Source organism: Streptomyces sp. NPDC045778, assembly GCF_056431945.1.
Genome location: NZ_JBWKJZ010000043.1, coordinates 1 through 55522, shown reverse-complemented (window position 1 = coordinate 55522; position 55522 = coordinate 1). Strand labels below are relative to the sequence as shown.

The window sequence follows — 55522 nt, the reverse complement described above, 5'->3', positions numbered from 1 at the left end:
GGCGCGGTGGCCGTCGCCGAGGACCCCTTCGCGGACCCGGGCCTGCCGCCGCACGAGCACCGCGTCCAGGACATCGACGAGAAGGCCGCCCGGCGCTCCGAGCGCACGGTCGCGATGCTCTTCACGATCTCGATGCTGGCGACCGTCGGCTTCATCGCCTCGTACGTGGCGTTCCCGGCCGAGAAGAGCGTCTACCTCTGGCCGATCGGGCACATCAGCGCGCTGAACTTCGCGCTCGGCATGACCCTCGGCGTGGCGCTGTTCTGCATCGGCGCGGGCGCGGTCCACTGGGCCCGCACCCTGATGTCCGACGTCGAGGTCGCCGACGACCGGCACGCGATCGAGGCCGAGCCCGAGGTCAAGGCCAAGGTCATGGCGGACTTCGCGGCCGGTGCCAAGGAGTCCCAGCTCGGCCGGCGCAAGCTGATCCGCAACACCATGTTCGGCGCGCTGACCCTGGTCCCGCTGTCCGGCGTCGTCCTGCTGCGTGACCTCGGTCCGCTGCCGGAGGACAAGCTGCGGCACACCCTGTGGTCCAAGGGCAAGCTGCTCGTGAACATGAACACGAACGAGCCGCTGCGCCCGTCCGACGTCGCCGTCGGCTCGCTCACCTTCGCCAAGCCGGAGGGCCTCGAGGAGCACGACCACGACTTCCAGACCCAGATCGCCAAGGCCGCCCTGATGATCGTCCGGCTCCAGCCGGCCGACATCAAGGACAAGCGCGAGCTGGCGTGGTCGCACGAGGGCATCGTCGCGTACTCCAAGATCTGCACCCACGTGGGCTGCCCGATCTCCCTGTACGAGCAGCAGACGCACCACGTCCTCTGCCCGTGCCACCAGTCCACCTTCGACCTCTCCGACGGCGCCCGAGTCATCTTCGGCCCCGCCGGTCACGCCCTTCCGCAGCTGAAGATCGGTGTGAACGAGGAGGGCTACCTCGAGGCGCACGGCGACTTCGAAGAGCCCGTCGGTCCTGCCTTCTGGGAGCGCGGATGAGCACCGAGAACACCACGGCGACGGCGGCCCCGTCGACGGACTCACGCAAGAAAGCGCCCGCCGGCGAGCGGGTCGCGGACTGGGCCGACGGCCGGCTTGGGATCTACTCCCTGGCCAAGGCCAACATGCGCAAGATCTTCCCGGACCACTGGTCCTTCATGCTCGGTGAGATCTGCCTCTACAGCTTCATCATCATCATCCTCACGGGTGTGTACCTGACGCTGTTCTTCCACCCGTCGATGAACGAGGTGGAGTACCACGGCAGCTACGTGCCCCTGCAGGGCCAGCTGATGTCCGAGGCGTTCAACTCGACCATGCACATCTCCTTCGATGTGCGCGGTGGTCTGCTGATCCGGCAGATCCACCACTGGGCGGCGCTGATCTTCCTCGCCGGCATGTTCGTGCACATGATGCGCGTGTTCTTCACCGGTGCGTTCCGCAAGCCGCGTGAGGTCAACTGGCTGTTCGGCTTCCTGCTGTTCGTCCTCGGCATGTTCACCGGCTTCACCGGTTACTCGCTGCCCGACGACCTGCTCTCCGGCACCGGTGTCCGCTTCATGCAGGGCGCGGTCCTGTCGGTGCCGATCGTGGGCACGTACCTGTCGATGTTCCTGTTCGGCGGGGAGTTCCCCGGCGGCGACTTCGTCGCGCGGTTCTACTCGGTGCACATCCTGCTGCTGCCGGGCATCATGCTCGGTCTCGTGGTGGCGCACCTGATCCTGGTCTTCTACCACAAGCACACGCAGTTCGCGGGCCCCGGCAAGACCAACAAGAACGTCGTCGGCATGCCGCTGCTCCCGGTCTACATGGCCAAGGCCGGAGGCTTCTTCTTCCTGGTCTTCGGTGTCATCGCGGCCATCGCGGCGATCGCCTCGATCAACCCGATCTGGGCCATCGGCCCGTACCGCCCGGACCAGGTGTCCACCGGCGCCCAGCCCGACTGGTACATGGGCTTCGCCGAGGGCCTGATCCGTGTCATGCCGGGCTGGGAGATCAACCTCTGGGGCCACACGCTCGTCCTGGGCGTGTTCATCCCGCTGGTCATCTTCCCGCTGGTCCTCGCGGCCATCGCCGTCTACCCGTTCATCGAGTCCTGGGTCACCGGCGACAAGCGCGAGCACCACATCCTGGACCGCCCGCGCAACGCCCCGACGCGGACCGCGTTCGGTGTCGCCTGGATCACCGCGTACATGGTCATGCTGGTCGGTGGTGGAAACGACCTGTGGGCCACGCACTTCCACCTGTCGATCAACTCCATCACCTGGTTCGTCCGGATCTTCTTCTTCCTCGGACCGGTCATCGCGTTCGTGGTCACCAAGCGGATCTGCCTGGGCCTCCAGCGCCGCGACAAGGACAAGGTGCTGCACGGGCGCGAGTCCGGCATCATCAAGCGCCTGCCGCACGGTGAGTTCATCGAGGTGCACGAGCCGCTCGACCAGGACCAGCTGCACACCCTCACCGCGCACGAGCAGTACAAGCCGCTCGAGATCGGCCCGACGGTCGACGAGAACGGCGTCAAGCGCAAGGTGACGGGCTCGCAGAAGCTGCGGGCGAAGCTGTCCAAGGGCATGTACGGCGAGGACGGCCAGATCCCGAAGCCGACGGTCGACGAGTACAAGGAGATCACGAGCGGCCACGGCCACCACTGACCCCTCAGGTCCAGGACCGTTACAGGTCGCCACGGCAAGAGCCCCGTCCAGCACATGGACGGGGCTCTTCGCCGTCCATCCGCTGGATAGGGTGGGGCCAACCCCCAGAGGTGGGGACGATTCCCTCGATGAACTCAGGAGCGGCCATGAGCGCTGTGACCACCGCAGGAGGCGACACCGCGGCGGCCCGTTCCTGGCCCGACGTGCTGAACGGCCTCCTTGACGGCCGCGACCAGAGCGCCGACGACACGGCCTGGGCGATGAACCGCATCATGCGCGGCGAGGCGACCGACGCGCAGATCGCGGGCTTCGCCGTCGCGCTGCGCGCCAAGGGGGAGACCGTCGAGGAGATCTCCGGTCTCGTCCGCGCCATGTACGAGCACGCGCACGTCATCGACGTGCCCGGGCCGAGCGTCGACATCGTCGGCACCGGCGGCGACGGCGCGAAGACCGTCAACATCTCCACCATGTCCGCGATCGTCGTCGCCGGGGCCGGCGCGAAGGTCGTCAAGCACGGCAACCGCGCGGCCTCCAGCGCGTCCGGCGCCTCCGACGTCCTGGAGAAGCTCGGCGTCAACCTGGAGCTGACGCCGCAGCGGGTGCGCGAGGTCGCGGACGAGGCCGGGATCACCTTCTGCTTCGCGGTGAAGTTCCACCCGGCGCTGCGGCACGTGGCGCCCGCGCGCCGCGAGCTGGGCATCCGCACCACGTTCAACTTCCTCGGCCCGCTGACCAACCCGGCGAAGGTCCGGGCCCAGGCCACCGGTGTCGCGGACGCGCGGATGGCACCGATCCTCGCGGGCGTCCTCGCCGAGCGCGGCTCCTCCGCGCTCGTCTTCCGCGGCGACGACGGCCTGGACGAGCTGACCACCACGGCCACGTCCCGGGTGTGGGTGGTCCGCGACGGCGGCGTCCGCGAGGAGGCCTTCGACCCGCGTGACGTCGGCGTCGACCTGGTGCCCGTCGAGGCCCTCCGGGGTGCCGACGCCTCCTACAACGCGGAGGTCGCGCGGCGGCTCCTGGACGGCGAGACGGGCCCCGTGCGGGACGCGGTGCTGCTGAACGCCGCGGCGGCCCTGGTCGCCCTGGAGCCGGGCGCGGGCCCGCTTGCGGAGCAGCTCCGCGCGGGCATGGCGAAGGCGGCCGAGTCCATCGACTCCGGCGCGGCGAAGGCGGCGCTGGCGCGCTGGGTGGCCGCCAGCAACGCCTGAGCCCCGTAAGGGGCGCGGGGAACTGCGCGACCAGCCCCCCCCACAAAGCCGCAGACGCGTCTGCCGGGATCTCAGCAGACGCGTCTGCGGCTTTTCGCGCGCTGAGCGCGCAGTTCCCCGCGCCCCTTTGGGGCGCAGCAGCCCGGCCCGGTTGACGGGGCCCGCCGGTCCGGATCGTGGACGGGTGTTGCGCTCGCAAGATCGTGTGGCAAGATGCTGGACAGGTCATGAGTGACAGCGACTACGGCCCCGGCCCGCTGTCCGGCAACCCTCCGTCCGTGGCGGGGTGCCCCGGGTGAAGACCAGGCGGTGAACAGCAAGGTTCACCGCAAGCGCGGACCCCTCGCGTCACCAGGGGTCCTGGTCGTCGAGGGAGCAGTCTCGTGAGCCAGCGAATGTGATAGGGCCGAAGGCCCCGTTCTCCGTACCCCTTTTTCCCTTCTCCTGTGCCGTTGACCGGTCGCGTCGACCGATGTCCGCACAGTGATCCCGCCTGCCTCTTACGGGAGTTCGCCATGTCTGCCTCCACCGCTGTCACCCCCACCGACTCCGCCGACCCCTGCTGCGCCGAGCCGCTGCCGGTGCTCGGCCGCGACGTCACCGTGCCCCTCGTCACCGGCGGCGAGGTGACGTACGCGGCGCTCGACTACGCGGCCAGCGCCCCCGCGCTCCAGCGGGTGTGGGACGACGTGGCCGCGTACGCCCCGTACTACGGCAGCGTGCACCGCGGCGCCGGGTACCTGTCGCAGCTCTCGACCGACCTGTTCGAGAACTCCCGCAGGACGGTCGCCGAGTTCCTCGGCTGCCGGGAGGGCGACCAGGTGGTCTTCACCCGGTCCACCACCGACTCGCTGAACCTGCTCGCCGCCGCCCTCCCCGCCGGCTGCCAGGTCTTCGTCTTCGAGACCGAGCACCACGCCTCGCTGCTGCCCTGGCGCGACGCCCGCGTCACGTACCTGAACGCCCCCCGTACGCCCGGCGAGGCGGTGCGGACCCTGGAGAGCGCGCTCGCCGACCGGGACCCCTACGGGCCCGCCCTGGTGTGCGTGACGGGCGCCTCGAACGTCACCGGCGAGCTGTGGCCGGTGCGGGAGCTGGCCGCCGCCGCGCACGCGCACGGCGCCCGCATCGTCCTGGACGCCGCGCAGCTCGCGCCCCACCACCCGCTGGACATCGCGGAGTTGGACGTCGACTGGGTCGCCTTCTCCGGGCACAAGCTGTACGCGCCCTTCGGCTCGGGGGTGCTCGCCGGGCGGGCCGACTGGCTGGGCGCCGCCGAGCCCTACCTCGCCGGCGGCGGCGCCTCGCGCACGGTGACGCGGCGCGCCGACGGGGGAGTGGACGTCGAGTGGCACGACACGGCCGCCCGGCACGAGGCCGGCTCGCCGAACGTCATCGGCGCCTACTCCATCGCCGCCGCCTGCAAGGCCCTGACCGAGGCCGGGTTCGACTCCCTTGTCGCGCGGGAGCGGCAGCTCATCCGGAAGGTGCGCGCGGGGCTCGCCGAGGTGCCCGAGGTGCGGGTGCTCTCGCTGTTCGGGGACGACGCGCCTCGCGTCGGGGTCATCTCCTTCGTGGTCGCCGGCTGGAACAGCTCGCACTTCGCCGCCGCGCTGTCCGCCGAGTACGGCATCGGCGTACGCGACGGACTGTTCTGCGCGCACCCGCTGGTGCGCACCCTCCTCGGCAGCGCGCCCGACGAGCCCGGCGAGTGCGGCGCCCCGGAGGCCGCGCCCGGCGAGCGGTCGCTGAACGCGATCCGCGTGAGCTTCGGCGCGGGCACCCCGGACGAGCACGTCGAGCGGTTCGTACGGGCCGTCAAGGAGCTGGTCAGCGACGGCGCGCGGTGGAGCTACCGCACCGAGGACGGGCGCTGCGTGCCCGCGTCCGACAGCGCGGCCGCCGCGGCCACGGCTGCCTGATCCGGCAGGCGGGAGCCGAGCAGGATCATCCGCACGGCCCGTTCGGTGGCGTCGGTGAGGAACTCGCCGCCCCGGCCGAGCGCCTCCGTGAGCGTGACGGGGGCGGGCAGGATCGCGCTGTAGGCGTCCACGCCCGCCGCCCGCACCAGGTGCGCCCCGTCGCCGATGGTGCCCGCGAGGGCGAGCACCGGGCGGCCGAACCGCTTGGCGCGGCGGGCCACTTCGGCCGGGACCTTGCCGCGCGGCGTCTGCCGGTCGATGGCGCCCTCGGCGGTGACGACGAGATCGGCGCGGGCCGGGCGCGCGTGCCTCCAGGGGGCGGCGCGGGTCGGTGAAGCGCTCCCCGGTCACGGGGTCGACGCCCCGGTCCACGAAGTGGGTGAACTCCCCGGTCTCCTGGGTGAGCAGCCGGCTCACCCGGTGGTCGACGTCGCGCAGCAGGATCGAGCGGATGGTCGCGGCGACCGCGGCGAACGCGACCGCCATCACCACGAGCAGCCACAGCAGGATGCGGACGCGCACCGAGATGCGGCGGCGCGCGGGCCCGCGGGAGTCGCCGTCCCGGGAGGGGGAGCCGACGGGCTCATGCGCGTCGCGCGGGTCACTCGGGTCGGGGGAGGCACGCGGGTCAGCCGTCGTCGCCCGGCCCGTCGTCGTCGCTGTCGTCTCCCGGTCGCCCGGGCCCGCCGGATCCGGAGCCCCGGTCGTCGTCATCGTCATCCGTGCCCCTCGTGCTGCCCTTGCCGTTCCCGCTCCCCTCGGTGCTTTCGCCGACCGGAGGCCGGTCGACGACCTGGTCGCTCGGGGTGGGCTCCGGCTCGGTCGCCGTGTCCGAAGGGGAGCCGCTCTCCAGCTCCACCTTGGGCGGGACCTTCGGCTCGGCGGGGGAGTCCGTCAGGGCGTAGCTGGTCGCGGCGATGCCGAGGGGGATCGCCACGACGGCCGCGAGGGCTGCCATGCGGTAGGAGAAGACCATGGCAGCGAGCGTGCGGGGCGTACCGGGGCATCCGGATGAGCCGGGGATGAAGAAACCCTCATCCGCGGCGGCCCGCCGCTAGGAGTCGAGGCCGATCGCGAACGCGGCCTCCAGGTCGTGCTGCGAGTACGTGCGGAACGCGACGTGCGTGTCCGTCCCCTCGACGCCCGGGATCTTGCTGATCCGGCCGGGGATGACGTCCGCCAGGTCGTCGTGACGGGCCACCCGGACCATGGCGATCAGGTCGTACGTGCCCGTCACGGAGAAGACCTCGCTGACGCAGTCGAGAGCGGCGATCGACTCGGCGATCTCCGGGATCCGGTCCACGCTGGTCTTGATGAGCACGATCGCGGTGATCACGGCTGGCTGTCTCCCTCGGTGGCCGGTCCTGAGGCTTTCACTCTATCCGCCCGCCGATAGCGCACCCAGGCGTAGACAAATCCGAGCGAAAAGCCCACGAGGTGCGCCAGATAGGCCACGCCGGGCCCCTGCCGTTGCTGCCCCGCCGCCACCCACTGGAGCGCCACCCAGAACGGCAGCACCACCCAGGCGGGGAACCGGAGTGGCAGGAAGAACAGGAACGGGAAGAGGCTGGTGACGCGCGCCTTCGGGAAGAGATAGAGAAAGGCGCCGAGCACGGCGGAGATCGCCCCGGAGGCCCCGACCAGCGTCTGGGCGGACCCGGCGTGCGCGACGGCGTAGCCGAACAGGGCGAGACAGCCGCAGCCCACGGTGAAGAGCGCGTACTGGAGGTGCCCCATGCGTTCCTCGACCATCACGCCGAACACGTACAAGAACAGCATGTTGCCCAGGAGGTGCAGCCAGCTGCCGTGCACGAAGAGCGCCGTCAGGGGGGTGAGAGCGGCGCGGGGCTTGCCGCTGAGGAGTTCGACGGGTACCACCCCCCAGCGTTCGAAGTAGGCCTGCTGAGCGGCGATGAGCCGGTCGCCGGTGCCGTACGAGGGGTTGAGCCCGGACAGCGGGGACAGGACGAAGACCACGCAGCAGACGGCGATCAGCGCGTACGTCACCGGGGCGGTCGGATGCCTGAGCGCGCGGACGGTCGCCACGCCCCATGTGTTGATCATGCGCAGAGCATGGCGTAACCGAGCCAAACGGTACAGACCGCCTCGCCCGGGCGGCCCCGTGTGCGGGACGGGCACCCTCCCGGGGTGCGCACGGTGGTCCTTACGCAGGCCTTAGGGTTACGGGAAATACGCATCACGGCCTCCCGAAGGAAAGCGAACGTCACGATGACGGTTCCCCTGCCGACCGACACCACCCGATGGCGCTGCACGCTCTGTGGCAACCTCACGCGGTTCGACGTGACCCGCTCGTCGAAGGTCGTCGAATATGTGCACCTCGACCTGGCCGGAGAGCCGACTGTCGAGGAACGCGAGGTGGTCAGTGAGACCATCGAGTCGGTCCGCTGCCGCTGGTGCAACGCGGTGGACCAGGTGGAACTCGTGGACAGGCCCGGGGCCGGCTCCTGACGGGAGCGGGCCCCGCACAGCTAGTGGGGTGACCGATGGTGGAGAGCGCGGGCGAAGCGCCGGAGGACGGCGCCGCCGAGGTGCTCGACCGTCCGCTGCCCGACGGCGTGCGGCGGGCGGTCGTGCAGATCGTGTCGGACGGCTTCGGCGGCCTCACGGTGGCCGAACTGCCGCCGCAGCTGCGGCAGTACGCGCGCTTCACGCCCACCAGACGCGTGAAGTTCGCGGGCAACGCCATGGCCACGGCCCTGGAGGGCGACCCGGTCTTCCGCCAGCGCATCGGCGAACGCCTCCGTGAGGCCCAGCCCGAGCTGACCGCCGCCCTGGACGCGGGCACGCCGCCGCCCGCCGCCGACCCGCTGGACGTGGCGGCCGCCGCCTATGTGCTGCGCCCCACCGGCTGGGTGAAGCTCGTCACCGCGGCGGGCGAGGAGGCCCAGCGGGCGGACGCCGAGCGCGCCGACGAGGAGACCCGGGCCGAGCTGGAGCGGCTGCGCGGGGAGCTGGCCGCGGCCCGCGCCCACACCAAGGCCGAGACCGAGCGCCTGCGCGCGGAGCTCGACGCGGCGAAGAAGGAAGCCGAATCGATGCACCGCAAGCTGCGCGGGGCACTCAGCGACGTCAAGCGCGGCGAGGCGGCCCTGCGCAAGGCCGCCGCCGACGCCGAGGCCGCGCGCGCCGAGGACCAGGCGCAGCTGTCTGCCGCCGACAGCGAGACCCGGCGCCTGAAGTCCCGCCTCGCCGAGGCGGAGGCGGCCCTGGAGGCCGCCCGCAGGGCCGCGCGCGAGGGCCGCAGCGTCGAGGACATGCGGGTGCGCCTGCTGCTCGACACGGTGCTCGACGCGGCCCAGGGACTGCGCCGCGAACTCGCGCTGCCGCCGGTGTCGGTGCGCCCCGCCGAGACCGTGGACGCCGTCGAGCCCGGCCGGATGACGCCCAAGGACATCGCGGCCCGCGCCCTGTCCGAGAACGACCCGGCGATCCTGGACCAGCTGCTCGCGCTGCCGCAGGCGCACCTGGTCGTCGACGGCTACAACGTCACCAAGACCGGCTATCCCACGATGCCCCTGGAGAAGCAGCGCCTCCGTCTGCTCGGCTCGCTCTCGCAGCTCGCGCTCCAGACCGGGGCCGAGGTCACCTGCGTCTTCGACGGCGCCGAACTGGCCGCGCCGGTGCTGCTCGCGCCGCCGCGCGGGGTGCGCGTGCTCTTCTCGAAGCCGGGTGTCACGGCGGACGAGCTGATCCGCCAGCTCGTGCGCGCCGAGCCGCCGGGGCGGCCGGTGATCGTCGCCTCGACCGACCGCGAGGTGGCCGACGGCATCGCCAAGGCGGGCGCGCGGCCCGTGGCGTCCGCGGTGCTCCTGAAGCGGCTTACGCGCGGCTAGCCGGGATCCGTAACTGACGTTCCCTATGCCTGAATTGGACCGCTGTCGTATGCGACGGAACGTCAACTGACCGCTACGGTCCGTCGATCAACTGTAAAGAAAACGCTCGTTGACCGAATTTTTCGCGGTCAGGATTTGATCTGATCACAACGGGGTCACTAGGGTCGCGGCCAGACCTCCGCTCTGTTGATCACTCATCGAAGGAGCCGCCTTCGTGGCTTCCCACCGCCGCCTCAAGCAGCCGGGCCGTGCCCGCGTGACCGTGCTCACCGCGACCGCAGCGGCGGCCGTGGCACTCACCTCGCAGGCAGCCAACGCCGCACCGAGCGAGAAGCCGAGCAAGGACGAGGTGAAGTCCAAGGTCGACAAGCTCTACGAAGAGGCGGAGAAGGCGACCGAGAAGTTCAACGGCGCCAAGGAGAAGCAGCAGCGGCTTGAGAAGCAGGTCGACCGCCTCCAGGACAAGGTCGCCCGCGGCCAGGACGACCTCAACGACATGCGCGGCGGCCTCGGTTCGCTCGCGAGCGCCCAGTACCGCTCCGGCGGCATCGACCCCTCCCTCCAGCTGTTCCTCTCCTCGGACCCGGACAGCTACCTGGACAAGGCCTCCGCGCTCGACCAGCTCAGCACCAAGCAGGCCGAGGCCCTCAAGAAGATCCAGGCGAAGCAGCGCACCCTCGCGCAGCAGCGCAAGGAGGCCTCCGACAAGCTCGCCGACCTCGCCACCACGCGCGAGGAGCTGGGCAAGAAGAAGCGCGAGGTCCAGGGCAAGCTCGGCGAGGCGCAGCGCCTCCTCAACACGCTGTCCGCCAAGGAGCGCGCCGACCTCAAGGCCAAGGAGGACCGCGCGAGCCGCGCGGCCGAGCGCAAGGCCGCGGACGCCGCAGGCGCTTCCAAGGCGGACGCCCCCAAGACGGACGCCCCCAAGGGCGGGGTCAAGGGCTCCAGCCGCACCATGGCCGCGTACGCCGCGGCGCAGAGCAAGATCGGCTCGCCGTACGTCTACGGCGCCTCGGGCCCCAGCTCCTTCGACTGCTCCGGCCTGACCTCCTGGGCCTACGCCCAGGCCGACGTCTCCATACCCCGGACCTCGCAGGCCCAGGCCAACGCCGGTACGCGCATCTCGTCGCAGAGCGACCTCAAGGTCGGCGACCTGGTCATCTTCTACGGCGACCTGCACCACGTCGGCTTCTACGCGGGCAACGGCCAGGTGCTGCACGCCCCGCGCACCGGTGCCGTGGTGCGCTACGAGTCGATCAACAACATGCCGTTCCAGTTCGGCGTCCGCATCTGACCCGGACCCGCCGCTGAGGCACCGCCCAATCGGGCGAATTCCGCCACCTTCCAGTGACCCCGCGCCCCGCCGATGACCTGCGTCAGAGGCGGGGCGTCACCGTGCGTAGGCGCCGAGGGTCTTTGGCCGCGACCTGATCACGCGGCTACTGTCGCGCGCGTTCCCCGACAACCGGGGCACGGCTCCCGCGTCCGCGGGGGTCCCTCCAGCGGAAGGGAGAGCGGCTACCCGTGGGGTCCCATCGCCGTCCCGCAGTCACCGGTCTCGACCGGAGCGCACGCGCCGCCACCGTCACCGTGCTGTCCGCCGCCACCGCGGCCGCGGCCCTCGCGGTGCCCGCCGGCGCCGCCCCCGCCGACACACCGGCCGCGACAAAGGCCAAGGTGGACCGGCTCTACGAACAGGCCGAGCAGGCGACGGAGGCGTACAACAAGGCGGACGAGCGCGCGGACACGCTGCGCCGCCAGGTCGAGCGGTCCAAGGACAAGGTCGCCCGCGGCCAGGAGCGCATCAACGAGATGCGCGGCACCATCGGCACGCTCGCCGAGGCCCAGTACCGCTCGGGCGGCATCGACCCCTCGCTCGCCCTCATGCTCTCCTCCGACCCGGACGCCTACCTGGACAAGGCCTCGGCCCTCGACCGCATCAGCGCCCGGCAGACCGGGCACCTCACCAAGCTCCAGCGCGCCCAGCGCGCCCTCGCCCAGGAACGCACCGAGGCGGGACGCAAACTGGCCGAACTGGAGAAGAGCCGCAAGACCGTCGCCCTCCACAAGCGCTCCGTGGAGGACAAACTGGCCAAGGCCCGGCGGCTGCTCAACTCCCTCTCGGCGGCCCAGCGCGAGGAGTACGACAGGTCCTCGCGCTCGGCGGACGGCGGCGAGTCCCGCCCGGACCTCACCACCGCCGGAGCGCCTGCGTCCTCACGCGCGGCCGCCGCCATCGCCGCGGCCCGCTCGGCGGTCGGCAAGCCCTACGTGTGGGGCGCCAACGGCCCCTCGGGATTCGACTGTTCGGGCCTCACGCAGTGGTCGTACGCGCAGGCGGGCGTCGGTCTGCCGCGCACCTCGCAGGCGCAGCGGTACGCGGGGAAGCAGGTCCCGCTCTCCCAGGCGCAGCCCGGCGACCTCGTCACCTACCGCGACGACGCCAGCCACGTCGGCATGTACGTCGGCAACGGCCAGGTCGTGCACGCGCCCTACCCGGGCGCCGCGGTGCGCTACGACCCGGTGGGGATGATGCCGGTGTCGTCCGTGACCCGGGTCTGAGTGACGCGATTGTGCGGGTGGGCGGCCGTCGGCGGGGGGCACCGCGCCCCGCCCCCGTACGATCGACAACGTGGCTGGTCGACGGCGTGGGCGTGGAGCGGGGGCGGCGGGACTGTGTCTCGCGGTGCTCGCCCCCCTCGCGCTCGCGGGCTGCGGCGGCCCCGAGTCGGCGGACGCCGTGCCCGACGAGGTGCGGCGGCTCCTCGACCGGCGGGCCGCCGCGGTGCTCGACCGCGACGAGCGGGCCTACCGGGCCACGGGCGGCCCGGCCACCGCGTACGACAACGTCCGTGAGCTGCCGCTGAGGTCGTGGTCGTACCGCCTCAAGGACTTCGACCGCGACGGGTCCCGCGCCACCGTCACCGCCGAACTGCGCTACCGCGTCGCGGGCTACGACCGCGCGCCGCTCGGCGTCGACCGCACGCTGGTGCTGCGGCAGCGCGACGGCCGCTGGTCCGTCGGCTCCGAGCGGCCCGCGCGCAAGGCCGCCGAGCAGCTCTGGGACCAGGGCCGCGTGGAATCCGTGCGCGGCACACACAGCCTCGTCCTCGGCGTCGGCAGGGAGCGCGCGGACCTCAGGCGGTACGCGCGCCTGGCCGACGAGGCGGTGCCGGACGTGAGCGCCGCCTGGCCGCGCCCGTGGGCGGGCCGGGTCGTGGTGCTCGTCCCGAGGTCCCTGGACGGCATGGCCGACCTGCTCGGCGCGCCCGCGTCCGGCTACCAGGGCATCGCCGCGGTGACCACGGGCGAGACGGGCGGCTCGGGCGCGGCGCCCGCCGACCGGATCATCATCAACCCCGACGCGTACGGGGTCCTCGGCGACCTCGGCAAGCAGGTCGTCCTCACGCACGAGGCCACGCACGTCGCCACCCGCGCCGACACCTCGCGGGCCACCCCGCTGTGGCTCTCCGAGGGCTTCGCGGACTGGGTCGGCTACCGGGGGACGGGCCGCGACCCCCGGCAGGCCGCCCCGGAGCTGCGCCGCGCGGTCGTGGACGGCTCGCTGCCCGCCGCGCTGCCCGAGGACGCCGACTTCGGCTTCAGCGGCGACGCGAGCCGCCTCTCGCGGGCGTACGAGGGGTCGTGGCTGGCCGCCCGGATGATCGCGCAGGAGTGGGGCGAGCGGAAGCTCGTGGAGTTCTACGCGGCCGTCGGCGCCCACGACGAGCGCGCGGGCGCGGTGGCGGAGGAGCTGCGGGACGTCCTGGACATCGGCTTCGAGGATTTCACCGCGCGCTGGCGGGACTACCTGCGGCGGGAGCTGGACTGACCGCGGCGGCCGTCTGCCGCCACAGCGTCCGGCAGGCGAGGAACGACGCCGCCACCAGCAGGCCGTTGCGGACGACGAGGAGCGTCACGCCGAGCAGGTCGCTCGCCACCACGTGCGAGAACCACACCGGGAACTCCAGGAACGTCACGAACGCGGCGGCGAGCACGAGCCGGGCGGGCCAGGCCATCCGGCTGTCCCGGTACGCCAGGCACACCGCCGCGACGCCGACCAGCCACAGCAGGTACTGCGGGCTGATCACCCGGCTCGTCGTGGTGAAGAGCAGCACCGCGGCGAAGGCCGCGTCCGCGGGCGTGGTCACCGACCAGACCCGGGCCCGCGCCCGCCACAGCAGCAGCCAGCCGAGGGCCGCGACCGTGAGGACCTGCGCCGCCGCGCTCACCGCGGGGACGTAGGGGCCGAGGAATTCCACCGAGCCGTAGTTGAGCTGGACGGTGCCCTCCCAGCCCAGGTGGCGCCCCAGGTGGAAGACGAGCGCGCCGAGGGACTCCACCTCCGTGCCCCGGTCGCGCTGGAAGGCGAGGAAGGCGAACGCTCCCGGCATCGCCGCCGCGAACACCACCGCGACCGTGCCCGCCGTGACCGCCGCCGCGCCCCAGGAGCGGCGCGTCGCCCGGCCGCGCGGGATGCCCACGAGCACCAACACCGGCCACACCTTCACCAGCGTGCCGAGTCCGGCGACGACCCCCGCCGCACGGGCCCTGCGCGCCCCCGCGAGCAGCGCGGTGACCGCGAGGGCCGTCACCATCAGGTCGTAGCGGGCGTAGGCGGTCGGGCCGAGCAGCGCCACGCCCGCCGTCCACACCCACACCCCGCGCGGCGAGCGGCCCGGGCGCCCGCCCGCGTACAGGAGCAGGCCCGTCACCACCGCGTCCGCCACGAACGAGAGCAGGAAGAACGCGGCGGGGTAGCTGAGGAACGGCAGCAGGCCAGGGCCGAGCACCGCGAGCGCGGCGGCCGGCGGGTACTGCCAGGTGACGTCGTCGAGCGGGAAGGTGCCGGTGCGCAGGACCTCGTACCAGCCCTGGTAGATGAACGTGACGTCGCTGGTGACGTCGGGTCCCGGAGTGACGATCACGCGGAAGACGCACAGCAGCAGGACGGCCCTGGTCAGGGTCCACACGGCGAGCAGGCACAGCTCGTGGGCGCCGGTCCGCGGGGCCGGTGCCGGTGCCGGTGACGGAGTCGGAGCCGGTGCCGTGCCCATGCCCGTTCCCGTGCCCGCGCCCGTGACCGTGTCAGTGTCCGTGCTCGCGTCCGTGCTCGTGGCCGCCATGTGCACCTCACCCGATTTCCGGTATTTCATCCCCATTCGTTGCGTCATGATGCCCGGGCGGGGGGCGGGGGCGCGTGAGGCGGGGCCGTGCGGCGCGCGGGGGCGTGCGGCCGGTACTGTCAGCCGCGATGCACAAGACCCTGATCGTCACGAACGACTTCCCGCCCAGGCCCGGTGGCATCCAGGCGTTCCTGCACAACATGGCGCTGCGCCTGGACCCGGCCGACCTCGTCGTCTACGCCTCCACCTGGAAGCGCGGCCGCGAGGGCGCCGACGCCACCGCCGCCTTCGACGCCGAGCAGCCCTTCACGGTCGTCCGCGACCGGACGACGATGCTGCTGCCCACGCCCCGCGTGACGCGCCGCGCCGTCTCGCTCCTGCGCGAACACGGCTGTACGTCGGTGTGGTTCGGCGCGGCGGCGCCGCTCGGCCTGATGGGGCCCGCGCTGCGCAAGGCGGGGGCGCGGCGCCTGGTGGCGACGACGCACGGGCACGAGGCGGGCTGGGCCCAGCTGCCCGCGTCCCGTCAGCTCCTGCGCCGCGTCGGGGAGTCCACGGACACCATGACCTACCTGGGCGAGTACACGCGCTCGCGCATCGCCGCCGCGCTGACCCCCGCCGCGGCCGGGCGCATGGTCCAACTCCCGCCCGGCGTCGACGAGAAGACCTTCCACCCCGGCTCCGGCGGCGCCGCGGTGCGGGCGCGGCTCGGCCTCACCGACCGCCCCGTGGTGGTCTGCGTGTCCCGGCTCGTCCCGCGCAAGGGGCAGGACACCCTGATCCTCGCCATGCCCCGGATCCTCGCCACCGAGCCGGACGCGGTGCTCCTGATCGTGGGCGGCGGGCCGTACGAGAAGGAGCTGCGCAAGCTCGCCGCCGAGACGCGGGTCGCGGACTCCGTGGTGTTCACCGGGGCCGTGCCGTGGGCCGAGCTGCCCGCGCACTACGGCGCCGGTGACGTCTTCGCCATGCCGTGCAGGACCCGCCGCGGCGGGCTCGACGTCGAGGGCCTCGGCATCGTCTATCTGGAGGCCTCCGCCACGGGCCTGCCCGTCGTCGCCGGGGACTCCGGCGGGGCGCCGGACGCCGTCCTCGACGGGGAGACCGGCTGGGTCGTCAGGGGCGGCTCCCCCGAAGCCGCGGCGGAGCGGATCCTCCCCCTGCTCGGCGACGCGGAGCTGCGCCGCCGGATGGGGGAGCGGGGCCGCGCCTGGGTCGAGGAGCGCTGGCGCTGGGACCTCCTGGCGGAGCGGCTACGGGACCTGCTGTAGCCCTGGCTTCGCTCTGATCGGCCTGCGGCCTCGCGGAGCGCCGATCGAGCCGCTCAGGCTACCCCCGGTACAGCGCCTCGATCTCGTCCGCGTAGTCCTTCGCGACCACGTTCCGCTTGAGCTTCAGGGACGGGGTCAGGTGCCCGGAGTCCTCCGTGAACTGCGCGGACAGGACCCGGAACTTGCGCACGGACTCCGCCTTGGACACCGCCGCGTTCCCGTCGTCCACGGCCCGCTGGACCGCGGCGAGCAGCTCGGGGTCCTCCCGCAGCGAGGCCGCCGTGGCCCCGGCGGGCTTCCCGTTCTCCTGCGCCCAGCGGCCGAGGAACTCCTCGTCGAGCGTGACGAGCGCGGCCACGAAAGGCCGCCCGTCCCCGACGACCATGCACTCGGCGACGAGCGCGTGCGCGCGGATGCGGTCCTCGATGACGGCGGGCGCGACGTTCTTGCCGCCCGCCGTCACGATGATCTCCTTCTTGCGGCCGGTGATCCGCAGGTACCCGTCCTCGTCGAGCGTGCCGATGTCCCCGGTGTGGAACCAGCCGTCGGCGAGGGCCTCCTCGGTGGCGCCCTCGTTGTTCCAGTACTCCTTGAACAGGTGCTCGCCGTGCAGCAGCACCTCGCCGTCGTCGGCGATGCGGACGACCGAGCCGGGCAGCGGCTGTCCGACCGTGCCGATCTTCTGCCGGTCCCAGGGGTTGAAGGCGGTGGCCGCGCAGGACTCGGTGAGGCCGTAGCCCTCCAGGACGGTGAAGCCGATGCCGCGGAAGAAGTGGCCGAGGCGCTCGCCGAGCGGGGCGCCGCCGGAGATGGCGTACTCGCCGCGCCCACCGAGGACGGCCCGCAGCTTGCTGAAGACGAGCTTGTCGAAGAGCCGGTGCTTCAGGCGCAGGCCGAGGGACGGCCCTCCCGGGGTGTCGAGGGCCCGGCTGTAGGCGATCGCCGTGTCCGCGGCCTTGTCGAAGATCTTGAGCTTGCCGTCGGCCTGGGCCTTGGCCCGCGCCCCGTTGTAGACCTTCTCGAAGACGCGCGGCACGCCGAGGATCAACGTCGGCCGGAAGGCGGCCAGTTCGTCCGTGAGGTGCTTGATGTCGGGGGCGTGCCCCAGCTTGATGGGGGCCATCAGCGCGGCCACCTCCACCAGACGGCCGAAGACGTGCGCGACGGGCAGGAAGAGCAGCACCGAGCACTCGCCCGTGCGGAACAGCGGGTTGAGCCGCTCCACCACGTTGCCGCACTCCGCGAAGAAGCTGCGGTGGGTGAGGACACAGCCCTTGGGGCGACCGGTGGTGCCCGAGGTGTAGACGATGGTCGCCGGGTCGTCGGCGCCCGCGACCGCGCTGCGCTCGTCCACGGTCTCCTCGGAGACCTCCGCGCCCGTCCGGTTCAGCTCGGCGACGGCGCCGGAGTCGATCTGCCACAGGTGCGCGAGGGCCGGAAGCCGGTCGCGTACGGACTCCACGGCCGCAGCGTGCGCGTCCGACTCGACGACGCAGGCCACGGCGCCCGAGTCACCGAGGATCCACTGGATCTGCTCGGCCGAGCTGGTCTCGTACACCGGCACGGTGACCGCGCCCGCGCTCCAGATCGCGAAGTCGAACAGCGTCCACTCGTAGCGCGTGCGGGACATCAGGCCCACCCGGTCGCCCGGTCCGACGCCCGCCGCGATCAGCCCCTTGGCGGCGGCCCGGACCTCGGCGAGGAAGGCCGTCGCCGAGACGTCCTCCCAACGTCCGTTCACCTTGCGTCCGATGACGGCGACATCCGGGTGCTGCGCGGCGTTGCGGCGGACGATGTCGGTCAGATTGCCGTCCGCGGGGACCTCGTACAGGGCCGGAAGGCTGAACTCGCGCAAGACTGCTGCTCCTACATAGGGCGCCGACGCCACGACGTTGTGCGATGCGACGGTGCGGTCCAAGGTCGGGCAGGCGCTCAGCCGAGGGGGGATTCCGGGGGGTCGGTCGAGGAGCCGAGCGCTACTGGACTGCCCGGACGTTACCCACCGGTATGGCTGGTTCGGTAGGGGGGCCGGGCCAGATGTTCCGTGCGTCACAGGACGTTGTGGTCTGAACCGCACAGTACGCCACGCACTTCCTGACTCGGAAGTAACCGCAGGTCCCCCGCCGCGCCCGCCTCCCTCACCCCGCCCTGTCCCGCCTGGCGCCGGGCGGCTTAGGGTGACCGGCATGTCAGGTTTCCGGGTCCATGTGGTCAGTGACGTGCACGGCAACGCCAAGGATCTGGCCCGCGCGGGCGACGGCGCCGACGCTGTCGTCTGCCTGGGCGATCTCGTGCTCTTCCTCGACTACGCGGATCACACGCGCGGCATCTTCCCGGACCTGTTCGGCCGCGAGAACGCCACCCGCCTGGTCGAGCTGCGCACCGCCCGCCGCTTCGAGGAGGCCCGCGCGTTCGGCGCGTCCCTGTGGGCCGGCGTGGACCGCGGCCCCGCCGTGGAGAGCGCGGTCCGCAAGCAGTACGCGGAACTGTTCGCGGCCTTTCCCGCCCCGACGTACGCCACGTACGGCAACGTCGACATCCCGCGTCTCTGGCCGGAATACGCCGGGCCCGGCACCATCGTCCTCGACGGCGAGCGGGTGGAGATCGGCGGCCGCGTCTTCGGCTTCGTCGGCGGCGGCCTGCGCACCCCCATGCGCACGCCGTTCGAGATCAGCGACGAGGAGTACGCCGCCAAGATCGAGGCCGTGGGCGAGGTGGACGTACTGTGCACGCACATCCCGCCGGAGGTCCCCGAACTGGTCTACGACACCGTGGCCCGCCGCTTCGAGCGCGGCAGCCGCGCCCTGCTCGCCGCCATCCGCAGGACCCGGCCGCGGTACTCCCTCTTCGGCCACGTCCACCAGCCGCTCGTCCAAAGGATGCGGATCGGGTCGACGGAGTGTGTGAACGTCGGACACTTCGCGAGCGCCGGGCGGCCCTGGGCCCTGGAGTGGTGACCTGCGCCCGCGGCGCCCGAGGTAGCCTTCACGCGGCAGACACACCAGCCCGTACCGGACCGCATCTGGAGGAGCCACGGCGATGGCGGAACACACCAGCTCGAGCATCACGATCGAGGCGGCACCGGCCGACGTCATGAGCGTGATCGCCGACTTCGCGCGCTATCCGGAATGGACCGGGGAGGTCAAGCAGGCCGAGGTCCTCGCCACGGACGACGCGGGCCGCGCCGAGCAGGTCCGCCTCGTCATGGACGCGGGCGCGATCAAGGACGACCAGACCCTCGCCTACACCTGGACCGGCGGGAACGAGGTCTCCTGGACCCTCGTCAAGTCCCAGATGCTGCGCTCCCTGGAGGGCTCCTACCTGCTCAAGCCCGCGGGCACCGGCACGGAGGTCACCTACCAGCTCACCGTCGACGTCAAGATCCCCATGCTCGGGATGATCAAGCGCAAGGCGGAGAAGGTCATCATCGACCGCGCCCTTGCGGGCCTGAAGCAGCGCGTCGAGACGAAGTAGCCCGGCTCCGTGCTGTGGGTAGCCGGTTCGCGCGGGAGCAGGGTGCCCGCAGCCGATCCCGGCTGTGGGCAATCGTCCCGCAGGGCGGGACGGGTGGGCACAGCCCCAGGTGCCGGGCAACCGGATAGTTAGGCCCCGTACAGACCCATGCGCACCCTCCTCCTCACCGGCCCCGGCGGCGCCGGGCGGACCACCCTCGCGGCGGCCACCGCCCTCGCCGCCGCCCGCACGGGCCACCGCACCCTGGTGGTCTCCGCCGACCCCCACGACAGCCTCGGCACGGCCCTCGGCACCCCCACGGGCCCCCGCCCCGAAGCGGTCACCGAGGGCCTGACAGCCCTGCGGCCCGCCCCGGACGACACCTTCCGCGAGGACCTCCTCGCCCTCCAGGACCACGCGGGGTCCGCCCTGGACCTGCTCGGCGCCGACCGCCTCGACGGCGAGGAGCTGACCCCGCTGCCGGGAGCCGAGGAACTGGCCCTGCTGCGCGCCCTGCGCGAGACCACGGAGGGCGCGCACGGCACGTACGACACCGTCGTCGTCGACCTGCCCGCGGCCCCCCGGGCCCTCGCGCTGCTCGCCCTGCCCGAACAGCTGCGCCGCTACCTGCGCCGCCTGCTGCCCCCCGAGCGGCAGGCGGCCCGCGCGCTGCGCCCGGTCCTCGGCCGCCTCGCGGGCGTGCCGATGCCCGCCGCCTCCCTGTACGAGAAGGCCGCCCGCTGGGACGCCCGGCTCGCCGCCGCGCGGGCCCTGCTCGACGCCCCGGGCACCAGCGTGCGCCTGGTCGTCGAACCGGGCCCCGCCGCCGCGGACGCCGTCGCCCGCACCGCGCTCGGCCTCGCCCTGCACGGCCTGCGCCTGGACGGCCTGGTCGCCAACCGCGTGCTGCCCGACGCCGGCGACACCCCCTGGCTCGCCGCGCTCCGGGCCCAGCAGCACAAGGCCCTGGAGGAGTGGGACACCGCACACCCCACGCACCGCGTCCCGCACCTCGGCCAGGACCCGCGCGGCCTCGACGACCTGGCCGCGCTCCGCCCGGCGGGGCCGGGGCCCGCGCCCGCGCCCCTCGACTGGCCCGTCACCGACGCGCGCGCCGAGGAGTCCCTGCTGGTCTGGAGCATCCCGCTGCCCGGCGCCGTGCGCGACCAGCTCGACCTGGTGCGGCGCGGCGACGAACTGGTGGTGACCGCGGGCCCCTTCCGCCGGATCGTTTCGCTGCCGTCCGCGCTGCGCCGCTGCACCGTCAGCGGAGCGGGCCTGCGCGACGGCTGCCTGCGCGTCCGCTTCACGCCCGATCCGGACCTGTGGCCCCGGACCCGGTGAACGCCCTGCCGCCGTTCGGGTAACGTCGAGAGTACGAATTCGTCGGCCCTGCGCAGGAGTCAGCCCGCCATGAGCGATGCCACTGAGCGTGACGCGTACGACGCGTCCGAGCCGGAGCGCCCGCGGGACGCCGCCCCCGAGGGCCCCGGGCCCCGCGAGGACGCCGCCGCCCCGGACGACGACGCCTGGGCGACCGCCTGTGCCGAGGACCTCGCGGCGGAGAAGGCCCGCCGCCGCGCGCGGTACGGACCGCAGCCCGGCTCCGCGGCCGAGGAGCTGCGCAAGCTCGTCGACGCCGTGTCGGAGAAACTCTCCGGCCTCCAGGCGCCGCTGCTCGGCGCGGTCGCCCAGGGCGCCGTGCAGGAGACGGTGCAGCAGGTCGTCCGCCAGGCCAAGGCCGCGGTCGAGCCCGTCATCGAACGCAACCCCGATGTCTTCGACCACCTCGCCGCCGCGGGCTCCGAGCTGCTCGCCGCCTACCGCAGCGCGGTCACGGCCCAGGAAGGCCGCTGGACCCGCGACGAAGCGGGCCGCCCGCAGGACCTGGACGGATCCGGGCGTCCCGAAGACGGCCCCGGACCCGGCGAACACATCGATCTGGACTGACCCCCCTCCGGTACGGTGGGCCGTAGCGGGGCTCGATCGAACTGAGGGATACATGGGACTCACCATCGGCGTCGACATCGGCGGCACGAAGATCGCGGCCGGAGTGGTCGACGAGGACGGTCACATCCTGTCGACGTTCAAGGTGCCCACGCCGGGCACCCCCGAGGCCATCGTCGACGCGATCGCCTCCGCCGTGGAGGGCGCGCGAGCCGGGCACGAGATCGTCGGCGTCGGCATCGGCGCCGCCGGATACGTCAACCGCCAGCGGTCCACGGTCTACTTCGCGCCGAACATCGACTGGCGCCAGGAACCGCTCAAGGACGAGGTCGAGGAGCGCGTCGGCCTGCCCGTGGTGGTCGAGAACGACGCCAACGCGGCCGCCTGGGGCGAGTACAAGTTCGGCGGCGGCAAGGGCCACCGCAACGCCATCTGCATCACGCTCGGCACCGGCCTCGGCGGCGGCATCATCATCGGCAACAAGCTGCGCCGCGGCCACTTCGGCGTAGCGGCCGAGTTCGGCCACATCCGGATGGTGCCGGACGGCCTGCTGTGCGGCTGCGGCAGCCAGGGCTGCTGGGAGCAGTACGCCTCGGGCCGCGCCCTCGTGCGGTACGCCAAGCAGCGCGCGAACGCCGCCCCGGAGAACGCCGACTACCTCCTCTCCCTCGGCGACGGCACCCCCGAGGGCATCGAGGGCAAGCACATCTCCATGGCCGCGCGCCAGGGCGACCCGGTCGCCGTGGACTCCTACCGCGAGCTGGCCCGCTGGGTCGGCGCGGGCCTCGCGGACCTGGCCTCCCTCTTCGACCCGTCGGCGTTCATCATCGGCGGCGGCCTCTCGGACGAGGGCGAGCTGGTGCTCGAACCGATCCGCAAGTCCTTCAAGCGCTGGCTGGTCGGTGCGCAGTGGCGCCCCGAGGCCAAGGTCATCGCCGCCCGGCTCGGGAACAAGGCGGGCCTGGTGGGCGCGGCCGACCTCGCCAGGGAGCCCGACCCCGTGATGTAGCGCCCCGCGTACCGGTTGCGGACGCCGGGCGGGCCGGGTGACTCCGGCCCGCCCGGCGTTCCCGTATCTTGATCGCCATGCCCACGAGCCCGACGCGTACGCTGCCCAACTCCCGCACCGAGCCGGACGGTTCGGCCGTCATCCGGGTGCTCAGCTACAACATCCGTTCGATGCGCGACGACACCGACGCGCTCGCCCGCGTCATCGCCGCCTGCGCGCCCGACCTGGTCCTCGTGCAGGAGGCGCCCCGGTTCTTCCGCTGGCGCAAGAAGCTCGCGCGGCTCGCCCGTGCCAGTGATCTGGTGACGCTCTCCGGCGGCGGCACCGCGGCCGGGCCCGCGCTGCTCTGCTCGCTGCGGGCCACCGTCGAGCGGACCGAGGACGTGCTGCTCCCGCTGACGCCGGGCCAGCACCGGCGCGGCTTCGCGACCGCCGTCGTCCGCTTCGGCGGCGCCAGGCTCGGCGTCCTGAGCTGCCACTTGAGCCTGCGGGACGAGGAGCGGTACGCGCAGGGCGGCATGCTCCTCGACCGGATCGCCGGGATGGGCGTCCCGCACGCGGTGGCGGGCGGCGACCTCAACGACCGCCCCGACGGGCGTACGTTCCGCAGGCTCGCCGACGGCCTCCAGGACTGCTGGGCCACCGCCCCCTGGGGCGGCGAGCAGACCTCCACCCCGGCCGACCCGCACCAGCGCATCGACGCGGTCTTCGCCACGCCGGGCGTCCAAGTCCTCGGCTGCGGCGTCCCGTTGGGGCACCCCGGCGTACGCGACGAGGACCTCAGGGCGGCCACGGACCACCTGCCGGTGCTCGCGGCGCTCCGCGTGCCCGCGGAGCCGACGGGCTAGACCACGGCCCCGCGCCCGGGGTCGTCGTCCTCCTCCTCGTCACCGCTCCTCATACGGGCCACCAGGGTCGTGAAGCCGCCGAGGAAGCCGCCGATGCCGAGCGTGGTGAGCCACCACGTCATCTGCCAGCCGAGCAGCACGGCGAGCAGGAGCAGCACCGGGCCGCCGGTCACCGCGAGCCAGGCGAACTTCGCGGTGACGTCCGCGTCCGGCAGGGGCGGCGGCTCGGGCGGCACGAAGTGGCCCTCGTCGTCCCCGTCGAAGTCGTCGTCCGACGCCTCGGGCGCCTCGTAGTCGCGCGGGCCCGAGCCGCCGACGCCGGGGGCGAAGGAGACGGAGCTGCCGAGCGGGCGTGCCGCGTCGCCCGCGCCGGACTTGTCACCGGTGTCCTTGGACAGGTCGGGGCGCGGCGCGTCCTGTGCCGTGTCGTTGGCCTCCGCCTCCAGGAGGGCCAGGTCCTCCACGGACTTGAACGGCTTCGCGCCGGGCGGGTCCGCGGGCTCCTCGCCGTACCCCGCGACGATCGCCCGCCACGCGGCGTCCTCGTCCAGGGGCACCGCGCGCTCCTCGCCCGGGGGCGCGGCCCGCTCGTCGGGCTCGCGGCTCTCGTCGCGATCCTGCTGCTCAGCCACCGGTGGCCGTCCCTTCCTTGCCTGCGCTGGGGGCGAGCCGGCCGATGAATCCGTAGCTCTCCTCGAAGATCCGGTCCGCATCGTTGTCCAACGTCGCGACGTGGTAGCTCTGTTCCAGCAGGATCTCCGTGACGTCCGTGGACGAGACGCGGCTGAGGATCCGGGCGGAGTCGGCGGGCGGCACCACGTGGTCGTGCGGGCTGTGCAGGAGCAGCAGCGGCTGGGTGACCTGGGGCAGTTCGCCGTCGACCAGGCGGAAGAAGCGCCGCAGCGAGTGGGCCGCGTGCAGCGGCACCCGCTGGTACCCGATCTCGACCGGGCCCTCCTTGGCGATGTCGCTGGTGATGCCCTTGGTGGAGGGCACCAGGAAGCGGGCGGCCGGCAGGGCGTGCTGGGCCACGCCGTGCATCTTGTTCGCCGGGTTGACGAGGACCAGGCCGCGCACCGCGTCGCCGTGCTTGGCCGCGAGCCGCAGCGCGAGGGCGCCGCCCATGGAGAGCCCGAAGACGAACACCTCCGCGCAGCGCTCCAGGAGCAGCCGCAGCTCGCGGTCCACCTCCGCGTACCAGTCCTGCCAGCCCGTGACCTGCATGTCCTGCCAGCGTGTGCCGTGCCCTGGCAGCAGCGGCAGGGACACGGTCAGACCGCGCTCCGCCAGGTACTCCGCCCAGGGGCGCAGCGACTGGGGGGATCCGGTGAAACCGTGACACAGCAGGACGCCGACCTCGCCGCCCTCGTGGCGGTACGGCTCGGCTCCGGGGAGGACCGGCACCTTCGGTCTCCTTCGTGAGGTGGGAAGGGTCGTGAGCTGAGGCTCTGCGGTGGGGCACATCGTGTTCGGGGAGTACCTCACCGTACGCGACCGGACTGCCACCGACCAGGTCCTTCGGGCCCCGCACCGGGCGGCGGCACGGGCCCGCCGGGCCCCGCCGCGGGGGGACCCCGGGCCCCGCTCGGGTTATGGTCTGATCCACAGACACAGGAGGCACTCGGTTTGATCTACGGCGCAATGAAGTTTTCCATCGGAGGGCCCCTGAAGCTCGCCTTCAGGCCCTGGGTGGAAGGCCTCGAGAACATTCCCGCCGAGGGCCCCGCCATCCTGGCCAGCAACCACCTGTCGTTCTCGGACTCCTTCTTCCTGCCCGCGGTCCTCGACCGCAAGGTCACCTTCATCGCGAAGGCCGAGTACTTCACCACGCCCGGCATCAAGGGCCGCATGACGGCCGCCTTCTTCAAGGGCGTCGGCCAGCTCCCGGTGGACCGCTCCGGCGCGCGCGGCGCGGGCGAGGCCGCGATCAAGAGCGGCATCGAGGTCCTGGAGCGCGGCGAGCTGTTCGGCATCTACCCGGAGGGCACCCGCTCGCCCGACGGCCGCCTCTACCGCGGCAAGCCCGGCGGCCTCGCGCGCGTGGCCCTTGCCACCGGGGCGCCCGTGATCCCCGTGGCGATGATCGACACGGAGAAGATCCAGCCGCCCGGCAAGGTCGTGCCCAAGCTGATGCGCCCCGGCATCCGCATCGGCGAGCCGCTGGACTTCAGCCGCTACCAGGGCATGGAGGGCGACCGCTTCGTCCTGCGCGCGGTCACCGACGAGGTCATGTACGAGATCATGAAGCTCTCCGGCCAGGAGTACGTCGACATGTACGCGACCGCCGCCAAGCGTCAGCTCCAGGAGGCGACCAAGGCGGCGAAGGAAGCCGTGAAGGCGGAGAAGGCGGAGCGGGAACGCTCCGGGGCCTGACGGCGTCGGTGGAAGGGGGACGCGGAAGGCGTCCCCCGGGGGGCGTCGCCCGGACGGTGGTCCGGGCGACGGGGACAGCGGCCGGCAAGTGCGGCGCCTTTACGGGCAGTCGTCCGGTCCGTGGGAGTGGCGCCGTCCGGCGCGAAAGTGGGGGGCGTCATGAGGATGTCGGTCGAGCAGCCGCTGTGGCGCGCGCTGACCGGCTACCGGGTCCTGACGATGCTGTACGCCGTCGGCCTGTTCGTCGCCGCGCACGACGACTTCGCCCGGCCCTGGGTCGCCGTCGCCTACTTCTCGGTGCTCGCCGTCTGGACCCTCGCCACGCTGCCGAAGGTCGCGAACGCCGCGAGCTGCACCAAGCGCTTTCTCGCCGCCGACCTCGCGGTCGCCCTGACCGGCATCCTGCTGACCCGGGCGGCCGACGCCGCCGAGCGCATCGCCGACGGCGGCCCCACGCTGCCCTCCATATGGACCGCGGGGGCCGTCCTCGCCTTCGCGATCAAGGGCGGCTGGCGCTGGGCGGCCTTCGCCTCGCTGCTCGTCGGCGTCGCGAACGTCGTGCAGCGCGGCGCCTTCAGCCGCGACACCGTCCACAACGTCCTGCTCGTGTGCATCGCCTCCATCGCCATCGGCTACGTGGTGGAGGTGGCACGCGCATCCGAGCGGACCCTCGCCCGGGCCCTGGAGATCGAGGCCGCGACCCGCGAGCGCGAGCGCCTCGCCCGCGACATCCACGACAGCGTCCTCCAGGTCCTGGCCATGGTGCAGCGCCGGGGCACCGCCATCGGCGGCGAGGCGGCCGACCTCGGCCGGATGGCGGGCGAGCAGGAGGTCGCCCTGCGCACGCTCGTCGCCGGGGGCCTGGTGCCGGCCTCACGCGTCCCCGGGGACGCCACGGAGGACGGAGCCGACCGCGCCGCCGAAGGGCCGGACGAGGCCTCGCCGCGTGACCTGCGTACGCTCCTCACGCCGTACGCCGGGTCGAAGGTCACCCTGTCGGAGCCCGGCGCCCCGGTGCCGCTCGCCCCGCACGCGGCCCGGGAACTGGCGGCGGCCGTCGGCGCCGCCCTGGACAATGTGCGCAGGCACGCGGGGCCCGGCGCTCGCGCCTGGATCCTGGTCGAGGACGAGCCGGACGCCGTGATCGTCACGGTCCGGGACGACGGCCCTGGCATCCCCGAGGGGCGGCTCGCGCAGGCCGAGGGGGAGGGGCGGCTCGGCGTCGCCCTGTCGATCCGCGGCCGGCTGCGGGACATCGGCGGCACGGCCGAGCTGATCTCGGTGCCGGGCCAGGGAACGGAAGTGGAACTACGCGTCCCGAAGGGCGCGCGGGGGAAGGCGGAGACGCGGACATGAGCGAACAGCACAACGAACCGGCGGGCCAGGACGCCACGGACCCGGTCAAGGTCATGGTCGTCGACGACCACCCGATGTGGCGCGACGCCGTCGCCCGCGACCTCGGCGAGTCCGGCTTCGACGTGGTGGCCACCGCGGGCGACGGCGAGCAGGCGGTGCGCCGCGCCCGGGCCGCCGCGCCCGACGTGCTCGTCCTCGACCTGAACCTGCCGCTGAAGCCCGGCGTCCAGGTCTGCAAGGAACTCGTCGGCGCCAACCCGGCCCTGCGCGTCCTCGTCCTGTCCGCCAGCGGCGAGCACGCCGACGTCCTGGAAGCGGTCAAGTCCGGAGCCACCGGCTATCTGCTGAAGTCCGCCTCCACCGCCGAGCTGATCGACGCGGTGCGCCGCACGGCCGTCGGCGACGCCGTCTTCACCCCCGGCCTCGCGGGCCTGGTCCTCGGCGAGTACCGCCGCCTCGCCTCCGAGCCCGCCCCCGCGACGGCCGACGAGCCGGGCGCCCCGCGCCTGACCGACCGCGAGACGGAGGTCCTGCGCCTGGTCGCCAAGGGCCTGAGCTACAAGCAGATCGCCGAGCGCCTCGTCATCTCCCACCGCACGGTCCAGAACCACGTCCAGAACACCCTCGGCAAGCTCCAGCTGCACAACAGGGTGGAGCTGGTGCGGTACGCGATCGAGCGCGGCCTCGACACGGACGACGCCTGATCCCTGGGGGTGCCCGGGGCGCGCCCCGGGCGTGCCCCCTTCGGGTGAACCGCGACGATCGCCCCTCCAGCAACTCCCGCCCCACGCAAGGGAATTCACCGTTCGCCCCATCCCGGAGTGGCGCGGATCACCATTAGCGTGGCCCGCGTCAGCGCAACCGCGGCGAAGGGACATTTCCATGCGGGTCGGAGTTCTGACCGGAGGCGGCGACTGCCCCGGGCTCAATGCCGTCATCCGGGGCGTCGTCCGCAAGGGCGTACAGGAGTACGACTACGACTTCGTCGGCTTCCGCGACGGCTGGCGCGGGCCGCTGGAGGGCGACACCGTCCAGCTCGGCATCCCGGCCGTCCGCGGCATCCTGCCCCGCGGCGGCACCATCCTCGGCTCCTCGCGCACCAACCCCCTCAAGGCCGAGAACGGCATCCGCCGCATCAAAGAGAACCTCGCCAAACTGGAGGTCGAGGCGCTCATCGCGATCGGCGGCGAGGACACCCTCGGCGTCGCGGCCCGCCTCACCGACGAGTACGGCGTGCCCGTCGTCGGCGTACCCAAGACCATCGACAACGACCTGTCCGCCACCGACTACACCTTCGGCTTCGACACCGCCGTCGGCATCGCCACGGAGGCCATCGACCGGCTGCACACCACCGCCGAGTCGCACATGCGCGTCCTGGTCGTCGAGGTCATGGGGCGCCACGCGGGCTGGATCGCGCTGCACTCCGGGCTCGCGGGCGGCGCCAACGTCATCCTCATCCCCGAGCAGCGCTTTGACGTCGACCAGGTCTGCGCCTGGGTGACCTCCCGCTTCAAGGCCTCGTACGCGCCGATCGTGGTCGTCGCCGAGGGGGCCATGCCCAAGGACGGCGACGTGGTCCTCAAGGACGAGTCCCTCGACTCCTTCGGGCACGTACGGCTCTCCGGCGTGGGGGAGTGGCTGGCCAAGGAGATCGAGAAGCGCACCGGCAAGGAGGCCCGCACCACGGTCCTCGGCCATGTGCAGCGCGGCGGCACGCCGAGCGCCTTCGACCGGTGGCTCGCCACGCGCTTCGGGCTGCACGCGATCGACGCCGTCCGCGACGGGGACTTCGGCAAGATGGTCGCGCTGCGCGGCACGGAGATCGTCCGCGTGCCCATCGCCGAGGCCACGGCCCACCTCAAGACGGTGAACCCCGCCCTCTACAAGGAAGTGGAAGTCTTCTTCGGCTGACCCCGCCCTTCCCGCTGTGGGCAGCTGGTCCGCCAGGGGCGAGTGGGGCATCCCCTGCTCGAGCGAAGCCGAGAGCTTGGGGAGGGGTGGGCACAGCCCCCACCGCCCCGCACCGTCAACCAGGCCAAACCGTATATTCACCCCGTACAGGACCTGCACCCCTGAACGGGAGTGAAACCGTGGAGATTCTCGCCTTCGGCGTCCAGGCCGACGAGCGCCCCCTCATCGAGAAGGCCTTCGCCCCGCACCACGACATCCGCTGCCTGGACGTCTTCCTCACCGAGGACACCGCCCCCATCGCCGCCGGCTACGAGGCCATCTCCACCAGTGTCAACGCGATCCTCGACAACCACGTGCTCCAGACCCTCGCCGCCGGCGGCACCCGGATGATCGCCCAGCGCTCGACCGGCTTCAACAACATCGACCTCCAGGTCGCCGAGCGCCTGGGCCTCACCGTCGCCCGCGTCTCGTCCTACTCGCCGTACTCCGTCGCGGAGTTCGCCTGGACCCTGGCGATGGCCGTGAACCGCCGCATCGTCCGCGCCAGCAACCGCACCCGCGACTTCGACTTCCGGCTCGACGGCCTGATGGGCCGGGACCTGCGCGGCCGCACCGCGGGCGTCCTCGGCACCGGCAAGATCGGCGAGGCCTTCAGCCGGATCGCCCACGGCTTCGGCATGAACCTGCTCGGCTGGGACGTCGCCGAGAACCCCGCCTGCGTCCAGCTCGGCATGAAGTACGTCGACAAGGACCGGCTCCTCGCCGAGTCCGACCTGATCAGCCTGCACGTACCGCTGCTGCCTGCGACCCGGCACCTGATCGGCGCCGCGGAGCTGCGCGCGATGAAGGACGACGCGATCCTGGTGAACTCCAGCCGCGGCGGCCTCGTCGACACCGCCGCCCTGGTCACCGAGCTGCGCGCGGGCCGCTTCACCGGCGTCGGCCTCGACGTCTACGAGGCCGAGGCCGGGCTCTTCTTCCTGGACAAGTCCCTTGAGGTGGTCGAGGACGACACCCTGGCCCGCCTCGTCACCTTCCCGAACGTGGTGGTCACCTCGCACCAGGCGTACTACACCGAGGACGCCGTCGGGCAGATCATCGAGGCCACGGTCACCAACGTCCTGGACTACCTCGCGGGCCGCCGCTCCGAGAACGTGCTGGTGCCCGCGCCCCCGGCCGCCTGACCGAGCAGTTCGCGCACCACCGCCGCCCCGCGCAGGGACAGCACCGACTCCGGGTGGAACTGGAGCGAGGCGAAGCCGGGGCCGCGCAGCGCGTGCACCTCTCCCGTCGCCCGGTCCCGGCTCACGTCGATGCCGTGCGCGGCCAGCTCCAGCTCCGCGTCGTCGTCGCAGCGCGCCGCGAAGCTGTTGTAGAAGCCGACGGTCTCCGGCCGCCCGAACAGGTCGATCGTCAGCTGCGCGCCCTGGTACGGGACGTCCTTGCGGACGATGTCCAGGCCCAGCTCCGCCGCGATCAGCTCATGGCCCAGGCACACGCCGAGCACCGGGCCGCGCCGCCCCCCGAGCAGCTCGGCCGTGAGCCCGCGCAGCAGCCGCATCTTCGGGTCGCGGGCGTCGGCCGGGTCGCCGGGGCCCGGGCCGAGGACCACGGGACCGGTGTGGCCGAGCACCGCCGCGCGCAGGCCCGTCTCGTCGTACCGCCGCACGGTCACGCCGAGGCCCGCCGAGCGGAGCACGTGCGCGAGCATCGCCGTGAAGGTGTCCTCGCCGTCCACCACCAGGGCGTGCCCGGACAGCTCGCGCGTCGCCTCCTGCATCCGCAGCCAGAACGGCGCGAGCCCCGCCCGCCGCGCGTCGAGCGCCGCCCGCACCCGGGGGTCGTCGGCGAGCGCGGGCCGCGCGCCCTCACCCCGTGGCCGCCCGGGGCGCACCCCCAGGGCCGCGAGCACCCCCGCCGCCTTCGCGTGGGTCTCGGCCACCTCGCCCGCCGGGTCGGAGCCGCGCACCAGGGTCGCGCCGACCGGTACCCGGAGCCGCCCGGCCGCGTCGATGTCGGCGGTGCGGATCAGGATCGGCGAGTCCAGGGTCTGCGCCCCGCCGGAGTCCCGCCCGACGAGCGCGAGGGCCCCGGCGTAGTAGCCGCGCCCCCCGGTCTCGTGGCGTTCGATCACCCGGCAGGCGTTCTGCACCGGCGAGCCGGTCACCGTCGCCGCGAACATCGTCTCGCGCAGCACGTCGCGGACGTCGAGCGACGAGCGGCCGCGCAGCTCGTACTCGGTGTGCGCCAGATGTGCCATCTCCTTCAGGCGCGGCCCCACCACCACGCCGCCCATGTCGCCGACCGTGCACATCATCTTGAGTTCCTCGTCGACGACCATCGACAGCTCCTCGGTCTCCTTGGCGTCGTCGAGGAAGCGCAGCAGACCGTCGGCCGAAGGCCCCTCGGCGGGGTAGCGGTAGGTCCCGCTGATCGGGTTCATCACGACCGTCCCGCCGGACATCCGCACGTGCACCTCGGGACTCGCCCCGACCAGCGTCCGGTCCCCGGTGTGCACGACGAACGTCCAGTACGCGCCCCGCTCGCCCTCCAGGAGCCTGCGGAACAGCGCGAGCGCGTCCGCGCGCCCGAAGCCGGGGATCTCCCCCTCGTACGTACGCCGGATCACGAAGTTGGCGCCCTCGCCGCGGCCGATCTCCTCGCGGAGGACGCGGCCGACGATCTCCGCGTACGCGTCGTCGCTCACGTCGAAGCCGTGGTCCGCCACCCGCACGTCGTGCCGCGGCAGCTCCGAAAGGGCCTGTTCAAGCGGGAGTTCGTACGTCTCCTCGGGGGTGAGCACGACCAGCGGCGTGCCGTCGTCGGTGACGTCGAAACCGCGCTCCCTGATCTGCCGGAACGGCACGAGCGCGAGCCCTTCGGGAAGGTCGGCGAGCCGCTCGTACGTCGCCACCGGGCCGCGCAGCACCTCCACCGTGGCGTGGTCGCGGCCCGGGGTGCGGCGCCGCAGGAGGGCGAAGGGACGGTCGTCGGTCAGGAGGTCGGAGAGGTGCACGGGAGCTGTTCCTTCTCTGCTGGGAGGGAGAGGAACGGCCGGGCCCGGACACCGTCCGGGAAGCACAAAAGGCCGCCCCTCGGGCGGCCTTCGCGATGTCTGCTGGGTACGCGCAGTCAGTGGGCCGCCACAGGAGCGGGCCACCACCAGGAACGGGTCGACTGCGTGAACATGCCCGCACCCTAGCGCATCATCAGCGCGTCGAGCGCCTCGTCCAGGTACGCGCCGAACTCGGCCTCGCCGGGCAGCACCGAGGGCGCCGCGTGCCCGAGCTGGGCGTGGCCCAGATAGACCGAATACGCGAGCAGGCCCCGGCGGCGCGCCTCCGGCTCGGGGAAGCCGAGCAGGGCGAAGAGCCCGGCGACGTACGCGACGCGGCGCTCGGTCACCCGGCGCAGGGCCGCGGCGACCCGCGGGTCCGACGCGGTCGCGAGCAGCGCGACCTCCAGCGGGTCGGCCGAGGCCGAGGTGATGGCCTCGTCGAAGAGCAGCCGGATGCGCCGCCGCACGTCGGGCTCCGCCTCGACCGTGCTGATGGTGTCCTCGGTGTGGCGCTGCGACCAGCGGTCGAGGGCGGCGTCGATGAGCGCGTCGCGGTTGGCGAAGTGCCAGTAGAAGCTGCCCTTGGTGGTGCCGAGGCGGACCGCGAGGGGTTCCACGGCGACGGCCGCGAGCCCGCCCTCGCCGATCGCGGTGAGCGCCGCGTCCGCCCAGTCCCGCGCGCTGAGCCGGGGCTTCGCCGAGGTCGTCTTCCGCTGCCGTTGCGCCATGACCGTACGGTACCGTACGGTTTCCATACGCCAGCGTATGGAGGTGCGTCATGAGCGACCCGGGTGTCGTACGCAACGAGCACGAGCGGGTGATCGAGGCTCCGGCCGAGGTGGTGGGGGCCCTGCTCGACCGGCTGTCCGCGCCGGACGACCCGCTCTTCCCCACGCCCGCCTGGCCCGCGATGACCTTCGACGGACCGCTCGCCGTCGGCGCCGCCGGCGGCCACGGCCCGATCCGCTACCGCGTGGCGGCGTACGAGCCGGGGCGCCGGGTCCGCTTCGACTTCACCGACGCCTCGGGCGGGTTCCACGAGCTGGGCGTCGAGCCGCTGGGGGAGCGCCGCTGCCGCGTGCGGCACGTCCTGGAGATCGCGCCGAAGGGCCTGGACCGGATCCTGTGGCCCACGGTGATCCGGTTCGTGCACGACGCGGTGATCGAGGAACTCCTGGACAACGCCGAGCGCGCGGCGACCGGCGCCTGCGCCCGCCCCGTCCGCCGGAGCCCCCGCGTCCAACTGTTCAACCGGCTCTCCTGGGACCGCCCGGAAACCGTCGACTGGCCCGAGGCCGCCCGCCTGATCCGCACCGCCGTCGACAGGGCCGGGTACCGCGACGCCTACCGCATGCCCCTGCTCCCCGGCCAGCCCCGCGACCCCGGCGCCTGGACCGGCGTCCTGCGCGGCTTCCCGGTCCTGGCCCGCGAGGGCGGGGAGGTGCTCCTGGACGTCCAGGTCAAGGGCCTCACCGCACGGGCGTCGATCCTGGTAGACGAGCGGTACGTCACTCTGAGCACGGCCGTGCGGACCGATACCGCGCGCGGGCGTGCCTATTGGAGCGTGGTCCGCCGGGTGCACCCTTTCATGGCCCGCCTCACGCTGCGGCGCAAGCATCGCGAGCTTGCGCTCGCGGCGCCGAGCGCGGGGGAGCGGGCGCGACGGGCCGTGCCGGCGTGCGGGGCTCGTCGTTCCAGTTCGTGAGACGCTCGGCCCCGGTCGTCTCATCTGACGAGCAGCGGCGTGACCACCGGCCCGGACCCCGTAAGGTTTACGAGGTGACCGTGAACGCTGATTCCCAAGCCGTCGCCGCCAAGGCGACCTGGCGAAACCTGCCCGCGGCGCAGCAGCCCGAGTACCCGGATGCCGAGGCTCTGCGCGATGTGATCGCGGACCTCGAGTCGTATCCCCCGCTGGTCTTCGCGGGCGAGTGCGACCAGTTGCGCGCCCGCCTCGCAGCCGTCGCCAAGGGCGAGGCGTTCCTGCTCCAGGGCGGCGACTGCGCCGAGTCGTTCGACGCCGTCAGCGCCGAGCACATCCGCGCCAAGCTCAAGACCCTCCTCCAGATGGGCGCCGTCCTCACCTACGCGGCCTCCGTGCCCGTGGTGAAGGTCGGCCGGATCGCGGGCCAGTACTCCAAGCCCCGCTCCAAGCCGACCGAGACCCGCGACGGCGTGACGCTGCCGACCTACCGCGGCGACTCGGTGAACGGCTTCGCCTTCACCGAGGAGGCCCGCGTCCCGGACCCCGAGCGCCTGAAGCGGATGTACAACGCCTCCGCGTCGACGCTCAACCTGGTGCGCGCCTTCACCACCGGCGGCTACGCCGACCTGCGCCAGGTGCACGCCTGGAACCAGGACTTCGTGAAGTCCTCCCCCTCCGGCCAGCGCTACGAGCAGCTCGCCCGCGAGATCGACAACGCGCTGAACTTCATGCGGGCCTGCGGCACGGACCCGGAGGAGTTCAAGACGGTCGAGTTCTTCGCCTCCCACGAGGCGCTGCTCCTCGACTACGAGTCGGCGCTGACCCGCGTCGACTCCCGCACCGGCGACCTGTACGACGTCTCCGGGCACATGGTGTGGATCGGTGAGCGCACCCGGCAGCTGGACGGCGCGCACATCGAGTTCGCCTCCAAGATCCGCAACCCGATCGGGATCAAGCTCGGCCCGACGACGACGGCCGAGGAGGCGCTCCAGTACATCGAGCGCCTCGACCCCGAGCGCGAGCCCGGGCGCCTGACCTTCATCGCCCGCATGGGCGCGGACAAGGTCCGCGACAAGCTCCCCGAGCTGGTCGAGAAGGTCACCGCGTCCGGCGCGACCGTCGCCTGGATCACCGACCCGATGCACGGCAACACGTACGAGGCGGCCTCCGGCCACAAGACCCGCCGCTTCGACGACGTGCTCGACGAGGTCAAGGGCTTCTTCGAGGTCCACAAGGCGCTCGGCACCCACCCCGGCGGCATCCACGTGGAGCTGACCGGCGACGACGTCACGGAGTGCGTGGGCGGCGGCGACGAGATCTTCGTCGACGACCTCCACCAGCGCTACGAGACCGCCTGCGACCCGCGGCTCAACCGCAGCCAGTCCCTCGACCTGGCGTTCCTGGTCGCGGAGATGTACCGGGACCAGTAGCACCCGGCGGCCATACGTACAGGTGGGGCACGGATCCATGTGATCCGTGCCCCACCGGCGTACCCGGGGCTTTTGCGGGTCCGGGGTCACGGGTAAGGTTAGGTTAGCCTCACCGATCAATGAGTTCGGTACGGCACTGCCTGCTGGCCCCTGGGCCCCGATCGGGAGGTGAACCCGCGTGTACGTCTGCAACTGCTTCGGCATCACTGAGGCGCAGGTGAGGCAGCACGCGGCGGACGGCGCCTGCACCCCCCGGCAGATAGCGTCGGCCTCCAAGGCGGGCACCGACTGCGGGTCCTGTGTGCGGCGCATCCAAGCGCTGCTCGGCCGGGGCTCGTGCCCCCGGCGCGACCTCCTCGACCAGGGGGAACCCGCGGTGGCCCTGGCCCCTGAGGCGGAGCTTCCGGAAGCGGCCTAGCTTTCCGGCTGCTCGATGAGCTGCGCGATGTACAGCGGCTCGCCGAGCTTCTCGACCAGCTCCAGCTGGGTGTCGAGATAGTCGATGTGGTGCTCTTCGTCCTCGAGGATCGACTCGAAGATATTCGCGGACGTGATGTCGCCCTTGGTGCGCATCACCTCGATGCCGCGCTTGAGGCGGTCGATCGCCTCCGCCTCGATCTGGCGGTCCGCCTGGAACATCTCGGTGACGGACTGGCCGATCCGTACGTGGAACAGCCGCTGGTAGTTGGGCAGGCCGTCGAGGAACAGGATCCGGTCGGTGAGCACCTCGGCGTGCTTCATCTCGTCGATCGACTCGGACCGGGTGTACTTGGCGAGCTTCGTCCAGCCGTTGTTCTCCTGCATCTTCGCGTGCAGGAAGTACTGGTTGATCGCCGTCAGCTCGGCGGTCAGCTGCTCGTTGAGGAATTCGATGACCTCGGGGTCGCCCTGCATCGCAGAGGCTCCTTCCAAGCGGGGGACTGGCAGGTAGCGCGCATCTTTGCACTGGCGTCCGAGGGGCGTCCAGTAAGTGCACGCTTAGTAGGAGTTGCCCGAATCCGCGTATACCTGGTCACGTCCACTGCTTCCGGTCTGTCAGGATGGAGGCATGGGTCAGCCGGTGGGTCGTACATCTCGAGACGTAGTGGAGCCGGACCTTCCGCCGGGGCAGCGACTTCAGCGTGGCTGGCCGGTCACGCACTACGGCCCGGTTCCCAAGTTCCGCCCGGAGCGCTGGGACTTCAGGGTGTTCGGCGCCACCGCCGACGGCGAGAAGCACTCCTGGACGCACGAGGAGTTCTCCGCGCTGCCGTACGCGACGGTGGTGGCCGATCTGCACTGCGTCACGAAGTTCAGCATGCTCGGCGCCGAGTGGGGCGGGGTGCTCGCCCGTGACCTGACCGCGCTCGCGCCGCCCGCGGCGAACGCGACCCATGTGATGGTCTGGGCCGAGTACGGCTTCAGCTCGAACCTGCGCCTGGCGGACTTCCTCACCGACCGTACGATCTTCGCCACGCACAAGGGTGGTGAACTGCTCACCGCCGAGCACGGTTTCCCGCTGCGGCTCGTGGTGCCCCACCTGTACGCCTGGAAGGGCCCCAAGTGGGTCCGCGGCATCGAGTACATGACCGCCGACCGCCGCGGCTTCTGGGAGGAGCGCGGCTACCACAACATCGGCGACCCCTGGCGCGAGCAGCGCTACTCGTACCAGGAAGAGCCCGGGGACGGCCCCGAGCTGTGATTCCTGGCGGCGCTGTCCGCGGGGGTCAGTGGTGGTACTGGTGCACCACCGCGTGGCCCTTGCCGCGGCCGATCATCCACTTGTTGACCGGTGTCGTGATCACAAAGGCGGCGGCGAGCGCGATCGCGAGCACGTACCAGAACATCGCGTCCGACAGATGGGCGTCCATGCCACCCGGCCACAGCGCGATCACGCCGTTGTCGATCAGCTCCATGACGGCGATCGACAGCGTGTCGGCGGCGAACGCGACCCGCAGGGCCGTCTTGAAGTCGACGCCCGCCTTGAGGATGCCGCGCAGCGTCAGCGAGTAGCCGAACAGGAACGCGAGGATGATCGCGAGGGTCATCGTCGGCATGTTGCCCCAGCCGAGCGCGGTGCCGATGATCATGCCGAGCACTTCGCCGATGGCGCACCCGGTGAGGCAGTGCAGCGTCGCCTGTGCGGCCATGGACCAGCTGACCTTGCCGCCGCCGGCACCGTGGTGGGCGTGCGCGCCGTGGCCTGCGTGGCCCTGATGCTCATGGCCGACGTGACCAGTGTGGCTTGTGTCGCCTGTGTGACCTGCGTGGCCCGCGTGGTGCTCGTGCCCGGCGTGCCGGCCATGTCCCGCGTGCTGGTCGTGTCCGGCGTGCTGGTCGTGCTGGCCGTGTCCGTGTCCGGCGTGCGTGTCGTGCCTCATGAGAATTCCCCCAACGTCAGAGAGCGGTTCCTGCCTCCGGCAAGAACCGTATACCCCCCTGGGGTATTCCTCAAGATCTGTAGGGCGGCCTCTCCGGCTAGCCCCTGAGTTCCTTGAGCCGCGCCACGTCGGCGGCGTGCCCCTCCTTCCCGCCGGGCGTCTCGATGATCAGCGGTACGCCGTCCGTGGCCGGGTGGGCCATCAGCTCACGGAAGGCCTCGGCGCCGATGTGGCCGGTGCCGATGTTCTCGTGCCGGTCCTTGTGGGCGCCGACGACGTCCTTGGAGTCGTTGGCGTGCACCAGCTTCAGGCGGCCCTCCCCGACGGTGTCGACGAGCAGGTCGAGCGTCTGCTTCACGCCGCCCGGCCCGGCCAGGTCGTGCCCGGCCGCGAAGATGTGGCAGGTGTCCAGGCAGACGCCGAGCTTGGGGTGGGCGTCCAGGGCCTCGAAGTACGGGCCGAAGTCCCAGGTCCGGGAGCACAGCGACGCGCCCTGGCCCGCGGTCGACTCCAGGAGCAGGAACGGGTCGTCGTCGTGCGTCAGCTCGTCGAGCAGCGGCAGCACGCGCTCGCGCACCTGGCGCAGCGCCACGGCGCGGTCGCGGCCGCCGGTGGCCGAGCCGGTGTGCACGACCACGCCGAGGGCGCCGATCTCACGCCCGCGGCGCAGCGAGTGCCGCAGCGACTCCACGGACTTCTCGACCGTGGCCTCGGTGTGCGAGCCGAAGTTGATGAGGTACGGGGCGTGGACGTACGCCGGGATCCCCTCGGCCGCGCAGGCCGCGCGGAAGGCCTCGTCCTGCTCGGGATTGCCCGGAGGCGTCGCCCAGCCGCGCGGGTTGGCGACGAAGACCTGGACGGTTTCCGCGGCGAGGTCGCGGGCGTAGGCGAGACCGACGCGGGCGAGACCGCCGGCGACGGGGACGTGGCTGCCGATGAGGGACTTCTTGCTGCTCATTCGGTCCAGGGTGGCACGTCGTCGGGGCCGGTCCCCCGCGGGGGCGCCCCGGGCCCGCGAGGGGCCCGCCTCAGCGGATCTCGATCGTGATGGTCGACCCCTTGGGGGCCGTGTCGCCCGGGTCCACGGACTGGTCCTTGACCGTGTCGCCGAAGAGCCCGAGCAGCCCCCGGTCCTCGTCGACGTCGAAGCCCGCGGCCTTCAGCGTGTCCGTGGCCTCGCCGACCTTCATCCCCTCGACGTCGGGGACCTCCACCATCTGGGGCCCCTTGGACAGCGTCAGCGTCACCGTGTCGCCCCCGGCGAGGCGCTTGCCCTCCTTGGGGGACTGCTCGGCCACGGTGCCCTTGTCCTCCTCGGAGAAGACCCGTGTCGACTCGACCTTCACCTTGAGGCCCGCCTCTTCCAGCTCCGCGCGCGCGTCGCTCTCGGAGTCGCCCGTGACGTCCGGCACGTCGATGGGGCTGCCCTTGCTGACGACGAGGGCGACGGCGGTGCCCGCCCTGCGGACCGTCCCGGGCTCCGGGTCGGTGCTGATCACGGAGCCCCTGGCCACGTCCTCGCTGAAGGTCTTGGTGACCATGCCGGCGCCGAGGCCGACGCCGTCGAGCTTGTCCTTCGCCTCGGAGAGCGGCGTGCCCTCCAGGTCGGGGACCTTCACGGTCTGCGGGCCGAGGGAGACGGTCAGCGTCACCTTGCCGTTCTGCCGGATGCGCTCGCCCACGTCCGGGTCGGTGGCGATGACCGTGCCGCGCTTGTCGGTGTCGCTGTACTTGCCCTGGACCTTGCGCACGTCGAGCCCGACGTCGTCGAGCCGCGTGCGGGCCTCCTTCTCGGTCTTGGCGAGCACCGCGGGGACCGTCGTGAACTGGCCCGAGTTGATGTACCAGACGCCCGCTCCGACGCCCAGGAGGAGCAGCGCGGCCGCTATCGCCAGGGTTATCCCGCGCCGGGCGAGCAGCCGCTGCCGGACGCGCTCCTTGACGGACGCGGGGCGCGCAGCCGGTGCCCCGGCCGGGGGCTGCGGGGTGCGCAGCACACTGGTGCGGTTGAGGCCGTCCTGCCCGTCCTGCCCGTGCTGGCCGTTCTGCCCGTTCCGGCCGACCGGGCCCGGGGCCCCGACGTCCCGGGTCTCGGGCAGCGGCGGCTGCACCGCCCGCTCCGCGCGCGGCAGCACGCTCGTACGGTCGTCGGAGGTGTCGTGGGCGGTGTGCTCCGAGGCGCGGGCCAGCGGCGGCACCGTGTCCAGCTGCTCGTCGGTGAGCGCGAAGCGCGCCTCGCGGAGCAGCGCGAGCAGCGCCACCGCGTCGTACGGGCGCAGGTCGGGCGTGCGCGCGGTGGCCGTCGCGACCAGCTCGTCCAGTTCGTAGGCGAGGCCGGGCACGGCCGCTGACGGCGGCGGCACGTCCTCGTTCAGGTGCTGGTACAGGACCTGCGCGGGGGAGTCGCCGGAGTGCGGCTTGGCGCCGGTCAGCATCTCGTACAGGACGACCCCGGACGCGTACACGTCCACGCGGGTGTCCGCCGTGCCGTGCTCGATCTGCTCGGGGGCGAGGTACGACACCGTGCCGAGGACGGTGCCGGTGGTGTTCGTGACCGTGTCCACCGCGCGGACGAGGCCGAAGTCAGCGACCTTGACGCGGCCGTCGTCCCCTATGAGCACGTTCTCGGGCTTCATGTCGCGGTGCACGAAACCGGCGCGGTGCGCGGCGCCGAGGGCGGCGAGGACCGGCTCCAGGATGTCGAGGGCGGCCCGCGGCCGCAGCGCGCCGCGCTCGCGGAGCACGTCGCGCAGGGTGCAGCCCGCGATGTACTCCATCGCCAGGTACACGTACGGGCCGTCGGTGCCCTGGTCGAAGACCCCCACCACGTTCGGGTGGGCGAGCCGGGCGACCGACTTGGCCTCCCGGATGAAGCGCTCGACGAACGACGCGTCGGCGGCCAGCGTCGGGTGCATCACCTTGAGCGCGAGCACGCGGTCGAGGCGGGTGTCCACGGCCCGGTAGACCGTGGCCATCCCGCCGACCGCGATCCGCCCGTCCACGCGATACCGCCCGTCGAGCACCTGCCCGACGAGGGGGTCCTTAAGGGTCGTGTCCACGCAGGGAGTCTACGAGCCGCCACTGACGCCCGAGCCGCCCCGGGTCCCGCCCGGGGCAGACTGCAGCGGAGCTGTGACCGAGCCCGCGGGTCAGAAGGCGGGCCGCTCCGGATCCAGGGCCGCCAGGCCCTCCACGGGCGAGGACGCCTCGGCGAAGTGCCGCCGGGGGATGCGCCCGGCCCGCCGGGCGAGGCGCCCGGCGACGACCGCGTGGCTCATGGCCTCCGCCATGAGGACGGGCTCGCGGGCCCGTGTCACCGCGGAGGCCAGCATCACCCCGGCACACCCCAGCTCCATCGCGAGCGCCACGTCGGACGCCGTGCCCGCCCCCGCGTCCAGGATCACCGGCACGCGCGCGTGCTCCACGATGAGCTGGAAGTTGTGCGGGTTGCGGATGCCGAGCCCGGAGCCGATGGGGGAGCCGAGCGGCATGACGGCCGCGCAGCCGGCGTCCTCCAGCTTCCGGGCGAGCACGGGGTCGTCGTTGGTGTACGGAAGTACGGTGAAGCCGTCGTCGACGAGTGTCTCCGCGGCGTCGAGCAGCTCCACGGGGTCGGGCAGGAGGGTGCGCTCGTCGGCGATCACCTCCAGCTTCACCAGGTCCGTGCCGAGCGCCTCGCGCGCCAGGCGCGCGGTGAGCACGGCCTCGCCCGCGGTGAAGCAGCCCGCCGTGTTGGGCAGGACGCGGATACCGAGGCGCTCCAGGACGGACAGGACGGAGCCGTGCGTACCCGGGTCGACGCGCCGCATCGCGACGGTCGTCAGCTCCGTCCCTGAGGCCACGAGGGACCGCTCCAGGACGTCGAGGCTCGGCGCTCCGCCCGTGCCCATGATCAGCCGGGACGACAGCGTGAGGCCGCCGATGACGAGGGGGTCGTCCGCCATGTCGTCAGCCTCCCTGGACGGCGGTGAGGACTTCGACGCGGTCGCCGTCCCGGAGCGCGGTGGTGGCCCACTGCGCGCGCGGGACGACGGTTTCGTTGAGGGCCGCTGCGACGCCGGACGGCGCGGCGCTCAGCTCGGCGACGACGGCGTCGAGCGTGGTGCCCGCGGCGACGTCGCGTGCCTCGCCATTGACCGAGATGGCGGAGACGGCGGAGGGCGTGGTCATACGGGCAGCTCCGAAAGGTCCTTGGACGGGGCGGGGGCGGCCGCGGCGAAGCGGAGCGGCGTGAACGGCCGGGCCTCGTCGGGCAGTTCGCCGGTGGTCAGGACGTGCGCCATGACGTCGCCCGTGACGGGGGTCAGGAGCACGCCGTTGCGGTAGTGGCCGGTGGCCAGGTGCAGTCCGGGCAGCGTGGTGGGCCCGAGCAGCGGCGCGTTGTCCGGCGAGCCGGGGCGCAGCCCGGCCCGGGTCTCGGTGAGCGGCAGCTCCGTGATGCCGGGGACCAGCTCGTGGGCGTCGCGCAGCAGCTCGTACACGCCGCCCGCGGTGACCGTGGTGTCCCAGCCCAGCTCCTCGCTGGTCGCGCCCACGACGAGTTCGCCGCTCAGCCGGGGCACCAGGTAGACGTGGCTGCCGCGGACGACGGCGCGCACGGTGCGGCTGAGGAACGGCGCGTATCGCTCGGGCACGGTGAGCCGCAGGACCTGGCCCTTCACGGGCCGCACCGGCGGCAGGACGTGATCGGGGATCCCGGCGACGCGCCCGCTGAGGCTGCCCGCCGCGAGGACGGTCTGCCCGGCGGTGAGTGTCGTGCCGTCGGCGAGCACGACACCGGTGGCGCGGTCCCGTACGACGACGAGTTCCCGCACCCACGCGCGCGTGAAGACCACTCGGGCCCGCTCGCACGCCACGAGGAGGGCCGCGGTGAGCCGGCGCGGGTCGACCTGGTGGTCGCCGTCGACGCGCAGGCCGCCGCGCACCCCGGGGGCGAGCATCGGTTCGAGGCGGCGGCACTCGCGGCCGCTCAGCCACTCGGAGCGCAGCCCCGACTGCTGCTGGAGGAGGTGCAGTTCGCGCAGGTGGGCGCGGTCGTCGGCGTCGAGCGCCACGGCCAGCGTGCCGCAGGCGCGGTAGCCGATGTCCTCGCCGGACGCCTCCGTCAGCTCGGCGGCGAAGTCCGGGTAGCGCCGGGCGGAGGCCAGGTTCAGGCCCAGCAGCGTCTGCTCGCCGTGGTGCAGCTCGGTGACGGCGGCCAGCATGCCCGCGGCGACCTGCGCGGCGCCGCCGCCGGGCTCGGGGTCGACGACCGTGACGGAAAGGCCGCGCCGCGCGGCCCGCCAGGCCGTGACGAGACCGATGACGCCGCCGCCGACGACCAGCACGTCAGCGGTGCGGCCGACCGGTGGCGACGTACAGGGAGACGGCACACCAGAAGATGACGCTCCGGATGACGGCACACCAGAAGCTCCAGAAGATGGCGCACCAGAAGACGACGTACGCGTGGGCGACGTACGGGAATCGGACGCGTTCGGTGGTTTCGTACGGGAACGCATGGGCGTCCAGCCCCTCCCTTCGCCGGCATGACCCGGATCAGGTTCGTACGGTCGGAGGCCGTCCAGCCTCCCTCTCAGCCCGGTCGTCCGGGCTCCCGCGAGTGCTCTGCACCGGCCACCCTAGCCCGTCGCCCGCCGGGGCGGTAAGCCCGTCGTGGGCGGGCGCCACGGGCCGTCCTACAGTTGATCGGGTGAGCGAAGAGCGGAAGCGGGCGGGACAGCGGGTCGTCATCGTGGGCGCGGGCATGGCCGGGGTGCAGACGGCCGTGGCGCTGCGCGAGCGGGGGTTCACCGGCCAGGTCACCCTGATCGGCGCGGAGCCGCACCAGCCGTACGACAGACCGCCGCTGTCCAAGGCGGTGCTGCTCGGCAAGGCCGAGGGCTCCGCCCTGGACATCGACTTCGAGGGCCTCGGCATCGAGCTGCGGCTCGGCGTCGAGGTCACCGGCGTCCGGCCCGCGGACCACGAGCTGGACACCGAGGCGGGCCCCGTCGGGTACGAGAGCCTGGTGCTCGCCACCGGCGCCGAACCGCTGCGCCTGCCCGGCTCCGACGGCGTGCCCGGGGTGCATCTGCTGCGCACGCTCGACGACGCCGAGCGGCTGCGGCCCGTGCTCGCCGAGCAGCACGACGTCGTGGTCGTCGGTGCGGGCTGGATCGGCGCGGAGTTCGCCACCGCAGCGCGGGACGCGGGCTGTGCCGTGACGGTCGTGGAGGCCTCCGGGCGTCCGCTGGCGGGCGCCGTGCCCGCCGAGGTCGCGGCCCCGATGGCCGCCTGGTACGCCGACGCGGGCGCCGACCTGCGCACCCACGCGCGCGTGGCACGCGTCGAGCCGGGCGCGGTCTTCCTCGACGACGGCAGCCGGCTGCCCGCGGGCGCGGTCGTCGTCGGCATCGGCGCCCGGCCCGCGACGGCCTGGCTCGCCGGTTCCGGCATCGACCTCGGCGTCCACCACGAGGTGGTGGCCGACGACCGGCTTCGCACCTCCGCGCCCGACGTGTACGCGGTCGGCGACTGCGCGTCCTTCCCGTCGGCCCGGTACGGCGAGCGGCTCCTCGTCCACCACTGGGACAACGCCGTGCAGGGGCCGCGCACGGTGGCCGCCACCCTCGTCGGCGAGGCCCCCCAGGCCTACGACCCGGTCCCGTACTTCTGGTCCGAGCAGTTCGGCCGCTTCGTCCAGTACGCGGGCCATCACGCGGGCGCCGACGAGCTGATCTGGCGCGGCGACCCCGCGACTCCGTCCTGGACGGTCTGCTGGCTCCGCGAGGGCGCCCTGGTGGCCGTTCTGGCGGTGGGCCGCCCACGGGACCTGGCCCAGTCCAGGAAGCTGATCGACGCGGCCACCCCGATGGACCCGGCCCTTGTCGCGGACCCGGCGGTTCCGCTGAAGAAGGCGGTCCGGGCCTAGCACCCGCGCGCGGCGGGCCGCGCCGGAGCGTCACAGCACACGGGCCCCGGGGCGAAGGCACGGCCCCCCGCTACCGGCACCCGGCCGGAGGTGGCACGCTTGATCCGTGACCGAGATTGACGCAAAGACCGATGCTCTCGTCCCCGCCTGGCTCCACCTCCCCGACATCGCGGAGATGCTCGACGTCGAGGTGACGCGCGTGCGGCAGCTGGTCAAGGAGGGCCAGCTGATCGCCGTGCGCCGCGGTGAGAACAGGACGCTTCAGGTGCCGGCGGCCTTCATCGACGGCGACAAAGTCGTCAAGGGCCTGTCCGGAACGCTGACGCTCCTGCGGGACGACGGTTTCACCGACGAAGAGGCGCTCGAGTGGCTCTTCACCCCCGACCCGACCCTGCCCGGCACCCCCGCGCAGGCCCTGAGCGAGAATCGCGGCACGGAGGTGAAGCGCCGCGCGCAGGCGCTCGCCGTCTGACCTGACAACCATTCGGCGTACGGGCCCGGCAGCCGCCCGGCCCGTACGCCACCGACATCCGGGGGGACCGCTCCATGGCCACCGACACGGCGGGCGGCTCCGCGCGCGCCCGGCTCGCGGACGCGCGGCTCTATCTGTGCGTGGACGCGCGCAAGCGCCAGGGGGACCTTCCGCAGTTCCTGGACGCCGTCCTCGCGGGCGGCGTCGACATCGTGCAGCTGCGCGACAAGGGCATGGAGGCCGCGGAGGAGCTGGAGCACCTCCAGGTCTTCGCCGACGCCTGCCGCCGCCACGGCAAGCTCCTCGCGGTCAACGACCGCGCGGACGTCGCGCACGCCGTCGGCGCCGACGTGCTGCACCTGGGCCAGGGCGACCTGCCGGTGCCCGCGGCCCGCGCGATCCTCGGCCCGGACGTCCTCGTGGGCCGCTCCACGCACGCCGACGCGGAGGCCACCGCTGCCGCCGCCCAGGAGGGCGTGGACTACTTCTGCACCGGCCCGTGCTGGCCGACGCCCACGAAGCCGGGCCGCCACGCCCCCGGCCTCGACCTCGTCCGCCACACGGCCGCGCTCGGCACGGACCGCCCCTGGTTCGCGATCGGCGGCATCGACGCGGGCAATCTGGACGAAGTACTCGAAGCGGGCGCCCGTCGCGTGGTCGTCGTGCGCGCGATCACGGAGGCGGCCGACCCCGGCGCCGCCGCGGCGGACCTCGCGAAGAGGCTGCGTACCGTCTGACGGGACGGCGGCGCTCGCGGCGACCGCCGCGAGAGGGGCATACGACGGGACATGCGACGGGGCATACGACGGGACATGCGACGGGGCATACGACGGGGCATACGACGGAGGCATGCGGCCGGGGGGTACCCCGGTCGCATCAATATGTACGTACACCTGTCTGATCAATAGCTTGTGAGTGTCCGAGGAGCGGACAACAAGCTGACCAAATGGACATATCACCTGCCTTTGGTTGGGCGACCGGCGTGGCCTGGCTAACCTGCCGGTATGGCCCTAGGCACTGCTTCCACCAGGACGGACCGCGCACGCACCGTGCGCGACATGCTCGCGACCGGCAAGACCACGTACTCCTTCGAGTTCTCTGCGCCGAAGACCCCCAAGGGCGAGCGGAACCTGTGGAACTCGCTGCGCAGGGTCGAGGCGGTCGCGCCGAGCTTCGTCTCCGTGACGTACGGGGCCGGCGGTTCCACGCGCGCCGGCACGGTCAAGGAGACCCAGCAGATCGTCGCCGACTCGACGCTCACGCCGGTCGCCCACCTCACGGCCGTCGACCACTCGGTCGCCGAGCTGCGCAACATCATCGGGCAGTACGCGGACGCCGGGATCCGCAACATGCTCGCGCTGCGCGGGGACCCGCCCGGCGACCCGATGGGCGAATGGGGCAAACACCCCGAAGGGCTCACCTACGCCGCCGAGCTGGTCCGGCTCATCAAGGAGTCCGGCGACTTCTGCGTGGGCGTCGCGGCCTTCCCCGCGATGCACCCGCGCTCGACCGACTGGGACTCCGACGTCCGGCACTTCGTCGACAAGTGCCGCGCGGGCGCGGACTACGCGATCACGCAGATGTTCTTCCACCCCGAGGAATACTTGCGGCTGCGCGACCGCGTCGCGGCGGCGGGCTGCGAGACACCGATCATCCCCGAGATCATGCCGGTCACGAACGTCCGCCAGCTGGAGCGGCTGCCGCAGCTCAGCAACGCCGACTTCCCGCCCGCCCTCAAAGAGCGGATCCTCTCGGCACAGGACGATCCCGCCGCTGTACGCTCCATTGGTATCGAGTTCGCGACGGAGTTCTGCGCGCGGCTCCTCGCCGAGGGCGTCCCGGGGCTGCACTTCATCACGCTGAACAACTCCACGGCGACGCTGGAGATCTACGAGAATCTGGGCCTGCACCACCAGCAGGCCTGACCGGTCGTACCCGCGCGGCGGCCGCAGGGGAGAGGGGCGTACATGGGCTTGGCGGTCCTCTACTTCGCGTTCGGCGTGGTCGCGCTGTGGCTGCTCGGCGAGGTGCTGTTGCAGTACAAGGCGCGGCTACGCTGGCGACTGCTCGCGTTCGGCGGCTTCCTCGGCGTGGTCGTCGGCGTGCTCCTTCCGTCGGTCCTCGTGATCGCGGCGGGCGCCGTCGCCTTCGCCGTCGGGCAGACGTACGTGACGCTGTCGTTCCGCCGGGGCTTCGCCGCCGGCTGGGCGATCGGCGGCAAGCCCGGCGCGAGCAAGCGCCGCAAGGCGGGCCCCGGCGGCGCCGCTCCCCAGCCGACGCTCCAGGTCTCCGACCTCGAGTACGAGTCGGACACGCCAGGACCGGGAGCGTCCGCCGAGCCGGACGCGCTGGAGTCCACGGCCATGATGGAGGTGCAGACCGCGGGACCCGGGGTGTACGCGCCCGAGCCGATGCCGGACGACACCGCCCAGTACGGCGTCTACACCGACGCCCCGCAGCCCCCGCCCACCGCCGCCGACGGCTACGGCTTCGACACCTACGCCCCGTACGACCAGCAGGGCGCGCCGACCCCGCAGGACCCCCTGCACTTCGCCTACGGGGACACGGGGGAGCAGCGGTACGCCGCCTACTCCGACCCGTACATCGGCCCGCAGACGTACGGCGCCCAGCCGAGCTACGACACGTACGCCGACAAGGCCGCCTACGCGCCCTACGGCGGGGACACCTACGGCACGGGCTACCAGGACACCCCGCCCGGCGGCGTCTGGGTGCCGCACCAGCGCACCGGCGACGCCGCGCCCCTCGGCGGCGAACTGCCGCCCGGCCAGCCCCCGTACCCGCCGTTCGACCCCGCGGACGGCGAGCCGGAGCACAAGAACGTCTTCGGCCACGAGCCGGGGTACAACGGCGAGCAGCAGTACCGCTACTGAGCGGACGCGGGCCCCGCGGCCCGCTCCGCCCGGCTCACCGGGAGCCGCGGAACTCCGGCCCCTCCACGATCAGCCCGGCCACCAGCGTGCCGGACATGCCCGCGTGCGGCAGGCCGCCGCCGGGGTGCGCCCAGCCTCCGGCCGCGAACAGGCCCGCTGTCGCCGTGCTGTTGGCGGGGTGCAGAAGGCGTCCGGCGGCCGCGGCGAGAGCGGGCGGGGGGACCGCGCCGCCCTCGGCGCCGGTGACTTCGGCGATGTCCGCGGGGGTGCGGACCTCGTGCCACAGGAGGCGGTCGCGCAGGCCGGGGACGACGGACTCGGCGCGCTCCACGAGCGCTCGTACGTCCGCGTCCGTGACGGTGGCGCCCGCCGGGACCGTGGCGGTGAGCGTGACGGCCTCGTGGTCCGCGTCCGGTCTGCCCTCCGGGTCGTCCGGGCGCAGGACGGAGAGGGTCGGGGCGGCCGGGAGCCCGGGGCGCGGCCCGAAGACCCGGTCCAGCTCGTCCGCGCGGTCCGGGGTGTGCAGCACCGTGCGGTGCGGCGTGCCCTCGGGGCGGGCCCCGCGCAGGGCGAGCAGGACGGTGAGGCGGCTGGGGAGGCCCGACCGGGCGGGGACGGCGCCGGGGGCGCGCACCTGTGCCTCCTGGCCCGGGCCTGCCGCGTCGGACAGCAGGGCCTCCAGGGCGCGCGGCGGGACGCCCGCCACCACGAAGTCCGCGTCCACCACGGTGCCGTCCGCCAGCTCGACGCCCGCCGCGCGGCCGTCCTTGACCACGACGCGCGCCACCGCGGAACCGAAGGCGAACTCGACCCGGCGGGCCAGGCACCGCTCATACACCGCCCGGGCGAGCGCGCGCAGGCCGCCGCGCACCGACCAGGAGCCGAAGGTCTGCTCCAGATAGGGCAGGACGGCCGCGCTCGCGGGCGCCGTGCGCGGGTCGAGGCCGTGGGCCAGGGCGAAGTGCTCCAGCAGGGCGCACAGACGGGGCTCGCCGCCCAGCTCATAGGCGCCGATCTCGGCGAGCGTGGTCGCGCGCAGCTCCTTGCGCAGCAGGCGGCGCCGGGCGACCGAGGGGTAGGGCTCGCGCTCGGCGAGCACCTGCCAGTTCGGCCACAGGGGCTCTTCCAGGAGGGGGCGGCGGGTGCGGTCCCAGGCCTCCCGCGCGCGGTTCATGAACGCCGACCACCGCTCACCCGCGCCGGAGCCGAGGGCCGCGTCCAGGGCCTCGCTGACGCCCGCCCGCGACGCGTTCGGCAGGTCCGTGGTGGTGCCGTCGGCGAAGACGTGCCGGACCGCGGGCTCGACCTGCGACAGCTCGACGCAGTCCTCAAGGGGCTGCTTGCCCGTCTTCACGAACAGGTCGCGGTAGACCGCCGGCAGGTGCAGCAGGGCCGGGCCCGTGTCGAAGCCGAAGCCGTCGCGCTCCACGCGGCCGACCGCGCCCCCGTACGTCCGCGAGCGTTCGTGCACCACCACCCGGTGGCCCGCGACGGCCAGCCGGGCGGCGGCCGTCATCGCGCCCATCCCGGCGCCGATCACCACAATCCGTGCCATGCCAGGGACTTTATCCGCCGTCACTGACAACGCCGTCGGCCGCCCGCACCTACGGCTTCCCTCCCTTACGGCTTCCCTCCCTTACGGCTTCCCGCCCCTACGGCTTCCCGTCCCGTCGGGGACGCGGCCCGTGAGCCGTTCGGTCCGGCGGGCGGTCCGCCGCGGCCGCCAGGTGGCGCTCCTCGCGGCGCTGCGCCCTGCGCCGCAGGAACCGGCGGATGCGCGAGGCGAGGAAGACGAGCAGCGCGAGGCCGAGGAGCAGCAGCACGCCCGCGATCACCGCCGCCGCCTCGGGGTGGAACATCGCGAAGCTGACCACCCCGCCGACGCCGAGGTCCTCCGCGGTGCTCACGATCGCGTTGCTGAACGGCTCCGGCGAGGTGTTGACCGCCATCCGCGTCCCGGCCTTCACGGCGTGGCTCGCCAGGGCCGTGGAGCCGCCGATGGCGCCCGCCGCCACGTCCGGGAGCGAGCCGCTCTGCCCGGCGAGAAGCGCGCCCACCCAGGCGCCGGACAGCGGCCGGACCACGGTGTGCACGGTGTCCCACACCGAGTCCACGTACGGGATCTTGTCGGCGACGGCCTCGCAGGCGAAGAGCACCCCCGCGGCGATCAGCACCCCCGGGCTCTGCAACGCATCGGGCACGTCGTCGGAGACCCCCGTGGCGCCGAACACGCCGAGCAGCAGGACCACCGCGTAGGCGTTGATCCCGCTGGCCCAGCCGCTGGTGAACACCAGCGGGAGGACACTCACAAGGTCACCGGCCCGCGGGAACGCGCGGCAGGCGGGCGAAGGATGCAGCACGGTTCAGCACCACCCCAGGATCGTGCAGCTGGACGCGGTACGCCATCGAGAAACGACGCGGTCCGAGCCGCGACGACTTGCCGAACCTCGCCGTGTGCGGGTGTGAGAACCCTCGGCGCGCAGCGAGCGACACGCACGGGGACCGCGGCAATGCGCGGAGCGCCGCGGGGCGAGGACTACGGTGCGGGCGTGTTCGGTCTTGTGATCATGCTCGTGCGGCTCGGAAGCGCGCTGCGTACGGCTTGGGGAAGGCCCGCGTTCCGGGGGACGGCGTGGACGCTGGCGTTGCTGTGGACCTCGGCCACCTTCTTCTACGCGCACCAGGAGGGGTGGGGCGTGCTGGACTCCTACTACTTCGCGGTGTGCACCGGGCTGACGATCGGGTACGGGGACCTGGCTCCCGCCACCGCCCTCGGAAGGGTCTTCACGATCCCGTACGGGCTCCTCGCGGTGGGTGTCTTCGCCGCCCTGGCCACTCAGCTCGCCCAGGCCTTCACCACGACTCACGCCGACCGGGCGGCCCGCATCAAGGCCCGGAGGGGGACGGCCGGGCACGGACACGGACGTGATCGCAAGTAGCAAGCGACGTTCCGGCCTGCGCGTGAGCACCCGGGCCTGAGTATCCGTACCTAGGGATGGAGATGAGTACGCGCGCGGATGGGGTCCGACGTGCGTGGACGGGAGAGTGGTGACACGGAGAAGGGCGCGGCACCGGCACCGCCGACACGGGGCGGCGGAACGGGGCGGCGCCCTTGGCCGCTCCTCCTGCCCTCACGGGGCGGGAGCGAGGCGACGGGGGCGGCCCGGGGGGAACGACCACGGGGGTCGCGGGGGGACCGACACAGCGCCGGTCCGGTGGGCCTGGGCCAGGCATGCCGGACCGGCGCCATGCGTCGGGGGAATGCGTACGAACGGGTGAACGGGAGCCCGTCCGGGGTCAGCGGTTGCCGCTCACCCGCCCCTGGAGCAGCCGGGACAGGGCCGCGTGCACGTCGTCGAGCGAGCGCTCGGGCTGGAAGGACTGCCAGTCGAGCGCGGCCACCAGGACCATGCCGACGAGGGCGGCGGCCGTCAGGGGGATGTCGATCTCCTCGCTCAGCTCGCCGTTCGCGACGCCCGCGCGCAGGACGTCCTCGACCACGGCGACGGCCTGCTGGCGCACGACCATCAGGGTGGACTGCCAGGCGCGGTTCGTGCGCCACAGCTCGGCGACGTACAGCTGGGTGAAGGCCGGGTAGCGGTCGATGAAGAGCAGGCCCGCGCGGATCATCGCGTCCAGCGCGTCGACCTTGCTGCCGCCCTCCAGGACGGTCCGCTCGGCGGCGTCCTTCAGGGAGGCGGTGAGCAGTCCTACGCCGTGCCGCAGCAGCTCTTCGAAGAGGACGGATTTGCTGGCGAAGTTGTAGTAGACCGTGCCTTTCGCGACGCCCGCCCGTTCGGCGATCTCGTCAACTGTCGTGGCGGAGAAACCCTGTTCCGCGATGAGGGTGACGGCGGCCTCGTACAACTTCTGCCTGGTGGCCTCACGCCGCGTGCTGCTCGCGCTGCTTTCCATGTGCCTGATTTTCACAGGTTCCGTCCCGTTCACAGGCTCAGCTCCGGATGCAGCCGGTCGAGTGTCCACACCTGCTTGCGGCGCGCGGACACGGCGGTGAGCGCGAGGGCGCCCGCCGTGAAGGCCGCAAGGACCGCGCACGCCTGCCAGACGGGGCCGAGACCGCCGCCCGTGATGAGCCTCCTGAGGGCGTCGACGACGTAACTCATCGGCAAGTAGGGGTGGATCGCGCGGAAGAAGCCCGGGCTCGTCTGCACGGGGTAGGTGCCGCCCGCCGACGTCAGCTGGAGCATCAGGAGGGCGAGGACGAGGATGCGCCCGGCCGCTCCGAAGCGGGCGTTCAGCCACTGCACGACGGCCGCGAAGCAGCCCGTCACCAGGGTCAGGAAGCCGATGGTCCCGGCCGCCCGCGTCATCTGGAGCCCGAGGCCCCAGTGCAGCACGGACATCAGGGCGGCCACTTGCAGCACGCCCAGGGCCGCGACCGGCAGCCAGCCCGCGACGGCGACGCGCCAGGCGGCGGCGCCCGCGGCGAGCGCGCGCCGGTTGAGCGGCTGGATCAGCATGTACGCCACCATCGCGCCGACCCACAGGGACAGCGGGATGAAGTACGGGGCGAATCCGGTGCCGTAGTTGGGCGCCTTGTGCAGGGACCGGGAGGCGAGCTGCACCGGGTCGGCCATGACGTCGGTGCGCTGGTCGCGGTCTTTCTTGTCGTAGTCGGGGATCTTCTTGACGCCGTCGTGCAGGCCGCCCGCCAGCTTCTGGGAGCCGTCGGCCAGTTTGAACAGGCCGTCGTTGAGGTCACTCGCGCCCGTCTTCAGCTTGCTGACGCCCGAGTCCAGGTCCGTGGCGCCGGTCTTGGCGGTGCCGAGGCCCGTGTGCAGCTTCTTGGCGCCCTTGGCGACGTCCCCGGCGCCTTTGTTGAGCGTGTTGACGTCCCGGACGGTCTTCTCCAGCTTCTCGTCCAGGTGCGGGGCGCGGTCGGCGAGGCCCTGGGCCTTCTTCTGGAGCGTGGCGAGGCTCGTGTCGAGCTGCTTCAGATCGCCGTTCTGGTCCTTGACCAGCGTGTCGACGTCCCCGGCGATGGTCGAGACGTCGGCCGCGACCTCCTTGGCCTTCTTCAGCTTCGGGCACCAGGAAGGGGCGTCGGGGGCCTGCTGGCACTGCTCTTCGTAGAGGCCGTCCAGGGCGGCCGACGCCTCCTTGGCGTCGGTGGCCGCCTTGGGGGCCCTCTCGACCAGGGTGCTCAGGTTGTGGCGGACCGCCCTGGAGGAGTCGGCGACGAGCTGCGCGCTGTCGCCGAGGGTCTTGCCGTTGTCCTTCAGATACGGCCGCACCTTGGCCGCCTCGCCGTTGACGCGGTCGGCCAGCTTCTGCGTGCCGTCCGCGACGCGGCGTGAGCCGTCCTCCAGGTCACTGGCGCCGGTGTGCAGCTTCGTGATGCCCGAGGCGAGTTTCCCGCTGCCGGCCTTGGCGCTCTTCAGGCCGTCGACGAGGTCCTTGGAGCCCTTCTTCGCCTTCCCGATGCCGCCTTCGAGCTTGTCGGCGCCCTTGGCCGCCTTGGCCGTCGCCCCGTGGATGTCGGAGAACGAGATGAAGATCTTGTCGAGGAAGCCGCGCGAGGCCTTCGTGGAGGCCGCCCTGCGCACCTCCGAGAACACCGAGCGGGAGATCTGGCCGACGATGTAGTTGTTCGCGTCGTTCGTGCGGACCTGGAGGGCCCCCGTCTCCGGAGAGGCGCCCGAACTCGACGCGACGCGCTTGCTGAAGTCGGACGGCATGGTCAGCGAGAGGTAGTACGTGCCGTTCTCGACGCCCTCGCGGGCCTCGGCGGCGCTCACCTCACGCCAGTCGAAGGTCTCGCTGTCCCGCAGCTTCTTGACGATGCTGTCGCCCGCCGCGAGCTTGTCGCCGTCGACCTTGGTCCCCTTGTCGTCGTTCACGAGCGCCACGGGGATCCGGTCGAGGTGGCCGTACGGATCCCAGAACGAGCACAGGTACAGCGCGCCGTACAGCAGGGGGAGCAGCAGCAGCGCGACGAGTGCCGCGCGCGGGAGCCTGCCCCTGCTGAAACGCTTCAGCTCAAGCGCGGCGAGCTTCGGGGAGCGCATCCGCCGTCTCCTTGTCGTCGTCGGTGGGGTCGGGGCGTTCGGCGGCGGGCGCGGTCGACACGACGACCGCGCCCTCGGGGGCCTCGCTGCACACGGCCACGACGGTCGTCCCGCGCGCGGCGATGGACCGCAACAGGTCCCAGGCGGCTTCCCGGTCGGTGTCCGACAGCTTGAGGTCGGTGTCGTCGACGCCGAGCAGCCGGGGGCGGCCGATGAGCGCGAGCGCCACCGAGAGCCGCAGCGCGTCGAGGCGCCCCAGGTCCCGCACCGCGGTCCGCGAGCCCTTGGGGAGCGCGCCGGTGTCGAGCCCGGCGGCCCTGAGCGCGGTGTCGATCCGCAGCCGGGACGCGGCCGCCCGCTCGGCGCGCGGGCGCAGGAGGCCGCGCAGCGAGCCCTCGTACCGCCGCTCCAGGAGCGCGCGCTCCCGCAGGTGCTCGCCGACGGTCAGCGCGGGGTCGAGGTCGTTGACGCCCGGCACCGGGCCGAGCGCGCTGAACCGGCGCACCGCGGTGAGCTGCTTGGGCAGCAGGGCGCGGCCCACGGACGCCGTGCCCTCGGTGGCCCGCATGCGCCCGGTGAGTGCGAGCAGCAGACAGGTGCGGCCGGACCCCGAAGGGCCTTCGACGGCGATGAGCGCGCCCGGCTCCGCCGCGAAGCTGATGCCACGGAACGCCCACCCCCGTGGTCCCTGGAGTCCGAAGTCCGCCGCGCTGACGGCGGCGCCGTGCGAACCGTTCACGTCTTCCTCGCCTTTCCACGTCGTCCGAAGCGTGCGAGCCGAAAAGTGGGCAAGTCGAAAGCTTGCGTGCCGAAGCCCGTGGGCCAGGCCCGGCCGATACCGCGGGGCCTGAGAGCCGGGATCCCTACCGAGGGCTCTGGGGCCTCTGCCGATGGCTCCGGGCCGGGCCTTCGAGCCGGAGCCCCTGAGTGAAGTTTTTGTACTGACTGGTCAGTACAAAAGGTAGCCCGAACCTTCGATCGAGGCAAAGGACCAGGTCAGCGCCGATTGTCAGTGGCGTACCCCACGATGGGCACATACGGCCACCGCGCCGTCACACGACGACAGGAGGTTCGTCATGGCCCGTTCGCACGCAGCGGCCGCCGCACACCGGCGCCGCGCCACAGGCCCTGCCCCCTCACTGACCGGCCCGGCGAGCGACGTGCACCCCGTCCTGCGCCGCGCCACGGCCCCGCCCGCCGCCCTCGAACTGCTCGCCCAGGCCCGCGCCGGACTCGACGAGGCCGCCCGCCTGGACCCTCCGAACGAGCGCTATGCCACGGCCCACCTGGCCGCCCTGCGCACCGCCGCCGCGGTCCTCGCCGCCCGCGGCCGCCCCGAGCTGAACCCCCGGCGCAGGCAGCGCATCCGCAGCGCCTGGGAAGTGCTGCCCGAGATAGCCCCCGAGCTGACCGAGTGGAGCGCCCTGTTCGCCTCCGGGGCCGCCCGCAGGGCCCGCGCCGAAGCGGGCATCCAGGGCGCGGCCAGCCTCCGCGACGCCGACGACCTGGTGCGCGACGCGGCGATGTTCCTGCGCCTCGTCGAGCGGATGCTGGTCCTCCAGCCCGTGCTGCCACAAGCCCGCCAGGAGTCACCCGATGCGGGCTGACCTGGGCGTGGGGGGGGGGGGGGGGGGCTTCCCCCCCCCCCGCCCCCCGGACAGGAGGGGGCCGGGGGCGGCGTGGGGGGGCACCTCTGCCGGACGCGCGGAAGGAGGCCGGGGGGAAAGGGGGGGGGGGAGGG

The 55522-nt window shown here is 72.8% G+C and carries 53 protein-coding genes, 2 pseudogenes and 2 riboswitches (1 of these 57 cut by a window edge); of the genes and pseudogenes, 32 read left to right on the top strand and 23 right to left on the bottom strand.

Annotation, left to right across the window (positions count from 1 at the left end; translation table 11 throughout):
- The 4 genes from qcrA to AC07GB_RS35685 form a co-directional block, all read left to right on the top strand.
- A protein-coding gene (gene qcrA / locus AC07GB_RS35700; RefSeq protein WP_478852967.1) for a cytochrome bc1 complex Rieske iron-sulfur subunit crosses the window boundary here: on the top strand, positions 1 to 996 show its 3' portion. It extends 57 nt beyond the left edge of the window; only the last 996 of its 1053 coding nucleotides appear in the window; the start codon falls outside the window, past its left edge; its stop codon occupies positions 994 to 996.
- Entirely contained in the window at positions 993 to 2645 is a 1653-nt protein-coding gene (gene qcrB / locus AC07GB_RS35695; protein WP_478852965.1) for a cytochrome bc1 complex cytochrome b subunit, read from the top strand. Before qcrA ends, qcrB begins: the two co-directional genes overlap by 4 nt.
- 146 nt (positions 2646 to 2791) lie before the next feature.
- The gene (gene trpD, locus AC07GB_RS35690) at positions 2792 to 3856 is read left to right on the top strand and encodes an anthranilate phosphoribosyltransferase (protein ID WP_478852963.1); all 1065 of its coding nucleotides are present in this window, start codon (positions 2792 to 2794) and stop codon (positions 3854 to 3856) included.
- 223 nt (positions 3857 to 4079) lie between these two features.
- Positions 4080 to 4197, top strand: a riboswitch (SAM riboswitch).
- Positions 4198 to 4371: 174 nt separating this feature from the next.
- The gene (locus tag AC07GB_RS35685; RefSeq protein WP_478852961.1) at positions 4372 to 5778 is read left to right on the top strand and encodes an aminotransferase class V-fold PLP-dependent enzyme; all 1407 of its coding nucleotides are present in this window, start codon (positions 4372 to 4374) and stop codon (positions 5776 to 5778) included.
- On the opposite strand, the pseudogene AC07GB_RS35680 reads toward AC07GB_RS35685, so the two are convergent.
- The 5 genes and pseudogenes from AC07GB_RS35680 to AC07GB_RS35660 form a co-directional block, all read right to left on the bottom strand.
- Positions 5709 to 6083, bottom strand: a pseudogene (locus tag AC07GB_RS35680) (glycerate kinase); the annotation flags it as partial. The gene AC07GB_RS35685 and the pseudogene AC07GB_RS35680 overlap by 70 nt on opposite strands.
- Positions 6084 to 6090: 7 nt before the next feature.
- A pseudogene (locus AC07GB_RS35675) lies at positions 6091 to 6498 on the bottom strand (hypothetical protein); the annotation flags it as partial.
- Complete coding sequence (locus tag AC07GB_RS35670) at positions 6407 to 6754, bottom strand: small secreted hydrophilic protein (RefSeq protein WP_478852959.1); 348 nt, start codon at positions 6752 to 6754, stop codon at positions 6407 to 6409. The pseudogene AC07GB_RS35675 and the gene AC07GB_RS35670, both read right to left, overlap by 92 nt.
- 78 nt (positions 6755 to 6832) lie before the next feature.
- Positions 6833 to 7114, bottom strand: a complete 282-nt coding sequence (locus AC07GB_RS35665; RefSeq protein WP_055550052.1) for an Lrp/AsnC family transcriptional regulator — start codon at positions 7112 to 7114, stop codon at positions 6833 to 6835.
- On the bottom strand, positions 7111 to 7842 hold the full coding sequence (locus tag AC07GB_RS35660) for a rhomboid family intramembrane serine protease (protein ID WP_478852957.1): 732 nt from the start codon (positions 7840 to 7842) through the stop codon (positions 7111 to 7113). The genes AC07GB_RS35665 and AC07GB_RS35660 overlap by 4 nt, the downstream gene beginning before the upstream one ends.
- A 165-nt stretch (positions 7843 to 8007) precedes the next feature.
- Here AC07GB_RS35660 and AC07GB_RS35655 point away from each other — a divergent pair, with 165 nt between their 5' ends.
- The 5 genes from AC07GB_RS35655 (at position 8008) to AC07GB_RS35635 (ending at position 13464) form a co-directional block, all read left to right on the top strand.
- Positions 8008 to 8247 carry a hypothetical protein gene (locus AC07GB_RS35655; protein WP_478852955.1) on the top strand — a complete coding sequence of 80 codons (240 nt, stop codon included), beginning with the start codon at positions 8008 to 8010 and terminating at the stop codon, positions 8245 to 8247.
- 35 nt (positions 8248 to 8282) lie between these two features.
- Complete coding sequence (locus tag AC07GB_RS35650; RefSeq protein WP_478852953.1) at positions 8283 to 9632, top strand: NYN domain-containing protein; 1350 nt, start codon at positions 8283 to 8285, stop codon at positions 9630 to 9632.
- 214 nt (positions 9633 to 9846) lie between these two features.
- Positions 9847 to 10926: a C40 family peptidase gene (locus AC07GB_RS35645; protein WP_478852952.1), complete on the top strand. Its 1080-nt coding sequence runs from the start codon at positions 9847 to 9849 to the stop codon at positions 10924 to 10926.
- A 230-nt stretch (positions 10927 to 11156) separates the two neighbouring features.
- Positions 11157 to 12194: a C40 family peptidase gene (locus AC07GB_RS35640; protein WP_478852950.1), complete on the top strand. Its 1038-nt coding sequence runs from the start codon at positions 11157 to 11159 to the stop codon at positions 12192 to 12194.
- A 70-nt stretch (positions 12195 to 12264) separates the two neighbouring features.
- Positions 12265 to 13464 carry a hypothetical protein gene (locus AC07GB_RS35635; RefSeq protein WP_478852948.1) on the top strand — a complete coding sequence of 400 codons (1200 nt, stop codon included), beginning with the start codon at positions 12265 to 12267 and terminating at the stop codon, positions 13462 to 13464.
- Here AC07GB_RS35635 and AC07GB_RS35630 read toward each other — a convergent pair.
- Positions 13421 to 14758 (bottom strand): glycosyltransferase 87 family protein, encoded by a 1338-nt coding sequence (locus AC07GB_RS35630; protein WP_478852946.1) that lies wholly within the window; start codon positions 14756 to 14758, stop codon positions 13421 to 13423. The genes AC07GB_RS35635 and AC07GB_RS35630 overlap by 44 nt on opposite strands.
- Positions 14759 to 14886: 128 nt before the next feature.
- Between AC07GB_RS35630 and AC07GB_RS35625 the strand changes: the two genes are divergently transcribed.
- Positions 14887 to 16029 (top strand): glycosyltransferase family 4 protein, encoded by a 1143-nt coding sequence (locus AC07GB_RS35625; protein ID WP_478852944.1) that lies wholly within the window; start codon positions 14887 to 14889, stop codon positions 16027 to 16029.
- A 58-nt stretch (positions 16030 to 16087) separates the two neighbouring features.
- On the opposite strand, the gene AC07GB_RS35620 is transcribed toward AC07GB_RS35625, so the two are convergent.
- Positions 16088 to 17884 (bottom strand): AMP-dependent synthetase/ligase, encoded by a 1797-nt coding sequence (locus AC07GB_RS35620; RefSeq protein ID WP_478852942.1) that lies wholly within the window; start codon positions 17882 to 17884, stop codon positions 16088 to 16090.
- A 331-nt stretch (positions 17885 to 18215) separates the two neighbouring features.
- On the opposite strand from AC07GB_RS35620, the gene AC07GB_RS35615 reads away from it, so the two are divergent.
- The 6 genes from AC07GB_RS35615 (at position 18216) to AC07GB_RS35590 (ending at position 23286) form a co-directional block, all read left to right on the top strand.
- Positions 18216 to 18986, top strand: a complete 771-nt coding sequence (locus tag AC07GB_RS35615) for a metallophosphoesterase family protein (RefSeq protein ID WP_478852940.1) — start codon at positions 18216 to 18218, stop codon at positions 18984 to 18986.
- 82 nt (positions 18987 to 19068) lie between these two features.
- Positions 19069 to 19503, top strand: coding sequence for an SRPBCC family protein (locus AC07GB_RS35610; protein ID WP_478852938.1), 435 nt, complete (start codon positions 19069 to 19071; stop codon positions 19501 to 19503).
- A 147-nt stretch (positions 19504 to 19650) separates the two neighbouring features.
- The gene (locus AC07GB_RS35605; protein WP_478852936.1) at positions 19651 to 20826 is read left to right on the top strand and encodes an ArsA family ATPase; all 1176 of its coding nucleotides are present in this window, start codon (positions 19651 to 19653) and stop codon (positions 20824 to 20826) included.
- Between the two features lie 69 nt (positions 20827 to 20895).
- Positions 20896 to 21432 (top strand): DUF5304 domain-containing protein, encoded by a 537-nt coding sequence (locus AC07GB_RS35600; RefSeq protein ID WP_478852934.1) that lies wholly within the window; start codon positions 20896 to 20898, stop codon positions 21430 to 21432.
- A gap of 52 nt (positions 21433 to 21484) precedes the next feature.
- Entirely contained in the window at positions 21485 to 22438 is a 954-nt protein-coding gene (locus AC07GB_RS35595) for an ROK family glucokinase (protein WP_478852932.1), read from the top strand.
- Positions 22439 to 22515: 77 nt separating this feature from the next.
- The gene (locus AC07GB_RS35590) at positions 22516 to 23286 is read left to right on the top strand and encodes an endonuclease/exonuclease/phosphatase family protein (RefSeq protein WP_478852930.1); all 771 of its coding nucleotides are present in this window, start codon (positions 22516 to 22518) and stop codon (positions 23284 to 23286) included.
- Here AC07GB_RS35590 and AC07GB_RS35585 read toward each other — a convergent pair.
- Positions 23283 to 23918 carry a hypothetical protein gene (locus AC07GB_RS35585; RefSeq protein ID WP_478852928.1) on the bottom strand — a complete coding sequence of 212 codons (636 nt, stop codon included), beginning with the start codon at positions 23916 to 23918 and terminating at the stop codon, positions 23283 to 23285. The two genes, AC07GB_RS35590 and AC07GB_RS35585, sit on opposite strands and share 4 nt — an antisense overlap.
- Positions 23911 to 24690 carry an alpha/beta hydrolase gene (locus AC07GB_RS35580; protein ID WP_478852926.1) on the bottom strand — a complete coding sequence of 260 codons (780 nt, stop codon included), beginning with the start codon at positions 24688 to 24690 and terminating at the stop codon, positions 23911 to 23913. The genes AC07GB_RS35585 and AC07GB_RS35580 overlap by 8 nt, the downstream gene beginning before the upstream one ends.
- Positions 24691 to 24927: 237 nt before the next feature.
- Here AC07GB_RS35580 and AC07GB_RS35575 point away from each other — a divergent pair, with 237 nt between their 5' ends.
- The 5 genes from AC07GB_RS35575 (at position 24928) to AC07GB_RS35555 (ending at position 30110) form a co-directional block, all read left to right on the top strand.
- Positions 24928 to 25659 (top strand): lysophospholipid acyltransferase family protein, encoded by a 732-nt coding sequence (locus tag AC07GB_RS35575; protein ID WP_478852924.1) that lies wholly within the window; start codon positions 24928 to 24930, stop codon positions 25657 to 25659.
- Positions 25660 to 25818: 159 nt separating this feature from the next.
- A complete protein-coding gene (gene macS / locus AC07GB_RS35570; RefSeq protein ID WP_478852922.1) occupies positions 25819 to 27015 on the top strand; it encodes a MacS family sensor histidine kinase in 1197 nt (398 codons plus the stop codon).
- Positions 27012 to 27719, top strand: coding sequence for a response regulator (locus tag AC07GB_RS35565; protein WP_478852920.1), 708 nt, complete (start codon positions 27012 to 27014; stop codon positions 27717 to 27719). The genes macS and AC07GB_RS35565 overlap by 4 nt, the downstream gene beginning before the upstream one ends.
- 178 nt (positions 27720 to 27897) lie before the next feature.
- Positions 27898 to 28926, top strand: a complete 1029-nt coding sequence (locus tag AC07GB_RS35560) for a 6-phosphofructokinase (RefSeq protein WP_478852918.1) — start codon at positions 27898 to 27900, stop codon at positions 28924 to 28926.
- A 179-nt stretch (positions 28927 to 29105) separates the two neighbouring features.
- Positions 29106 to 30110: a 2-hydroxyacid dehydrogenase gene (locus tag AC07GB_RS35555; protein WP_478852916.1), complete on the top strand. Its 1005-nt coding sequence runs from the start codon at positions 29106 to 29108 to the stop codon at positions 30108 to 30110.
- Here the strand turns inward: AC07GB_RS35555 and AC07GB_RS35550 are convergent.
- Complete coding sequence (locus tag AC07GB_RS35550) at positions 30053 to 31942, bottom strand: anthranilate synthase family protein (protein WP_478852914.1); 1890 nt, start codon at positions 31940 to 31942, stop codon at positions 30053 to 30055. The genes AC07GB_RS35555 and AC07GB_RS35550 overlap by 58 nt on opposite strands.
- A gap of 182 nt (positions 31943 to 32124) precedes the next feature.
- On the bottom strand, positions 32125 to 32712 hold the full coding sequence (locus AC07GB_RS35545) for a TetR/AcrR family transcriptional regulator (RefSeq protein ID WP_478852912.1): 588 nt from the start codon (positions 32710 to 32712) through the stop codon (positions 32125 to 32127).
- A gap of 50 nt (positions 32713 to 32762) precedes the next feature.
- On the opposite strand from AC07GB_RS35545, the gene AC07GB_RS35540 reads away from it, so the two are divergent.
- The 3 genes from AC07GB_RS35540 (at position 32763) to AC07GB_RS35530 (ending at position 35537) form a co-directional block, all read left to right on the top strand.
- Positions 32763 to 33689: an SRPBCC family protein gene (locus AC07GB_RS35540; protein WP_478852910.1), complete on the top strand. Its 927-nt coding sequence runs from the start codon at positions 32763 to 32765 to the stop codon at positions 33687 to 33689.
- Between the two features lie 74 nt (positions 33690 to 33763).
- Positions 33764 to 35119, top strand: a complete 1356-nt coding sequence (locus AC07GB_RS35535; RefSeq protein WP_478852908.1) for a class II 3-deoxy-7-phosphoheptulonate synthase — start codon at positions 33764 to 33766, stop codon at positions 35117 to 35119.
- A 178-nt stretch (positions 35120 to 35297) separates the two neighbouring features.
- The gene (locus AC07GB_RS35530; protein WP_478852906.1) at positions 35298 to 35537 is read left to right on the top strand and encodes a (2Fe-2S)-binding protein; all 240 of its coding nucleotides are present in this window, start codon (positions 35298 to 35300) and stop codon (positions 35535 to 35537) included.
- On the opposite strand, the gene bfr is transcribed toward AC07GB_RS35530, so the two are convergent.
- Positions 35534 to 36013: a bacterioferritin gene (gene bfr / locus AC07GB_RS35525; RefSeq protein ID WP_478852904.1), complete on the bottom strand. Its 480-nt coding sequence runs from the start codon at positions 36011 to 36013 to the stop codon at positions 35534 to 35536. The genes AC07GB_RS35530 and bfr overlap by 4 nt on opposite strands.
- A gap of 154 nt (positions 36014 to 36167) precedes the next feature.
- Between bfr and AC07GB_RS35520 the strand changes: the two genes are divergently transcribed.
- Complete coding sequence (locus AC07GB_RS35520) at positions 36168 to 36800, top strand: sulfite oxidase-like oxidoreductase (protein WP_478852902.1); 633 nt, start codon at positions 36168 to 36170, stop codon at positions 36798 to 36800.
- A gap of 25 nt (positions 36801 to 36825) precedes the next feature.
- Here AC07GB_RS35520 and AC07GB_RS35515 read toward each other — a convergent pair whose 3' ends face one another.
- The 6 genes from AC07GB_RS35515 to thiO all read right to left on the bottom strand — a co-directional run bounded on the left by AC07GB_RS35515 (position 36826) and on the right by thiO (position 42851).
- Positions 36826 to 37479 (bottom strand): DUF4396 domain-containing protein, encoded by a 654-nt coding sequence (locus AC07GB_RS35515; protein WP_478852900.1) that lies wholly within the window; start codon positions 37477 to 37479, stop codon positions 36826 to 36828.
- A gap of 97 nt (positions 37480 to 37576) precedes the next feature.
- A complete protein-coding gene (locus AC07GB_RS35510) occupies positions 37577 to 38437 on the bottom strand; it encodes a deoxyribonuclease IV (RefSeq protein ID WP_478852898.1) in 861 nt (286 codons plus the stop codon).
- Between the two features lie 70 nt (positions 38438 to 38507).
- Positions 38508 to 40538, bottom strand: a complete 2031-nt coding sequence (gene pknB, locus AC07GB_RS35505) for a Stk1 family PASTA domain-containing Ser/Thr kinase (RefSeq protein ID WP_478852896.1) — start codon at positions 40536 to 40538, stop codon at positions 38508 to 38510.
- 90 nt (positions 40539 to 40628) lie between these two features.
- The gene (locus tag AC07GB_RS35500; RefSeq protein ID WP_478852894.1) at positions 40629 to 41423 is read right to left on the bottom strand and encodes a thiazole synthase; all 795 of its coding nucleotides are present in this window, start codon (positions 41421 to 41423) and stop codon (positions 40629 to 40631) included.
- A 4-nt stretch (positions 41424 to 41427) separates the two neighbouring features.
- Positions 41428 to 41649, bottom strand: a complete 222-nt coding sequence (gene thiS, locus AC07GB_RS35495; RefSeq protein WP_478852892.1) for a sulfur carrier protein ThiS — start codon at positions 41647 to 41649, stop codon at positions 41428 to 41430.
- Positions 41646 to 42851: a glycine oxidase ThiO gene (gene thiO / locus AC07GB_RS35490; RefSeq protein WP_478852890.1), complete on the bottom strand. Its 1206-nt coding sequence runs from the start codon at positions 42849 to 42851 to the stop codon at positions 41646 to 41648. Before thiO ends, thiS begins: the two co-directional genes overlap by 4 nt.
- A gap of 123 nt (positions 42852 to 42974) precedes the next feature.
- Positions 42975 to 43086: riboswitch (TPP riboswitch) on the bottom strand.
- Positions 43087 to 43168: 82 nt separating this feature from the next.
- On the opposite strand from thiO, the gene AC07GB_RS35485 reads away from it, so the two are divergent.
- The 5 genes from AC07GB_RS35485 to AC07GB_RS35465 all read left to right on the top strand — a co-directional run bounded on the left by AC07GB_RS35485 (position 43169) and on the right by AC07GB_RS35465 (position 47752).
- Positions 43169 to 44389: an NAD(P)/FAD-dependent oxidoreductase gene (locus tag AC07GB_RS35485; protein WP_478852888.1), complete on the top strand. Its 1221-nt coding sequence runs from the start codon at positions 43169 to 43171 to the stop codon at positions 44387 to 44389.
- Positions 44390 to 44495: 106 nt separating this feature from the next.
- A complete protein-coding gene (locus AC07GB_RS35480; protein ID WP_144002974.1) occupies positions 44496 to 44861 on the top strand; it encodes an Rv2175c family DNA-binding protein in 366 nt (121 codons plus the stop codon).
- A 74-nt stretch (positions 44862 to 44935) separates the two neighbouring features.
- Positions 44936 to 45598 (top strand): thiamine phosphate synthase, encoded by a 663-nt coding sequence (gene thiE / locus AC07GB_RS35475; RefSeq protein WP_478852886.1) that lies wholly within the window; start codon positions 44936 to 44938, stop codon positions 45596 to 45598.
- A 267-nt stretch (positions 45599 to 45865) separates the two neighbouring features.
- Positions 45866 to 46786, top strand: a complete 921-nt coding sequence (gene metF, locus AC07GB_RS35470; RefSeq protein ID WP_399614381.1) for a methylenetetrahydrofolate reductase [NAD(P)H] — start codon at positions 45866 to 45868, stop codon at positions 46784 to 46786.
- 42 nt (positions 46787 to 46828) lie between these two features.
- Positions 46829 to 47752, top strand: coding sequence for a hypothetical protein (locus AC07GB_RS35465; protein ID WP_478852884.1), 924 nt, complete (start codon positions 46829 to 46831; stop codon positions 47750 to 47752).
- Between the two features lie 34 nt (positions 47753 to 47786).
- Here the strand turns inward: AC07GB_RS35465 and AC07GB_RS35460 are convergent, their stop codons facing one another.
- Positions 47787 to 49307, bottom strand: a complete 1521-nt coding sequence (locus AC07GB_RS35460) for a phytoene desaturase family protein (RefSeq protein ID WP_478852882.1) — start codon at positions 49305 to 49307, stop codon at positions 47787 to 47789.
- A 97-nt stretch (positions 49308 to 49404) separates the two neighbouring features.
- Entirely contained in the window at positions 49405 to 50061 is a 657-nt protein-coding gene (locus tag AC07GB_RS35455; RefSeq protein ID WP_478852880.1) for a DUF4126 domain-containing protein, read from the bottom strand.
- 240 nt (positions 50062 to 50301) lie between these two features.
- On the opposite strand from AC07GB_RS35455, the gene AC07GB_RS35450 reads away from it, so the two are divergent.
- Positions 50302 to 50691 carry a potassium channel family protein gene (locus AC07GB_RS35450; RefSeq protein WP_478852878.1) on the top strand — a complete coding sequence of 130 codons (390 nt, stop codon included), beginning with the start codon at positions 50302 to 50304 and terminating at the stop codon, positions 50689 to 50691.
- A 358-nt stretch (positions 50692 to 51049) separates the two neighbouring features.
- On the opposite strand, the gene AC07GB_RS35445 is transcribed toward AC07GB_RS35450, so the two are convergent.
- From AC07GB_RS35445 to AC07GB_RS35435, 3 genes are read right to left on the bottom strand one after another with little or no spacing between them, the layout of a single operon-like run.
- Positions 51050 to 51667, bottom strand: coding sequence for a TetR/AcrR family transcriptional regulator (locus tag AC07GB_RS35445; RefSeq protein ID WP_478852876.1), 618 nt, complete (start codon positions 51665 to 51667; stop codon positions 51050 to 51052).
- A gap of 29 nt (positions 51668 to 51696) precedes the next feature.
- A complete protein-coding gene (locus tag AC07GB_RS35440) occupies positions 51697 to 53781 on the bottom strand; it encodes a YhgE/Pip family protein (RefSeq protein WP_478852874.1) in 2085 nt (694 codons plus the stop codon).
- A complete protein-coding gene (locus AC07GB_RS35435) occupies positions 53753 to 54520 on the bottom strand; it encodes an ATP-binding cassette domain-containing protein (protein WP_478852872.1) in 768 nt (255 codons plus the stop codon). The genes AC07GB_RS35440 and AC07GB_RS35435 overlap by 29 nt, the downstream gene beginning before the upstream one ends.
- Positions 54521 to 54857: 337 nt before the next feature.
- Here AC07GB_RS35435 and AC07GB_RS35430 point away from each other — a divergent pair, with 337 nt between their 5' ends.
- A complete protein-coding gene (locus tag AC07GB_RS35430; protein ID WP_478852870.1) occupies positions 54858 to 55388 on the top strand; it encodes an SAV_6107 family HEPN domain-containing protein in 531 nt (176 codons plus the stop codon).
- Positions 55389 to 55522: the final 134 nt, after the last annotated feature.

What these genes read in the sequence shown, in the direction of transcription:
- AC07GB_RS35630 (WP_478852946.1), bottom strand. Translation starts at nt 14,758, where the DNA reads ATGGCGGCCACGAGCACGGACGCGAGCACGGACACTGACACGGTCACG.
- AC07GB_RS35430 (WP_478852870.1), top strand. Translation starts at nt 54,858, where the DNA reads ATGGCCCGTTCGCACGCAGCGGCCGCCGCACACCGGCGCCGCGCCACA.
- AC07GB_RS35560 (WP_478852918.1), top strand. Translation starts at nt 27,898, where the DNA reads ATGCGGGTCGGAGTTCTGACCGGAGGCGGCGACTGCCCCGGGCTCAAT.
- bfr (WP_478852904.1), bottom strand. Translation starts at nt 36,013, where the DNA reads ATGCAGGGCGACCCCGAGGTCATCGAATTCCTCAACGAGCAGCTGACC.
- AC07GB_RS35685 (WP_478852961.1), top strand. Translation starts at nt 4,372, where the DNA reads ATGTCTGCCTCCACCGCTGTCACCCCCACCGACTCCGCCGACCCCTGC.
- AC07GB_RS35565 (WP_478852920.1), top strand. Translation starts at nt 27,012, where the DNA reads ATGAGCGAACAGCACAACGAACCGGCGGGCCAGGACGCCACGGACCCG.
- AC07GB_RS35540 (WP_478852910.1), top strand. Translation starts at nt 32,763, where the DNA reads ATGAGCGACCCGGGTGTCGTACGCAACGAGCACGAGCGGGTGATCGAG.
- AC07GB_RS35445 (WP_478852876.1), bottom strand. Translation starts at nt 51,667, where the DNA reads ATGGAAAGCAGCGCGAGCAGCACGCGGCGTGAGGCCACCAGGCAGAAG.
- thiS (WP_478852892.1), bottom strand. Translation starts at nt 41,649, where the DNA reads ATGACCACGCCCTCCGCCGTCTCCGCCATCTCGGTCAATGGCGAGGCA.
- AC07GB_RS35600 (WP_478852934.1), top strand. Translation starts at nt 20,896, where the DNA reads ATGAGCGATGCCACTGAGCGTGACGCGTACGACGCGTCCGAGCCGGAG.
- thiE (WP_478852886.1), top strand. Translation starts at nt 44,936, where the DNA reads ATGGCCACCGACACGGCGGGCGGCTCCGCGCGCGCCCGGCTCGCGGAC.
- metF (WP_399614381.1), top strand. Translation starts at nt 45,866, where the DNA reads ATGGCCCTAGGCACTGCTTCCACCAGGACGGACCGCGCACGCACCGTG.
- AC07GB_RS35465 (WP_478852884.1), top strand. Translation starts at nt 46,829, where the DNA reads ATGGGCTTGGCGGTCCTCTACTTCGCGTTCGGCGTGGTCGCGCTGTGG.
- trpD (WP_478852963.1), top strand. Translation starts at nt 2,792, where the DNA reads ATGAGCGCTGTGACCACCGCAGGAGGCGACACCGCGGCGGCCCGTTCC.
- AC07GB_RS35605 (WP_478852936.1), top strand. Translation starts at nt 19,651, where the DNA reads ATGCGCACCCTCCTCCTCACCGGCCCCGGCGGCGCCGGGCGGACCACC.
- AC07GB_RS35460 (WP_478852882.1), bottom strand. Translation starts at nt 49,307, where the DNA reads ATGGCACGGATTGTGGTGATCGGCGCCGGGATGGGCGCGATGACGGCC.
- AC07GB_RS35655 (WP_478852955.1), top strand. Translation starts at nt 8,008, where the DNA reads ATGACGGTTCCCCTGCCGACCGACACCACCCGATGGCGCTGCACGCTC.
- AC07GB_RS35590 (WP_478852930.1), top strand. Translation starts at nt 22,516, where the DNA reads ATGCCCACGAGCCCGACGCGTACGCTGCCCAACTCCCGCACCGAGCCG.
- AC07GB_RS35500 (WP_478852894.1), bottom strand. Translation starts at nt 41,423, where the DNA reads ATGGCGGACGACCCCCTCGTCATCGGCGGCCTCACGCTGTCGTCCCGG.
- AC07GB_RS35575 (WP_478852924.1), top strand. Translation starts at nt 24,928, where the DNA reads ATGAAGTTTTCCATCGGAGGGCCCCTGAAGCTCGCCTTCAGGCCCTGG.
- qcrB (WP_478852965.1), top strand. Translation starts at nt 993, where the DNA reads ATGAGCACCGAGAACACCACGGCGACGGCGGCCCCGTCGACGGACTCA.
- AC07GB_RS35660 (WP_478852957.1), bottom strand. Translation starts at nt 7,842, where the DNA reads ATGATCAACACATGGGGCGTGGCGACCGTCCGCGCGCTCAGGCATCCG.
- AC07GB_RS35510 (WP_478852898.1), bottom strand. Translation starts at nt 38,437, where the DNA reads ATGAGCAGCAAGAAGTCCCTCATCGGCAGCCACGTCCCCGTCGCCGGC.
- AC07GB_RS35670 (WP_478852959.1), bottom strand. Translation starts at nt 6,754, where the DNA reads ATGGTCTTCTCCTACCGCATGGCAGCCCTCGCGGCCGTCGTGGCGATC.
- macS (WP_478852922.1), top strand. Translation starts at nt 25,819, where the DNA reads ATGAGGATGTCGGTCGAGCAGCCGCTGTGGCGCGCGCTGACCGGCTAC.
- AC07GB_RS35650 (WP_478852953.1), top strand. Translation starts at nt 8,283, where the DNA reads ATGGTGGAGAGCGCGGGCGAAGCGCCGGAGGACGGCGCCGCCGAGGTG.
- AC07GB_RS35615 (WP_478852940.1), top strand. Translation starts at nt 18,216, where the DNA reads ATGTCAGGTTTCCGGGTCCATGTGGTCAGTGACGTGCACGGCAACGCC.
- AC07GB_RS35610 (WP_478852938.1), top strand. Translation starts at nt 19,069, where the DNA reads ATGGCGGAACACACCAGCTCGAGCATCACGATCGAGGCGGCACCGGCC.
- AC07GB_RS35545 (WP_478852912.1), bottom strand. Translation starts at nt 32,712, where the DNA reads ATGGCGCAACGGCAGCGGAAGACGACCTCGGCGAAGCCCCGGCTCAGC.
- AC07GB_RS35515 (WP_478852900.1), bottom strand. Translation starts at nt 37,479, where the DNA reads ATGAGGCACGACACGCACGCCGGACACGGACACGGCCAGCACGACCAG.
- AC07GB_RS35440 (WP_478852874.1), bottom strand. Translation starts at nt 53,781, where the DNA reads ATGCGCTCCCCGAAGCTCGCCGCGCTTGAGCTGAAGCGTTTCAGCAGG.
- AC07GB_RS35625 (WP_478852944.1), top strand. Translation starts at nt 14,887, where the DNA reads ATGCACAAGACCCTGATCGTCACGAACGACTTCCCGCCCAGGCCCGGT.
- AC07GB_RS35520 (WP_478852902.1), top strand. Translation starts at nt 36,168, where the DNA reads ATGGGTCAGCCGGTGGGTCGTACATCTCGAGACGTAGTGGAGCCGGAC.
- AC07GB_RS35595 (WP_478852932.1), top strand. Translation starts at nt 21,485, where the DNA reads ATGGGACTCACCATCGGCGTCGACATCGGCGGCACGAAGATCGCGGCC.